The sequence below is a fragment of the Vibrio campbellii CAIM 519 = NBRC 15631 = ATCC 25920 genome (assembly GCF_002163755.1).
Lineage (GTDB): Bacteria > Pseudomonadota > Gammaproteobacteria > Enterobacterales > Vibrionaceae > Vibrio > Vibrio campbellii.
This window is the reverse complement of the sequence record NZ_CP015863.1, coordinates 2364528-2422198: the sequence shown is the minus strand read 5'-3', so window position 1 is coordinate 2422198 and position 57671 is coordinate 2364528. Positions and strand designations below refer to the sequence as shown.

At 45.2% G+C, this 57671-nt stretch carries 47 protein-coding genes (2 of these 47 cut by a window edge); 34 read left to right on the top strand and 13 right to left on the bottom strand.

The window, feature by feature from the left end:
- The 6 genes from ccmE to A8140_RS11555 form a co-directional block, all read left to right on the top strand.
- A protein-coding gene (gene ccmE / locus A8140_RS11580) for a cytochrome c maturation protein CcmE (protein WP_005531131.1) crosses the window boundary here: on the top strand, positions 1-16 show its 3' portion. Its footprint begins 470 nt before the window's first position; the window shows 16 of its 486 coding nt (coding positions 471-486); the start codon falls outside the window, past its left edge; the stop codon is at positions 14-16.
- A complete protein-coding gene (locus A8140_RS11575) occupies positions 13-1995 on the top strand; it encodes a heme lyase CcmF/NrfE family subunit (RefSeq protein WP_005531132.1) in 1983 nt (660 codons plus the stop codon). Before ccmE ends, A8140_RS11575 begins: the two co-directional genes overlap by 4 nt.
- A gap of 3 nt (positions 1996-1998) precedes the next feature.
- Positions 1999-2553, top strand: coding sequence for a DsbE family thiol:disulfide interchange protein (locus tag A8140_RS11570; RefSeq protein ID WP_005531133.1), 555 nt, complete (start codon positions 1999-2001; stop codon positions 2551-2553).
- A complete protein-coding gene (locus A8140_RS11565) occupies positions 2550-3035 on the top strand; it encodes a cytochrome c-type biogenesis protein (RefSeq protein ID WP_005531135.1) in 486 nt (161 codons plus the stop codon). The genes A8140_RS11570 and A8140_RS11565 overlap by 4 nt, the downstream gene beginning before the upstream one ends.
- The gene (ccmI, locus tag A8140_RS11560) at positions 3035-4252 is read left to right on the top strand and encodes a c-type cytochrome biogenesis protein CcmI (protein ID WP_005531137.1); all 1218 of its coding nucleotides are present in this window, start codon (positions 3035-3037) and stop codon (positions 4250-4252) included. Before A8140_RS11565 ends, ccmI begins: the two co-directional genes overlap by 1 nt.
- A gap of 195 nt (positions 4253-4447) precedes the next feature.
- Complete coding sequence (locus tag A8140_RS11555) at positions 4448-5227, top strand: MlaA family lipoprotein (RefSeq protein WP_005531139.1); 780 nt, start codon at positions 4448-4450, stop codon at positions 5225-5227.
- 93 nt (positions 5228-5320) lie between these two features.
- Here A8140_RS11555 and A8140_RS11550 read toward each other — a convergent pair whose 3' ends face one another.
- The 4 genes from A8140_RS11550 to A8140_RS11535 form a co-directional block, all read right to left on the bottom strand.
- Positions 5321-6619, bottom strand: a complete 1299-nt coding sequence (locus tag A8140_RS11550; protein WP_005531142.1) for an outer membrane protein transport protein — start codon at positions 6617-6619, stop codon at positions 5321-5323.
- 309 nt (positions 6620-6928) lie between these two features.
- Positions 6929-8191: an outer membrane protein transport protein gene (locus A8140_RS11545; protein WP_005531144.1), complete on the bottom strand. Its 1263-nt coding sequence runs from the start codon at positions 8189-8191 to the stop codon at positions 6929-6931.
- 299 nt (positions 8192-8490) lie between these two features.
- On the bottom strand, positions 8491-9225 hold the full coding sequence (locus A8140_RS11540) for a DUF3379 domain-containing protein (RefSeq protein WP_005531153.1): 735 nt from the start codon (positions 9223-9225) through the stop codon (positions 8491-8493).
- Entirely contained in the window at positions 9218-9766 is a 549-nt protein-coding gene (locus A8140_RS11535) for a sigma-70 family RNA polymerase sigma factor (RefSeq protein ID WP_005447995.1), read from the bottom strand. The genes A8140_RS11540 and A8140_RS11535 overlap by 8 nt, the downstream gene beginning before the upstream one ends.
- 656 nt (positions 9767-10422) lie before the next feature.
- Between A8140_RS11535 and fadI the strand changes: the two genes are divergently transcribed.
- Both fadI and fadJ read left to right on the top strand, forming a co-directional pair.
- Positions 10423-11730, top strand: a complete 1308-nt coding sequence (gene fadI / locus A8140_RS11525; protein ID WP_005433092.1) for an acetyl-CoA C-acyltransferase FadI — start codon at positions 10423-10425, stop codon at positions 11728-11730.
- Positions 11730-13844 (top strand): fatty acid oxidation complex subunit alpha FadJ, encoded by a 2115-nt coding sequence (gene fadJ / locus A8140_RS11520; RefSeq protein ID WP_005531154.1) that lies wholly within the window; start codon positions 11730-11732, stop codon positions 13842-13844. The genes fadI and fadJ overlap by 1 nt, the downstream gene beginning before the upstream one ends.
- 70 nt (positions 13845-13914) lie before the next feature.
- Here fadJ and A8140_RS11515 read toward each other — a convergent pair whose 3' ends face one another.
- Entirely contained in the window at positions 13915-16692 is a 2778-nt protein-coding gene (locus A8140_RS11515; RefSeq protein ID WP_038863277.1) for an insulinase family protein, read from the bottom strand.
- 377 nt (positions 16693-17069) lie between these two features.
- Between A8140_RS11515 and sixA the strand changes: the two genes are divergently transcribed.
- Positions 17070-17534, top strand: a complete 465-nt coding sequence (sixA, locus tag A8140_RS11510; RefSeq protein WP_005438776.1) for a phosphohistidine phosphatase SixA — start codon at positions 17070-17072, stop codon at positions 17532-17534.
- Between the two features lie 104 nt (positions 17535-17638).
- Here the strand turns inward: sixA and smrB are convergent, their stop codons facing one another.
- On the bottom strand, positions 17639-18169 hold the full coding sequence (gene smrB / locus A8140_RS11505; RefSeq protein WP_005433105.1) for an endonuclease SmrB: 531 nt from the start codon (positions 18167-18169) through the stop codon (positions 17639-17641).
- A 61-nt stretch (positions 18170-18230) separates the two neighbouring features.
- Between smrB and prmB the strand changes: the two genes are divergently transcribed.
- Positions 18231-19163 carry a 50S ribosomal protein L3 N(5)-glutamine methyltransferase gene (prmB, locus tag A8140_RS11500; protein WP_005433096.1) on the top strand — a complete coding sequence of 311 codons (933 nt, stop codon included), beginning with the start codon at positions 18231-18233 and terminating at the stop codon, positions 19161-19163.
- Between the two features lie 124 nt (positions 19164-19287).
- On the opposite strand, the gene A8140_RS11495 is transcribed toward prmB, so the two are convergent.
- A complete protein-coding gene (locus A8140_RS11495) occupies positions 19288-19515 on the bottom strand; it encodes a hexameric tyrosine-coordinated heme protein (RefSeq protein ID WP_005531157.1) in 228 nt (75 codons plus the stop codon).
- 291 nt (positions 19516-19806) lie between these two features.
- Here A8140_RS11495 and aroC point away from each other — a divergent pair, with 291 nt between their 5' ends.
- Positions 19807-20892 (top strand): chorismate synthase, encoded by a 1086-nt coding sequence (gene aroC, locus A8140_RS11490; protein WP_005433120.1) that lies wholly within the window; start codon positions 19807-19809, stop codon positions 20890-20892.
- 85 nt (positions 20893-20977) lie between these two features.
- Here the strand turns inward: aroC and A8140_RS11485 are convergent, their stop codons facing one another.
- On the bottom strand, positions 20978-21601 hold the full coding sequence (locus A8140_RS11485; protein WP_005531158.1) for a trimeric intracellular cation channel family protein: 624 nt from the start codon (positions 21599-21601) through the stop codon (positions 20978-20980).
- Positions 21602-21930: 329 nt separating this feature from the next.
- Here A8140_RS11485 and A8140_RS11480 point away from each other — a divergent pair, with 329 nt between their 5' ends.
- The 3 genes from A8140_RS11480 to A8140_RS11465 all read left to right on the top strand — a co-directional run bounded on the left by A8140_RS11480 (position 21931) and on the right by A8140_RS11465 (position 23442).
- Positions 21931-22461 (top strand): elongation factor P hydroxylase, encoded by a 531-nt coding sequence (locus A8140_RS11480; protein WP_005531159.1) that lies wholly within the window; start codon positions 21931-21933, stop codon positions 22459-22461.
- A 15-nt stretch (positions 22462-22476) separates the two neighbouring features.
- Complete coding sequence (locus A8140_RS11475) at positions 22477-22740, top strand: YfcL family protein (protein WP_005433127.1); 264 nt, start codon at positions 22477-22479, stop codon at positions 22738-22740.
- A 177-nt stretch (positions 22741-22917) separates the two neighbouring features.
- The gene (locus A8140_RS11465) at positions 22918-23442 is read left to right on the top strand and encodes an NADPH-dependent FMN reductase (protein ID WP_005531160.1); all 525 of its coding nucleotides are present in this window, start codon (positions 22918-22920) and stop codon (positions 23440-23442) included.
- A gap of 228 nt (positions 23443-23670) precedes the next feature.
- Here the strand turns inward: A8140_RS11465 and mnmC are convergent, their stop codons facing one another.
- Positions 23671-25689: a bifunctional tRNA (5-methylaminomethyl-2-thiouridine)(34)-methyltransferase MnmC2/FAD-dependent 5-carboxymethylaminomethyl-2-thiouridine(34) oxidoreductase MnmC1 gene (gene mnmC / locus A8140_RS11460; RefSeq protein WP_005536452.1), complete on the bottom strand. Its 2019-nt coding sequence runs from the start codon at positions 25687-25689 to the stop codon at positions 23671-23673.
- A gap of 128 nt (positions 25690-25817) precedes the next feature.
- Between mnmC and fabB the strand changes: the two genes are divergently transcribed.
- From fabB to purF, 10 genes are all read left to right on the top strand, one after another.
- The gene (gene fabB, locus A8140_RS11455) at positions 25818-27029 is read left to right on the top strand and encodes a beta-ketoacyl-ACP synthase I (RefSeq protein ID WP_005536451.1); all 1212 of its coding nucleotides are present in this window, start codon (positions 25818-25820) and stop codon (positions 27027-27029) included.
- A gap of 327 nt (positions 27030-27356) precedes the next feature.
- Positions 27357-28490, top strand: coding sequence for a 4-phosphoerythronate dehydrogenase (locus A8140_RS11445; RefSeq protein ID WP_005536450.1), 1134 nt, complete (start codon positions 27357-27359; stop codon positions 28488-28490).
- Positions 28487-29500, top strand: a complete 1014-nt coding sequence (locus A8140_RS11440; protein ID WP_005536449.1) for an aspartate-semialdehyde dehydrogenase — start codon at positions 28487-28489, stop codon at positions 29498-29500. The genes A8140_RS11445 and A8140_RS11440 overlap by 4 nt, the downstream gene beginning before the upstream one ends.
- A gap of 198 nt (positions 29501-29698) precedes the next feature.
- A complete protein-coding gene (locus A8140_RS11435; RefSeq protein WP_087490654.1) occupies positions 29699-34201 on the top strand; it encodes a FimV/HubP family polar landmark protein in 4503 nt (1500 codons plus the stop codon).
- A 90-nt stretch (positions 34202-34291) separates the two neighbouring features.
- The gene (truA, locus tag A8140_RS11430) at positions 34292-35086 is read left to right on the top strand and encodes a tRNA pseudouridine(38-40) synthase TruA (protein ID WP_005536822.1); all 795 of its coding nucleotides are present in this window, start codon (positions 34292-34294) and stop codon (positions 35084-35086) included.
- A gap of 195 nt (positions 35087-35281) precedes the next feature.
- Complete coding sequence (gene accD / locus A8140_RS11420) at positions 35282-36208, top strand: acetyl-CoA carboxylase, carboxyltransferase subunit beta (protein ID WP_005439795.1); 927 nt, start codon at positions 35282-35284, stop codon at positions 36206-36208.
- Between the two features lie 46 nt (positions 36209-36254).
- On the top strand, positions 36255-37517 hold the full coding sequence (folC, locus tag A8140_RS11415; RefSeq protein WP_005536827.1) for a bifunctional tetrahydrofolate synthase/dihydrofolate synthase: 1263 nt from the start codon (positions 36255-36257) through the stop codon (positions 37515-37517).
- A gap of 14 nt (positions 37518-37531) precedes the next feature.
- Positions 37532-38125: an SPOR domain-containing protein gene (locus A8140_RS11410; RefSeq protein WP_005536829.1), complete on the top strand. Its 594-nt coding sequence runs from the start codon at positions 37532-37534 to the stop codon at positions 38123-38125.
- A gap of 61 nt (positions 38126-38186) precedes the next feature.
- On the top strand, positions 38187-38678 hold the full coding sequence (locus tag A8140_RS11405) for a CvpA family protein (protein WP_005432921.1): 492 nt from the start codon (positions 38187-38189) through the stop codon (positions 38676-38678).
- Between the two features lie 36 nt (positions 38679-38714).
- Positions 38715-40229 (top strand): amidophosphoribosyltransferase, encoded by a 1515-nt coding sequence (gene purF, locus A8140_RS11400; RefSeq protein WP_005536896.1) that lies wholly within the window; start codon positions 38715-38717, stop codon positions 40227-40229.
- A 75-nt stretch (positions 40230-40304) separates the two neighbouring features.
- On the opposite strand, the gene A8140_RS11395 is transcribed toward purF, so the two are convergent.
- On the bottom strand, positions 40305-41180 hold the full coding sequence (locus tag A8140_RS11395) for a LysR family transcriptional regulator (RefSeq protein ID WP_005432984.1): 876 nt from the start codon (positions 41178-41180) through the stop codon (positions 40305-40307).
- A gap of 284 nt (positions 41181-41464) precedes the next feature.
- Between A8140_RS11395 and A8140_RS11390 the strand changes: the two genes are divergently transcribed.
- The 8 genes from A8140_RS11390 (at position 41465) to recR (ending at position 47938) form a co-directional block, all read left to right on the top strand.
- Positions 41465-42571: a response regulator gene (locus A8140_RS11390; protein WP_005536901.1), complete on the top strand. Its 1107-nt coding sequence runs from the start codon at positions 41465-41467 to the stop codon at positions 42569-42571.
- Positions 42572-42751: 180 nt separating this feature from the next.
- Positions 42752-43186, top strand: coding sequence for an IS200/IS605 family transposase (gene tnpA, locus A8140_RS11385; RefSeq protein ID WP_033007908.1), 435 nt, complete (start codon positions 42752-42754; stop codon positions 43184-43186).
- Positions 43187-43425: 239 nt separating this feature from the next.
- Positions 43426-43557, top strand: coding sequence for a hypothetical protein (locus A8140_RS25825; RefSeq protein ID WP_005432936.1), 132 nt, complete (start codon positions 43426-43428; stop codon positions 43555-43557).
- Between the two features lie 15 nt (positions 43558-43572).
- Entirely contained in the window at positions 43573-43977 is a 405-nt protein-coding gene (locus A8140_RS11375) for a YbaN family protein (RefSeq protein WP_033000735.1), read from the top strand.
- Positions 43978-44143: 166 nt separating this feature from the next.
- On the top strand, positions 44144-44689 hold the full coding sequence (gene apt, locus A8140_RS11370; RefSeq protein ID WP_005432901.1) for an adenine phosphoribosyltransferase: 546 nt from the start codon (positions 44144-44146) through the stop codon (positions 44687-44689).
- 8 nt (positions 44690-44697) lie between these two features.
- A complete protein-coding gene (gene dnaX, locus A8140_RS11365) occupies positions 44698-46896 on the top strand; it encodes a DNA polymerase III subunit gamma/tau (RefSeq protein WP_005536793.1) in 2199 nt (732 codons plus the stop codon).
- 82 nt (positions 46897-46978) lie between these two features.
- Positions 46979-47308 carry a YbaB/EbfC family nucleoid-associated protein gene (locus tag A8140_RS11360; protein ID WP_005432961.1) on the top strand — a complete coding sequence of 110 codons (330 nt, stop codon included), beginning with the start codon at positions 46979-46981 and terminating at the stop codon, positions 47306-47308.
- Positions 47309-47338: 30 nt separating this feature from the next.
- Complete coding sequence (recR, locus tag A8140_RS11355; RefSeq protein WP_005452082.1) at positions 47339-47938, top strand: recombination mediator RecR; 600 nt, start codon at positions 47339-47341, stop codon at positions 47936-47938.
- Positions 47939-47992: 54 nt separating this feature from the next.
- On the opposite strand, the gene A8140_RS25145 is transcribed toward recR, so the two are convergent.
- Positions 47993-48355: a hypothetical protein gene (locus tag A8140_RS25145; RefSeq protein WP_152429122.1), complete on the bottom strand. Its 363-nt coding sequence runs from the start codon at positions 48353-48355 to the stop codon at positions 47993-47995.
- Positions 48356-48538: 183 nt separating this feature from the next.
- Between A8140_RS25145 and A8140_RS11345 the strand changes: the two genes are divergently transcribed.
- Both A8140_RS11345 and A8140_RS11340 read left to right on the top strand, forming a co-directional pair.
- Positions 48539-48838, top strand: coding sequence for a hypothetical protein (locus A8140_RS11345; RefSeq protein ID WP_038863049.1), 300 nt, complete (start codon positions 48539-48541; stop codon positions 48836-48838).
- Between the two features lie 11 nt (positions 48839-48849).
- Positions 48850-56103 carry an RHS repeat domain-containing protein gene (locus A8140_RS11340; RefSeq protein ID WP_033000230.1) on the top strand — a complete coding sequence of 2418 codons (7254 nt, stop codon included), beginning with the start codon at positions 48850-48852 and terminating at the stop codon, positions 56101-56103.
- A gap of 58 nt (positions 56104-56161) precedes the next feature.
- On the opposite strand, the gene aqpZ is transcribed toward A8140_RS11340, so the two are convergent.
- Complete coding sequence (gene aqpZ / locus A8140_RS11335) at positions 56162-56860, bottom strand: aquaporin Z (protein ID WP_005532666.1); 699 nt, start codon at positions 56858-56860, stop codon at positions 56162-56164.
- A gap of 225 nt (positions 56861-57085) precedes the next feature.
- On the bottom strand, positions 57086-57671 hold the final stretch of the coding sequence (locus tag A8140_RS11330; protein ID WP_005532664.1) for an amino acid permease. 674 nt of this gene lie beyond the right edge of the window; only the last 586 of its 1260 coding nucleotides appear in the window; its start codon lies off the right edge, out of view — the gene reads right to left on this strand; the stop codon is at positions 57086-57088.

Genomic DNA, 57671 nt, shown 5'->3' with positions numbered 1-57671 from the left:
AGGAAGCGGCCAATGATTGCTGAAATCGGTCACTTTGCCCTCATACTCTCGCTAGCAATGGCATTATTGCTCAGCGTATTGCCGCTATGGGGTGCATCAAATAACAACACGACGCTGATGAACACAGCACGACCGCTTTCGTGGTCGATGTTCATCATGCTATCTTTCTCTTTCGTTATTCTATGTTGGGGTTTCTATACCAACGACTTTACTCTGCAATATGTAGCAAGTAACTCAAACAGCCAACTGCCTTGGTACTACCGTCTGACTGCGGTTTGGGGTGCGCATGAAGGTTCATTGTTGCTCTGGGTACTTATCCAATCTACGTGGACAGTGGCAGTTGCTACTTTCAGCCGTGGCATGCCACAAGAATCGGTTGCTCGTGTACTTGCAGTGATGGGCATGATCTCGGTGGGCTTCCTAATGTTTATCATTCTGACGTCTAACCCATTCCTGCGTACGTTGCCATTCTTCCCGGTCGATGGCCGTGACTTGAACCCACTTCTTCAAGACCCGGGTTTGATTGTTCACCCACCGATGCTTTACATGGGCTACGTAGGTTTTTCGGTAGCGTTCTCGTTTGCAATTGCGTCTTTGATGACAGGTCGTCTTGATACGGCTTGGGCTCGCTGGTCTCGCCCATGGACAACAGCAGCTTGGGTATTCCTAACGCTAGGTATCGCGCTAGGTTCCTGGTGGGCATATTACGAACTTGGCTGGGGTGGCTGGTGGTTCTGGGACCCAGTAGAAAACGCATCATTTATGCCTTGGCTAGCGGGTACAGCGTTGATGCACTCTCTAGCGGTAACCGAAAAGCGTGGTACATTCAAAGCTTGGACAGTACTACTTGCGATCTCAGCATTCTCATTAAGTTTGCTGGGCACCTTCTTGGTTCGTTCCGGTATCTTGGTATCGGTGCACGCGTTCGCTTCTGATCCATCTCGCGGTATGTTTATCCTCGGTTTCCTAGTCTTCGTTATCGGCGGCTCTCTCCTACTATTCGCAGTAAAAGGGGCCGCGGTTCGCGTACGTGGTAATTTCGATTTGGTGTCGCGTGAGAATGCGCTACTTTCCAACAACGTGCTTCTGATTGCTGCGCTAGTCGTAGTATTGGTTGGTACCTTGTTGCCATTGATTCACAAACAAATTGGTCTTGGTTCCGTATCTATCGGTGCACCATTCTTCGACATGTTGTTCGCATGGCTGATGATGCCGTTCGCCTTCCTGTTAGGTATTGGTCCTATGATTCGATGGAAGCGCGACAATCTATCTAAGCTTATTAAGCCAATGATTGTCTCTGGTGTGCTTGCTTTCGCATTAGCTGCAGTGTGCGTATTCCTGTTCGCAGACTTCTTCTCAGCGATGGCTTACATCGGTTGGGTAATGGCAATCTGGATCATTGCAATGCATGGTTTTGAGTTGTACGAGCGTGCTACTCACCGTCACAGCTTTGGCGAAGGTGTTCGTAAACTTCAACGCAGTCACTGGGCAATGATGCTAGGTCACATTGGTCTAGCCGTTACTGTGATTGGTATTGCGATGGTGCAAAACTACAGCATCGAACGTGACGTGCGTTTGGCGCCAGGTGAGCACTTCAAGATTTACGGTTACGATTTCTACTTCTCAGGTCTACGTGACAAAGACGGTCCAAACTACGATGGTTACATCGCGGACTTTGAAATCACCAATGACGGTAAGTACGTGAACACGCTACACGCTGAAAAACGTTTCTACCGCACGGCGAAGTCAATGATGACAGAAGCGGCTATCGACCGTGGCATCACTCGCGACCTATACATCGCAATGGGTGAGCGCCTAGACGATAACCGTTCTTGGGCAGTACGTATTTACTACAAACCATTCGTTCGTTGGATCTGGGCTGGTTCATTGATCATGTCTTTGGGTGGTGCACTGGCTATCTCTGATAGACGTTACCGCTTCCGCAAAACGGCTAAGAAAGACGAAAAGTCAAAGCTAGCGGAGAAGGAGGCATAATAAATGAATAAGAAGGTCTTATTTATCCCCTTGGTGGCTTTCATGGTATTGGCGGGTATCTTCGCAACTCAGTTGGTTCGTAACCAAGAGGGTGATGATCCAACAAAATTGGAATCGGTACTGGTAGGTAAGCCAGTGCCTGAGTTTCACTTAGAAGACTTGGCGGAGCCGGGTAAGCAATACGATCAATCGATCTTTAAAGGCGAACCTTTACTGCTTAACGTATGGGCAACTTGGTGTCCAACGTGTTACGCAGAGCATAAATACCTAAACGAGCTTGCTGGTAAAGGTGTGAAGATCATCGGTATGAACTACAAAGATGATCGCAACAAAGCGGTGGGTTGGCTAAACGACCTAGGCAACCCATACCTAATCAGCCTGTTTGATGGCAGCGGCATGCTAGGTCTAGACCTTGGCGTTTATGGTGCGCCAGAGACATTTATCATCGATGCAAATGGCTTGATTCGCTACCGCCATGTTGGTGATGTAAACCCTCGCAACTGGGCGGAAAAATTAGAGCCGCTTTACACCAAGTTGGTTGAGGAGGCGAAGCAATGAGAAAGTTTATCTTAGCGGCATTGGCTGCAATGACATTCTCTCTAGCTGCCCACGCAGCGATTGAAGTGTATGAGTTTGACAACCTAGAGCAAGAACAGCAGTTTAAAGAGCTAGGTCACACTCTGCGTTGTCCAAAATGTCAGAACAACACTATCTCAGATTCGAATGCGGTACTGGCTCAGGATCTACGCCATAAGGTGTATGAAATGACCAAAGAAGGTAAGTCGAAAGATGAGATCGTCGACTACATGATTGCTCGTTACGGTAATTTCGTTACTTACAATCCTCCGTTTACTTTTGCGACTGCAATTCTTTGGCTAGGTCCGCTTGCAGTGGTATTAGGCGGTTTTGGTTTGATCGTGCTACGTAGCCGCAAATCTAAAGCAAAAGTAGTTCAGGCAAGCAATGAGCAATGGGACGAAGAGAAAGAAGCGCGTCTCAAATCATTACTTGATGAAGAGAGCAACGGAGATAAGAAATAATGACACTATTTTGGGTTTCAACCGTTGTTCTTACGCTAGTAGCGTGTGCACTGATTGCATTGCCATTGCTAAAGCAAAAAGCCAACAACGATGAAGTGTTACGTGATGAGCTCAACAAGGCGTTCTATAAAGACCGTCTATCTGAGCTTGCTGAAGAAACAGATGAAGGTCTGGTGGAAAGCGAAGACGATCTGATTTCGGATCTAAAGCAGTCTCTACTTGACGATATCCCGGGTGGTAAAGCGCAAAAAGAAACCAAGGTTTCTCCTATTGCTGTATTAATCCCATCGGTCATTCTGACAGTAGTCTTGAGTTACGGCTTGTACTACAAGTTTGGTGCATCTCAAGATGTGATCAAGTGGCAAGAAGTTAACGCTAACCTTCCTGAGCTTTCTAAGAAGCTAATGTCTGCTGCGTCTGAGCCGTTAAGTGAAGACGAAATGGCCGATCTGTCTTTAGCGCTGCGTACTCGTCTGCACTACCAGCCTGAAGATTCAACGGGTTGGTTGCTACTAGGTCGTATTGCTTTGGCTAACCGTGACGTGACGACTTCTATTGATGCGATGGAAAAAGCGTACAAGCTGGAGCCAAAAGACCCTGATGTTCAACTTGGTTATGCGCAAGCACTGATGCTTTCTCAAGACGAGATGGATCAAGCGACGGCTCGTTCTCTACTTGGAAAACTGATGCAGCAGGATTACGTTGACCTACGTGTATTCTCGCTTCTAGCGTTTGATGCATTCGAGCGTCAAGACTTCCCTGCGGCAATTAAATACTGGGGCATCATGCAGCAAATGATCGGTCCTGAAGACAGCCGCTATGAAATGCTTGGCCGTAGTATCGAGAGCGCGCGCAAACAAATGGGCGAAGCGGTTTCTCCAGATAAGAGTGTAGCTGTGACCATTAATGTTGCTCCAGAAGCTCAGTTGGATCCAAACGCAGTATTGATCGTTTCAGTTCATCGTGCAGATGGTTCTCCAATGCCAGTTGCGGCGGCTCGTTACCCATTAGGTACATTCCCTCGCACAGTCGTACTGGATGATGGGAATGCGATGATGGATGGCCAGAAGCTTTCTTCATTGGATAAGCTGATAGTCCGTGTCCGCGTAGACTCTGATGGCAACGTGGCGACTCGTGACCAGGATTGGCACGGTGAGAGCGCTGTGGTAGATTTCGGTCAGCCAGTTGAAGTAATGATTGATAAACAGTATCAATAGACATCATTGTCTCTGATAGTTGACACTCAGTGAGCGCCACATCGGTTTGTGGTATGACTTGCAACTATCGAGTAGAATATACAAAGGCCAGCAATCGCTGGCCTTTATTTATATACCCAAGTGACTTTTGTCTCGGCGCTAAAGAGCGACAACACAGGTTACTTAGGTATATCAATAGTCGTTATGGAACGAAGAATGTATAACAAGGGTAAATCCATCTTCTTGTTGCTGTTTGCAGTTGGACTGGTTGGCTGTTCAAGTGCTCCAGAGGAGGCAGTAACTGAAGAAAACGAAACGAATCAAGCCACTTCTGATGTTTATGACCCATTAGAAGGCTTCAACCGCGCTATGTGGGACATCAACTACGACTACCTAGATCCGTATTTGGTTCGTCCAATCTCTCTTGCGTATGTTGATTACACACCAGTACCGATTCGTTCTGGTATTGCTAACTTCTTAGCAAACTTAGATGAACCAGCAAGTGTGGTAAACAACCTTGTTATGGGTAATGGCACTAAAGCCGTTGATCACTTTAACCGTTTTTGGATTAACTCCACGTTCGGTATTTTCGGCTTGTTTGATATTGCGACGGCTGCAGGTATCACGAAATACGATAACAAAGAGTTTAGCAGTGTAGTGGGTCACTATGGCGTTGGTAATGGGCCTTACTTTATGATCCCTGGTTATGGTCCATATACACTACGTGCAGTGACAGATACCGTCGATGGCATGTATGTTCCGCTATCTTACCTCAACTTCTGGGCTGGTCTTGGTAAGTGGGCACTAGAGGGTATGGAGAAACGTGCGCTATTAGTGCCACAAGAAGCACAGCTTGAAGCATCTCCAGATCCATATGTGCTAACGCGTGATGTTTACTTACAGCGTCAAGATTTCAAAGCGGAAATCAACAATGTTGATGAAGTGGATGAAGACGAAGAAGCATACTTGGATGAGTACTTAGAAGAAGACTTCTAATCGCTTCAGTAAATAGCAAAATAAAAAGGCTTGGTTTTCACCAAGCCTTTCTTTTTATCGTTAACTTTCTTTTATCGATAATTCGCGTTCAGATTAGAACGTGTAGTTCGCTTGAACACCGATTAGCCATACGTTACCAGTCACTTCACCTGTAAACGCGCCACCTAGCAGAGCTGCTTCTTTATCAGATGCATCGCGAGGTTCACTGATAGATGCATCTTTAGCAAAGATGTAAGTGAAGCCAGCGTCTAGCGTTAGGTTTTTAGACCATTCGTAGCCTGCACCAACACTTAGCCATAGACGATCTGTTTCTGGAATAGTGGTCGTGCGGTATTTGTCATCAACCGCTGACATGTCGTATGCAACGCCTGAGCGCAGTGTCCATTTTTGGTCAAGCTTGTAAGTAGTGCCTACAGCAAAGCGGTAGTTATCTTCCCAGTTTTCAGATTTGATTAGATCTGATTTGTCTGGGAAATCTGCCACTAGCTCTTTAAAGCTGCTCCAATCAGTCCAGTTAATGCTAGCGTGTACTGCTAGTTGATCATTTAGTTGGTGGAAGCTTGCCAGTTCCGCTGTTGCTGGCAATGTTAAGTCCATTGAGCCTGCTTTTTTAGCGTTAGGGTTGATTGGGTTGAATGCCCAGCCTGTTGCGTGCCCTTCTAGTGTTAGGTCTACCGCTGATTTGTAAGCAAAGCCAACGCGGTTGTTTTCATTGATTTGCCAAGCTGCGCCAACTTGCCAACCCCAAGCGGTATCGTCACCTTCCATGTATTTTAGCGTTGTCTGCGGCTTTAAGTTCATAGAAGGCACAGCAGGGAAGTGGTTTGGCACTGATGCACCAATGCTGCCGTCTGCGATGATGTAACGAATACCACCACCAATGCTTAGTGCTTCATTCAGTTTGTAAGCCGCGTTCAGGTTTGCTTCCATCGACGTTACGCTCGCTTCGTTACCAAAGTTAGCCGCCGCGAAATCTTTACCTAGATCCGTTTCCATACCGTAGTTAGTACCAAACGCTAGACCAATAGCAAACTTGTCGTTGTACTGATGAGATAGGTAGAAGTTAGGGATAACAGCGTCGTGTGCAAAGTCATGTGAGCTTGCTGGAAGAGTAGCACCACCACCAACATGCATTTGACCGTCAACATCTACATTTGGGTTTACGTAAATAGCGCCAACAGACACTTGTGTGCCTTCTAGGTAAGTTAGCATTGCTGGGTTACGCCATTGTGCACTTGCGTTATCAGCCATTGCTGCTTCACCAGCGTATGCACGACCTAGACCTGTCGCAGAGTATTCTGCAAGTTGGAAACCTGCTGCGTTTGCAACGCCTGAAGTGCTTAGTAGGCCAAATGCCACTGCTGCCGAAAGGAGAGTCTTGTTGGTTTTCATTGTAATGTTCGCTGAGTTATTTATAACGTGGGGCCAAATTTTACGACTAGAGTTATTACTTTAAAAATGAAAAGCCAATAAAACAGTGTTTTCAGTCCTATAATCTATTTATATAGAGATATGTAGATGATCTATCTAACTGTAACGGCTGTGTGAAAAAAATTCAGCGAACACCTGTGAGTCATAATTATGGCTTTTGATTACACGTGTGCGCCCAATCTTGGTGAATAGAAAGCAATAGATAAGAAAAAAGGCTGGAATTCCAGCCTTTTATATAGAGAGTGTTTATACTAGCTTATCGCGTAATGCTTAGAAGCTGCGGCTGTATTGTAAGCCGAATAGAATCGCGTCTGCATGCGTCGTAGCAGAAATGCTACTCACAGGGAAACCATTAACTGTGGTCTCTTCATTTACTGAAACGTCATCACCCATTAGGTAGGTGAAACCAAAGTCAACATTCGATTTGTTATCGATATGGTAGGTGAAGCCTGCAGATAGCCATTGACGATCAGAGTCAGGTACAGAAATTGATGTTACTTGATCTTGTGCACTTGTGTCGTACATGTAACCTGCGCGTAGAGTCCAATCGTTGTTTAGGTAGTATGTACCGCCGATTGAGTAGTGCCAACCATCTTGCCATTGGTAATCTTTATTGTAACTACCTACAAGAAGCGAGTCTTTAAGGTTTTTAAACTCAATTTGGTCAAACGCACCCCAACCAATGTATTGGATTGAGTAGTGTACTGCGAATTTGGTATCTTCGATTTTATGGTAACCAGAGAATTCAGCCATATCGGGTAGAGGCAGAACAATTTTTTGGCCTTTGTCGTCTTCAGCTTCAAATTCTGGGCTGTAACGGTAAGACAAACCAAAACGGTTGTTTTCATCTAGTTCAAATACAGTACCTACATTGAAACCAACAGCAAAACCATCAGCTTTATCAACATCTAGCAATGTTGAACCTGGTTGTAGGCCTGGAATTGGAGGAAAACTCTGACCAGCAACACGTTTCATTGTACCTTGACCATAAATTAGGTCTAGACCTGCACCAAAGCTCCATTGCTCGTTCAGGCGATATGAGCCAGCTACACCAAGGTTAAAGCTTTTAACATCAGTTAGACCACCATATTCAGCTGCAACATAGTTGTCAGAAAACTCTGTTTTAGTACCGAAGTTTGAGTAAGCATTCACACCCCAAGCAAATTTTTCATTAACAGGGACAATGAGGTGGATGTTTGGCGCTATTGATGTATCACCAACATCATCAGTGTTTGCTACATCATGAGGGCCAGTCATTGAGCCCGAGTACTTCACATCTTTCACTTCAATAAGCGAAGTAATGCTTTCAAAACCTAGCGACAGTTCCATTTTGTCAAATAGAGCCATTGCTGCTGGGTTACGAGCCATTACAGATGCGTTATCTGCAATTACCGCATCACCTGCGAATGCACGACCGATACCAGTCGCTGATTGTGCGTTTAGCTGGAAACCAGCTGCCATTGCTTGACCTGATGCCATTGCAACCGTCACTGCTAGGAGAGTCTTTTTAAACAGACGCGTATTCTGAGTCATTATTTATTCCTTATTAGTTTCGTCTCTTTGGACGATAAGTTGAGCTTTTGCTCAGTGGCGCAGATAGTAGTATTAAGAGTGGACCATACAAATCCGACCATTGGATAAATTTGAATAAAAATTGCAGAAATGATGTCTAAATGTCGGTAAATTGCACCTAAAGTGCATAATTTAGAGTTTAGACTCTAAAGTAAATGTCTGGTGTGAATGGTTTTTGCCTTATACATAAACAAAAAAGCCGCTAAATTTCGAAATTTAGCGGCTTTTTACTGTGCAGTTTCGTGCTTTCGATGAAGTTACTACATTGGCTCCATCATTGGCGCTAATTTCGCTGCAATAGCATCGATATCTTCGCCGCTGCTACCAACAAGAATCATGCTGGCTTTGCCCACCGGTTTCACAACACCACTCATACCATCTTTATCAAAGTCGACTTTCTGGTCGCTCTTCACATCAGTCACAAACATGGTGACTTTGCCTTCTTTACCTTGGAAGACGATATGAAGTGCATTATTCGACTCACCAAAACCACAATGGTTTAGGTAGTAGACGTGGTATGGGAAATCACCGTTTAGCTGATAATGGAAAGGCATCATTTTCGCATTGACTTGCTTGTTTGAAACATCTTCATCGATGTTGCGAACGAACGGCTCTTCCGCCACGACGTGTTTCATTGCGGTGTCTGCGAGGCTTGCTTGCGCTGGAGAAACAATAAAGTTACCCCAGTTAATTTGACCTACAAGTAGACCCGCAGTAAATGCAACTGATGCTGCCAACGCCATCGCTTTGCGAGCAAAATTCGGTCTTACGACTTTCTCGTCATCTAGCGCACTCGATGTCTGGTTAAACAGAATTTTATCAGCAAGATCTTCAGGCACATCCACATTCATGGCTTGCTTAATCTTAAGGTCGAGATCCAAAACATCATCAGCAAACTTACTGTTAGCGTCGCTCTCAGCTAAAGCTTGCAGAATCTCTTCATCCTTCTGTTTTGGATCCGACAAAATACGACGACGAAATTCTAAATCATCCATTTTTTTGTCCTCTCTGAGTATCTTGAGAATCCAACATCTCTTTTAATTGATTACGTGCACGGAATAGGCGTGTCATTACTGTGTTTTTGTTTAGATCAAGAATGCTGCCGATTTCTTCTCCACTGAAACCGCCTACAACTTGAAGAAACAAAGGCTCACGGTATTCAACATCAAGCTTCATGATTTGAGCTTGAAGCCATTCCTGTTGATGATGTGGGTCATCGCTGACTTTAGCATCATTGCCATAGTCATCGATATCAACCAAATCAAATTGTTTACGTTCAAAGCGGCGTGCGTTTTCTCGTCTTAATATAGTAATAAGCCAAGATTTCGCGGCCTTTTCATCTTGAAGACTATCCAGTGACTTCCATGCGCGCAGACAGGTCTCTTGAACCAAATCTTCTGCAATTGCCTTGTCTTTGCATAACCAGTAAGCGTAGCGATACAAATCTCTGTGATAGCCCCGTACAAGAGCTTCGTATTTTCTTTGTCTGTCCATATCAGAGTTGACCGGACTGTTGGAGTTTTTCTTTCCAAACATTTTAAATATTGCCACAGGAGCCTCCGTCTTGCTCTGTGAGGTCATGGGTACCGCTTATATTTGTGCTTGTTCTGAGTACACACCAGTAGTTTAGCAGCAGCACAATATACATCTTCTACGATCAAACAATTATTTGAAGTGATGATAATTTGTTCTATATCTTTTTATTCAGGTGTTTTCCTACACTTATTGTTAGGCGATTTGAAGTTATTCGAACTTTGATACGGTTGGAATTCGTAAAATCGCCATAAAATTGATCTATTTCAAAATCTCGTGCAGTGAAGGGGCTATAGTACATCTTGTCATCTAGTTAGTCATTGACGACTAACATGTTGAGCAAGATGACACTTCCTTTTGAAGGCTGACTTTACTTTCTCCTAATCAGGAAACTGATTAATTTTACAATTGGCGTAGGTTAATTGTTTTATAAATATTCCGACCACACAGTTTTGTGTGGTTTTTTTTGCTTCAATTTTACCTCCCGCACACTTCTCCTCATTTTTACTCACTATAGTTAATCATTCTTAATTGCCGAATAATCAATGAACTAGAGCAATAGATCTACTCGCTTCACGTTTATTTAAACGCACGTTTGATAAATTTAACAAACTGATTACAATGCATCAGGTCAGACCTCTTGTATTTAAGGAGAAACAATGGGCAAGCAGGAAGTGAAAACACGCCACGGTGAACGTGTTGCTATTGTCGCAGGGCTACGAACCCCCTTTGCTCGTCAAAGCACTGAGTTCAGCCAGGTTCCAGCGGTCGATTTAGGCAAAATGGTAGTGAGCGAAATGCTTGCTCGTACAGACATCGACCCGAAACTCATCGAACAAGTGGTATTTGGACAAGTCGTTCAAATGCCAGAAGCGCCAAACATTGCGCGTGAAATCGTACTTGGCACAGGAATGCACATCCATACTGATGCCTACAGCGTAACTCGTGCGTGTGCGACCAGTTTCCAAGCTGCAGTCAACGTGGCAGAGAGCATTATGGCGGGCAGCATTGATGTTGGTATCGCGGGTGGTGCGGATTCTTCATCTGTTCTGCCAATTGGTGTTTCGAAGAAACTTGCCGCTAACTTGCTTGCGCTAAGCAAAACCAAAACGCTGGGTCAAAAGCTCAACATTCTTAAGAAACTCAGCTTCAAAGATTTAATGCCAGTGCCGCCGGCAGTGGCTGAATACTCGACGGGTCTTTCTATGGGTCAGACTGCCGAGCAAATGGCTAAATCGCACGGCATTACTCGTGCAGAGCAAGATGCTTTGGCACACCGTTCTCATTCTCTAGCTTCGCAAGCTTGGAAAGACGGCAAAATCCAAGACGAAGTGATGACTGCCTTCCCTGAACCATACAAAAAGTGGATCTCTGAAGATAACAACATTCGTCATGACTCTACATTAGAGGGCTACGCGAAACTGCGTCCGGCTTTTGACCGTCAATACGGCAGCGTAACAGCCGCGAACAGTACGCCATTAACCGATGGCGGTGCTGCCGTGATGCTAATGCGTGAAGGCAAAGCGAAAGAACTTGGTATGGAAATCCTTGGCTACATCCGCGGTTATGCATTCTCAGCCATTGGTGTGGAAATGGACATGCTAATGGGACCAACATACGCGACGGCAAAAGTGTTGGAGAACACTGGTCTCGAGCTTTCAGACCTGACGCTTATCGATATGCACGAAGCGTTTGCTGCACAAGCTCTTGCGAACGTGAAGATGTTTGCTTCTGATAAATTTGCCCAAGAAAACCTAGGTCGTTCGAAAGCGATAGGTGAAATCGACATGGATAAGTTCAACGTCCTTGGTGGTTCCATTGCCTACGGTCACCCATTTGCCGCAACTGGTGCACGTATGATGACGCAAACGCTGCGTGAGCTTAAACGTCGTGGCGGTGGTCTCGCGTTGAATACAGCGTGTGCCGCAGGTGGTCTTGGTGCAGCAATGATTTTGGAGGTTGAGTAATGAGCGAGCAAAAAGCATTTAGTCTAAAGATTGATGAGCAGAACATTGCTTGGCTAGCCATCGATGTGCCAAACGAGAAAATGAACACGCTGCAAGCGGCGTTTGCAGATGAGATGAAAGAAATTTTCACTCAACTGAAAGACACCAGCGGCGTGAAAGGGATGATTATTCACTCCCTAAAACCAGATAACTTTGTTGCGGGCGCTGACGTTCGTATGCTTGAAGCGTGCACAACGGCGAGTGAAGCGGAAGCATTGGCTAAGCAAGGCCAAGACTTGTTCCAACAGCTATCTGATCTGCCTTATCCGGTTGTCGCTGCGATTCACGGTCCATGTCTAGGTGGCGGTTTAGAGCTTGCTCTAGCGTGTGACTACCGTGTATGTACTGATTCCGATAAAACGCGTCTTGGTTTGCCAGAAGTGCAACTTGGTTTGCTGCCAGGCTCCGGTGGTACTCAACGTCTTCCGCGTTTGATTGGTCTATTACCTTCGTTGGATTTAATCCTTACAGGTAAACAACTGCGTGCAAAGAAAGCGAAAAAGTTGGGCGTGGTTGACGCATGTGTGCCAGAGACTGTTCTACTCGATGTCGCGAAGATGCATGTCGAAAAAGGCAAGAAGAAAGGTAAACAAAAGCAATCTACAAAAGAGAAGTTGATGTCGGGTAGTGGTTTAGGTCGTAAGTTTGTGTTTGAGCAAGCCGCGAAGAAAACCAATGAAAAGACCCGTGGTAACTACCCTGCAACGGTCGCGATTCTAGAAGTGATCCAGCATGGTCTTGAAAAGGGCTTTGCCCAAGGTCAAGAACTTGAAGCGAAGCGCTTTGGCGAACTGGTAATGAGTTCAGAATCTAAAGCACTGCGTTCTATTTTCTTTGCTACGACAGAAATGAAGAAAGAAAACGGCGCAGAAGCTGAGCCAACTGCAGTCAACAAAGTTGGCGTGTTGGGTGGTGGTCTAATGGGGGCTGGCATTAGCCATGTTTCTGTTGCGAAAGCGAAAGTGCCAGTACGTATTAAAGATGTCAGCAATGATGGCGTGCTTAACGCGTTGAACTACAACTACAAGTTGTTCGAAAAGCAGCGTAAGCGCCGCATTATCTCAAAAGCGGGTCTGCAATCTAAAATGCTGCAACTTTCGGGTGGTATTGATTTTACAAGCTTCAATCATATTGATGTGGTTATCGAAGCTGTATTTGAAGATCTTGACCTTAAACAGGCGATGGTTGCAGATATTGAAGCGAACGCGAAACCAGAGACTATCTTTGCAACCAATACGTCTTCGCTACCAATCCACAAAATTGCGGAAAAAGCAGAGCGCCCAGAAAATATCGTTGGTTTGCACTATTTCAGCCCGGTGGAGAAAATGCCACTGGTGGAAGTGATTCCTCATGAAACTACGTCAGAAGCGACCATTTCTACCGTTGTTGCACTAGCGAAGAAGCAGGGCAAGACACCAATCGTCGTGAAAGATAAAGCAGGCTTCTATGTAAACCGTATTCTTGCACCTTACATGAACGAAGCTGCACACATCTTGCTAGCAAATGAGCCGATCGAACAACTTGATGGTGCTCTGCTTGACTTCGGTTTCCCTGTGGGTCCAATTACTTTATTGGATGAAGTTGGTGTTGATATTGGTGCTAAGATCATGCCGATCTTGGTTAACGAATTGGGCGAGCGATTCAAAGGTCCAGACGTATTCGACACACTACTGAACGATGGCCGCAAAGGTCGTAAGACTGGTAAAGGCTTCTATACCTACAAAGGTAAGAAGAAAGAAGTCGATAAGTCAGTTTACAAGCTATTGAACCTGACGCCAGAATCCAAGCTGAGCGATAACGACATTGCATTGCGTTGTGTGCTGCCAATGCTAAACGAAGCGGTTCGCTGTTTAGATGACGGTATTATCCGTTCTCCACGCGATGGTGATATCGGTGCGATCTTTGGTATAGGCTTCCCACCATTCTTAGGTGGTCCATTCCGTTACATGGATCAATTCGGTTTGAGAGAACTGGTTGAGAAAATGAACGAGTTTGCATCGAAATACGGTGATCGTTACGCGCCGTGCGATGGGTTGTTAACTCGAGCTGGCGAAGGTCGTAACTTCTACGATTAACGGCTAGCGCTAAAAATAGAAAGGCTTGCATGATGCAAGCCTTTTTTGTGTCAGTGCTAATCACAATGATTTACCCGAGACCGAAATCTTTCGGGCGCAACTGAAACTCTTCAATTGACCCAATTTCTAAACCAAGGTTGATACGCGGCGCGTCTTCATGAGCGATACCTTGCGAATGCATCACCAAACGATTGGCAGTGCGAGGTTTTAGTTCATTGACCACAAAACGGATCATGTCGGTACGGGTCAACTCTTTAAGCTCTTCCAACACTTTTTCGCGCTGATTAAAGTCGGTGTCTTTGTTGCCAATTGCTACCCATAGGCGCTGCGCTCGCCCACGCAATGTGGTGTCAGGTGTTGCAATTTGGTTCCATAATCCGCGCTTACTGCTGTGCCATTGGTATTCGTTAAGCTCCAACAACACCATATAAAACGCATTCAAAAACTCATCAATTGAGGTAACCAATTCAGCTGGCGCCGCATTTGGTGACTGCACATAAAGCACGATCCCCGGATGGCGGTTAAGTGGCATGTTCCCTGTACCAACCATATAGCCTAACTGTTGTTTAGTTCGGATCTCATGGAAGAAGGTTGCCGACATTAAGTGATTCGCCAAGGAATAAAGCGCAATGTTACGCGGCGAGATGTCTTCACATTGGTGATAAATCACCACCGCCGAGTCTTGTTGGTTACAGTTCACTTCGCGTTGGAAGCTGCCATTTTCACCCAGCATGACGAGTGGGCGAAGTGCCTCTTCGTAACGCTGCTCTTTCACACGCAATGCGTCTTTTAATGTGGTTGCCATGTCATGAGCTTGCTGGCGTTGCCAGTCGCCATAGACAAACATCTCAACATGCAACTCGGCAAGAATCGATTCAACAAACACAGACAGCTCATCCACCTCAATCTCTTCCAATGCTTCAACCAGCGTTGCAAAAGGTGGATTGTTAGGTTGGAGCAAACCTGTCAGTGCATTAAAAAGCTGTGAAATTGGGCGATCTTGAGATGAATTGCGCCAATTACGAAGAAGCTGCTGTTTAATGGTTTCAAATCGATCTGGGTTGAACTCACGAGCTGCAAAGCGATGCAGAATCATTTCTAAAAGTTGAGGTAACTTCTGGCTAAAGCCCGATAATGTAAGCGTGACACCGCCTTGGTGAGCATACATGTTGTAACCCATCCCCGCGATTTCTGCTTGGTAGGTTTCTTTGGCTAGAGAATCGAGGAACATCTCAACACATAGGCGTGTTTTCACGATATTTTTCGGCGATGCAACGGCGTGTGAACTGTCGATAGCGACGTAAACGACACCTTTCGGCACTCTGAACTCATCATCTTGCAGGTGCCAGAGTCGAAAACCTTCGAGCTCTTCAACCAATTCTGGCAACGACCCGCCGTTTTCAAATGGTCTTGGGTCGAGGTCATAACAAATGTATGGGTTCTTTTCTGGCAGAACGAATTGCCAACTCGGATCAATTTGATGATAGAAGCGGCGTTGGTTTTCACTAAACGGGATGACTGAGTAAGGCGTGAAGTACCACTCTGCGGTTCGGTTGTATTCTAAACCTTGCGCAATCAATGTGACGCGAACATTTTCAACCGAAAGGTACTGCAACAATGAACGTTGAAGCTCTTCATCGTAGCCTGCCATTTTGTAGTCACCATAAACCGTGTCTTCTGGTTGATAGTGCTGCATGTTGATCACCAGATGACTGACCAAATCCATTGGACGTGATGGCTCTTGGAAACGGAAAGCCGATTCTAATACCGCTTGTTTTTCCAAGTATCGCCATTCATCCATGCCATCTTGTTTGATCATGGTGAGGTATTGGAATACCGCTTGAACGATGTCATCGACATGATCCAAACCGTTTGGTGTCAAGGTGCAACTTACTGTGAAGTCGCGGTAGTTGCTGCCGCTCGCCCCGCCACCTGCAGAGAGGGAGGTAATCCAGCCTTTCTCTTTGAGTTGAAGCATTAAACTGCCTTCACCTTCGTAGCCCAACAGGTGAGCAAAGTAGGAGAGAGGCTTCACGCTGTAGTATGCGTCCATTCCCGGCATTGGGAACGTGAGGATCAGTTTACGGAACTCTTTGATTGGTTCGACTTGGACCAAAATACCAGTGCTATCTTCGGTGCCAATAGTGACATCAATCGATTTGCCGCGTAATTGGTGGTTTGGAATGTCGGCAAACATGGCTTCTACCCACGCTTGCTGCTCATCGAGAGATTGTGGACCAAACAAAGTCAGCGTCATCAAATCAGCGGAATACTGTGAGTGATGAAACTCAACAATTTCGTCGCGAATCGATTTGCCTTCGCGGTCACCAAGCGTATCCAAGTTGCCGACAGAGAATTTAGAAAACGGGTGCTCTGGGTTGATGACTTCTTTATTTACTTGATACAGACGGCGAGAATCGTCGTTCAGTTTGAGTTTGTATTCGGAGTCGACCGCTTGGCGTTCTTTGTCTAACGCTTCTTCGTTAAACAGTGGCGCGGTAAAGAAGTGACTGAAACGATCAAGTGCGCTTTCAAAGGCGGTTGGTGTCACATCGAAGAAGAAACAAGTGTGCTCGGTACCTGTCCAAGCGTTGTTGGTGCCACCATGTTGACTAATATAACTTTGAAACTCGCCCACTTTAGGGTATTTTTCCGTACCCAAAAAAAGCATGTGTTCTAGATAGTGTGCCAGACCTTGGCGATCCATCGGATCATCGAAGTGTCCAACGTTTACTGCTAGGGCTGCTGCCGACTGTTGAGCCGTGTCGGAATGAATCAGCAACACGCGCAGGGCATTACTCAATGTAATGTAGCGATATTGATTTGAATCGTTTGGACTTAGGTGCACGATGCGTCTCCAGATTTCGCATTACAGTAATTATGATCCCCGAGCGGGGAGGCGCAAAGTTTGCGCTTCGACAAATACTGCTTGCCGCATTTTTGTTATTCGTAAGAGTACTGCATAAGCCCATCAGCAAATTGCTATGGGGTTCGAGCTATTTGAAGGAATGCACTGAGTTCATAACTTCATCGTAGAATGTGATGAACTGAGTATATTCTTTTTAATAGATTGTTAAGAAAGTCGCTATCTTTAGCAAGCGAATTGGTATAATGAACCGATAATTATATCAGTATTTTTGTTTCGACATTATTAAAGTTAGCCCGCTATCCGTATAAAGATAGCAGTCAACCTTTTGGTAGCGTTAGCTATCCCTAGGAAATAACATGAAAATATTTATCTTGCGTCACGGTGAAGCAGAGCATTTTGCGAACACCGACGCAGAAAGACAACTGACCCCGAGAGGCAGAACTGAATCGGAAGCAGTTGCCCGAGCATGTAAAGAGCAAGGTTTTGCTCAATTCGACAAAGTACTGGTGAGTCCGTACATTCGAGCGCAGCAAACTTGGCAAGAAATCAGCGCACACTTTTCGGCGAAAAGCATCGAAACGTGTGAAGACATCACGCCTTATGGTCAATCCGACCAAGTGTTTGATTTCGCTAATGCGTTGATTGAAGTTGAGAAGCTTGAATCTCTTTTGTTTGTGTCGCACTTGCCGCTGGTGGGATACCTGACCTCGGAATTTGTGAAAGACATGACGCCGCCAATGTTCCCGACATCTGGCTTGGTGTGTATTGAGTTTGACCCGCAAACACAACGCGGTGAAGTGCTTTGGCATATCACGCCATAGAACAAGAGTTCTCGGGATGATGGCTCGAGAAAAACAAAAAAGGCAGGGTTAACCTGCCTTTGTCGTTCTTGCTCGTCAGCGAAATACTTTTCGGAGTCGGTGGGTTATTTCTCAGGAATAGAAAGCAGCACCAGTAGGGCACCATCGCCGCCAAACTCTAGAGGCGCTTGGTGGAATGCCATTACGTCTGGATGCTGAGCTAACCAAAGCGGCGCTTTCTGCTTCAAGATGTGCTTACCGATGCCGTGTTGTACACACGCACAGTGGATTTCGTTTTTCACGCAGTACGCGATCATCGCACCGAGTTCTCGCTTGGCTTCTTGTTGTGTCATGCCGTGCATGTCAAGGAAGACGTCAGGCACGTACACGCCACGACGAAGACGTTTCACTTCATAAGTCGAGACATCATCACGCGCGTAGCGAGTTGGTCCATCCGCATTTAAGAGCGGGACAAACTCATCGGAAAAGTAAAATTCAGAATCACTCGCTTCGCGGTTTGAGCGTGTGATTTCTTTTTGCTTAGTATTTTTTTTTGGTTGCTGGATTATGGTATCCTGTCGCAACTTTTTTACGCCCTGTACTGCATCCTTAAACAAGGCGAAATCGTCATCGTGTTCGGTGTCTTTTTTGCTCATTAGGTAAACAATTTCATTTTTACAATTTATGGCAGTATTGTAGCGCTTTTCGGAGGCAATTTTGGATAAGATTTTTGTAGAAGAGGCGGTATCGGAGCTCCATACCCTTCAAGATATGATTCGTTGGACGGTAAGCCGCTTTAACGCCGCTAACCTGTTTTACGGTCATGGCACTGATAATGCGTGGGATGAAGCGGTTCAGCTTATCCTGCCAACATTATACTTGCCGATTGATGTGCCTCCGCACGTATTGAACTCTCGCCTTACGACAAGCGAGCGTCTGCGTATTGTTGAGCGTGTAGTAAAACGCATCAACGAGCGTACACCAACTGCATACCTAACCAACAAAGCATGGTTCTGTGGTCTTGAGTTCTTCGTCGATGAGCGTGTACTTGTGCCACGTTCTCCAATCGGTGAATTGATTCAAGCGGAATTCCAACCTTGGTTGGTGGAAGAGCCTACGCGCATCATGGACCTATGTACGGGTTCTGGTTGTATCGCGATTGCTTGTGCACACGCTTTCCCTGAAGCAGAAGTTGACGCGATCGATATCTCAACTGACGCACTTCAAGTTGCAGAGCAAAACGTACAAGATCACGGCATGGAGCAACAAGTGTTCCCAATCCGCTCTGACTTGTTCCGCGATCTTCCAAAAGAGAAGTACAATCTGATCGTGTCTAACCCACCTTACGTGGACGAAGAAGACATGAACAGCCTACCAGACGAGTTCACGCACGAGCCTGAACTGGGTCTTGCTGCAGGTACTGACGGTCTAAAACTGGTTCGTCGTATTCTTGCTAACGCACCAGACTACCTAACAGACGATGGTATTCTTGTGTGTGAAGTCGGTAACTCAATGGTTCATATGATGGAACAGTACCCACAAATTCCATTCACTTGGATTGAGTTCGAGAACGGTGGTCACGGCGTATTCATGCTAACGCGCGACCAGCTGGTTGAGTGTGCAGAAGAGTTTAAACTATACAAAGACTAGACAGTTTAATCTTCAAACACCGAGCCCAATGCTCGGTGTTTGGAGATTAACAGATAAAACACTGAATACTGACCACATCAAACGACTTCTTAGGTCTTGGTTTGAGACAGTTAAAGAGGGGAAATTACTCTTTCCAGAAATTGTTTGCTTGTGAAATTGTTTGAAAATGCATAGCAATTGTTTTTGAAGACTCTATTAGTAGTGCCGCATTTTCTGAGTATTCAGGTCTTAGTTTGTGTAATACATCCATGCTAGGTTGTGTTTTCTTTACTCCCATTCTGCTGAGTTTGATTGCTAGTTCAAACCCCTCTGTTGGATTTTCTGTAATTAAGCTTGGTAACCACTGCTCCATTGTCGCGCCTCATCTAATGATAAAAATGTTACACTCGATTTTTTGAAAATATCCTAATTTTATAAAACTACCTAAGGAATTAAATCGATTAATTTTCTGCTTTTTCTCGATTAATTTATGTGTTTGGCCTTCCCTATAAAGTGACACGATGAAATGAGTGTCATTCCGCTATTTTTCTTTTCCTTTGAGATCGGGCTTTACATCAAAACGTAATACCGCCACTATGATTCCACGAATAATTGAAAAGCAGTTACGCTCACTAGAGCATGACGAAAAAAACTTGAGGAAGTAATGGCAGGAAACAGTATCGGACAACATTTCCGAGTAACGACATTCGGAGAAAGTCACGGTATCGCACTAGGATGTATCGTAGACGGATGCCCTCCAGGTTTGGAAATCACTGAGGCAGATCTGCAAACGGATCTCGACCGTCGCCGTCCTGGCACATCACGTTACACTACCCAACGTCGTGAACCGGACGAGGTAAAAATTCTTTCTGGCGTATTTGAAGGTCAAACTACAGGCACTTCAATTGGTCTGATGATTGAGAACACAGACCAGCGTTCTAAAGACTACTCAGACATCAAAGACAAGTTCCGTCCTGGACACGCTGATTACACTTACCACCAAAAATACGGTGTGCGCGATTATCGAGGTGGCGGCCGTTCGTCTGCTCGTGAAACGGCAATGCGTGTGGCGGCTGGTGCAATCGCTAAGAAATACCTGAAAGACGAGTTCGGTGTCGAAATCCGCGCTTACTTGTCACAAATGGGTGATGTTTCAATCGATAAAGTGGATTGGAATGAAATCGAAAACAACGCGTTCTTCTGCCCAGATGCAGACAAAGTGGAAGCGTTTGATCAACTTATCCGTGACCTGAAAAAAGAAGGCGACTCTATTGGCGCTAAAATTCAGGTTGTGGCAACGAATGTACCTGTTGGTCTTGGTGAGCCTGTATTTGATCGTTTGGATGCAGACATTGCGCATGCGCTAATGAGCATCAATGCGGTGAAAGGCGTGGAAATCGGCGACGGTTTTGATGTGGTAAACCAAAAAGGCAGCGAGCACCGTGATACGCTTTCTCCAGAAGGCTTCGGTAGCAACCACGCAGGCGGCATTCTTGGCGGTATCTCTACCGGTCAAGAGATTGTTGCAAACATTGCGCTTAAGCCAACGTCAAGCATTACGGTTCCGGGTGAAACCATCACTAAAGAAGGTGAGCCAACTCAATTGATCACTAAAGGTCGTCACGACCCATGTGTGGGTATCCGCGCTGTGCCTATTGCAGAAGCGATGCTGGCTATTGTCGTGATGGATCATTTGTTACGCCACCGTGGTCAAAATCATGGCGTACAAACCGAGACTCCAAAGATTTAAGTTTGAAACTTAAATCGATAGATACACAAAAGGCTGCTCAGTGAGCAGCCTTTTTTCATTTCTTTTCAATAGCTTTTGAGTCGAATCAGTGAATCGAGCCTTCTGTTTCCAAGTGGAATGAAGGTAAGCGCCATTTGAAGCGTACTGCAGCCATTCGCAGCATGTAACCAGTAATCAGAGTGACAATCGTCGCGGTTACATCTGGTACGTTGAACTCAAGTAGCGCTAGGTATAAACCTGATGCGATAAGTGCCACCGATGCGTAAAGCTCTTCATGCAACACAAGCGGTGTTTGACGACAAATCAAATCGCGTAGCAGACCACCAAATACACCAGTGACTAGTGCAGACACCATACAAATGCCAGGGTGTAAGCCCATACCAATTGCTACCTTGGTGCCGATGATGCTAAATACGATCAAGCCAAGTGCATCCAAACGAATAAATAGACCTTTCAGCCTAATTACCCATTTCGCCAAGCCAGTTGTCAGTACACCCGCAACGCATGTGATTGCTAGGAATTCAGGGTTCTTCACCCAGCCTAGAGGGTAGTGACCTAAAAGAATATCGCGCACCGTACCACCGCCAATTGCCGTTGCACTGGCTACCAACATAACACCAAACCAATCCATTTTTCTTCGACCAGCACTCAACGCACCAGTCATGGCTTCAGCCGTGATACCAATGATATACAACACACTTAGCAGCATAAGGGGACACTCAAATAAAAGGGCGCTGTCTCAGTCCTTGAGATTAAGGAAAACAGCAGCAAAACTTACCAACAAGATTTAAGCCTTGAGGAAGGGGCTTAAACCCTAAAAGAATCTCGCTTTAAGTGGCGTTGATATCGCCATCATTAAGCTTAAAAATAAGGCGTGAGTGTAGTGGGAAATGTGATCTGTGACGAATGAGAAATAGTATGGAGAAAGCGACTTTCAGATAAATTCAGCTAATAACCAAACTTGTTGTGTGGCTTTACCTGTTGAAGAAAAACAGCGACAATGCGCACCGCATATCAATTTGAAGTACAGAGTCGATGATGAACCACGAATATCAAGACCTTATCGCCATCTTCAACGACACGTTTCTTGAAACTTTTAATACCAAGTTGGAGCTTGGTGGTGATGAGCCAATTTATTTACCAGCAGACCAAGAGCATCCGCATCATCGGATTATTTTTGCTCGTGGTTTTTACGCGTCAGCGCTGCACGAGATTGCCCATTGGTGTGTAGCGGGACCAGAACGTCGTTTGCTGGAAGATTTTGGTTACTGGTATGAACCTGACGGCCGTACAGCCGAGGTTCAAGCTGAATTTGAAAAAGTGGAAATTCGCCCTCAAGCGTATGAGTGGATTCTAGCGAAAAGTGCTGACTTCCCTTTTAGCGTCAGTTGTGACAATCTACACGGCGATTTTGAACCAGATCGTCTTGGTTTCATGCACAAAGTGCACAATGAAGTAATGGGTATTCTAGAAAACGGTCTTCCGCCACGCGTAAAAATGCTATCGGATGCGTTGTGTGCCTTTTACCAAACCAAGCCGCTGGAAACGTCTGACTTTATCGTTAAATAACCTCAGAGAAGCTCCATGATTATTGAATTTGAAGAAAAACTACTAGAACTGATTGATGCTCGCATTGAAACGGCATCGGATGATGAATTGTTTGCTGGTGGTTATTTGCGTGGTCACATTTCTCTGTCTGCTGCAGCGTGTGAAGAAGAAGGCATTAACGATGTAACTGAGCTGAAGTCTCGCATTGAAAACAGCCTTGAAGAAGCGCGTTCAGAATTGACGCCTGCCGATCGCGTGATCGTGAGCGATCTATGGCAAGAGCTTCAAGCGCAAGCTTAAGTCTCATTCAGTTATAAATGCTTCGATTGGCAGATCTAAGTTTCTGGTTGAAGCAATAAAGAGTTGAATTAAACTCCTTCGAAATTTTCGAATCTCTCCTTAAAATTTTTGTGGTTGTGGCACTTGGGCTCACCTTTTACTCTTGTTAGTACAAGACTTGAACAAAGGATTACAACCATGAAAATTATCGCATTCGGCGCTTCTACTAGCTCTACCTCTATCAATAAAACCCTTGCAACTTACGCTGCTAACCTTGTCGAGGGTGCAGAAGTCCAAGTGTTAGACCTCAATAGTTATGATGTTCCTTTGTTCAGTGAAGACAAAGAGAAGGAAATCGGTCAGGCGGAAGACGCAAAAGCGTTTCTTGCTGACATCGCAACCGCGGACGCTTTGGTGATTTCTTTTGCTGAGCATAACGGCTCTTACCCAGCGGCGTATAAGAATCTATTCGATTGGGCGACACGCATCGATCGCAACGTATTCCAAAACAAACCAGCAGTATACCTAGCGACATCCCCTGGTCCTGGTGGGGCACAAACTGTACTCGCTGCGGCAACAGGCTCTGCGCCTTACTTTGGTGCTGAAGTGAAAGCATCGCAATCTATTCCGAGCTTTTACGATAACTTTGATTTGGAAACAGGTCAGTTCCGTAATGCGGAAATTGCAGAGCAGGTGAAAGCGGCTGTGGCAGCATTGAACTAAAAACTGGTAACCCCCTCTAACTCCCCCTTAGAAAGGGGGAGGACTATGCGGAGTCCATAACTTGCTTTTCCATTTTTCAAGACGAGACAAAGGGGGGGGGGGGGAGGACTCAGAACAACCCTCACGAGCTCAGCCTTGGAAAGAGGGAGGACGAATGTGGGGCTAAGAACTTGTTCCTCCCCTTTTTAAGGGGAGGCTAGGAGGGGTTCTTTGCGTATTCGAAAAGCGTTACAACTCAGTAATCGCTTTACCTTTACGCAGTCTTCTAACCCACATACGGCTAGGGTGCAGCTCAGTCAGCACATCGACAGGCAGTGGTAATGGGTCGCCGCAGATTTGTGATGCCAACACTTCGGCCATTAGAGGCGCAGAACTCAAACCACGAGAACCTAAGCCCAGGAAACAGAATAGGTTAGGGAACTGGTGAATCGCTTCAACGTCTTGTTCTTGTTGATTCTGCAGATCCGCATATTGCGTTTTGATGGTTTCAAAGTCGCCTACGTTACCTACAAACGGCAGGTGGTCACGGCTAACACAGCGAATGCCTTGGCGTGACAAGTTACCAGAGGTATCCACTTCTTTTGTCCAACCTTGATTCGGCAAACACTTCACCAATTTGTCGGCGTTGTCTTTCTGCGCTTCTTCATCAAACTCGTAGTCTAGGTGACTGCGGTCGTAGCTTGCACCGATGCACAAGTGCTGATTATTCGGGTTAACAGGCGTCATGTAACCGTCGTAACACAATACTGTTTTCAGCTTAGACAAGGTTTCAGTTGCAGGTGCATGGCTCACTTGGCCTTTTACCTGCCCCATTGGTAGATCGGCAGTTTGGCTGAGTGTTTGGAATTCACTGCCGTTAGCGACCACCACGGTTGAGTGCTCAAAGCTTTGACCGTTCGCTTTCAATGTCCAAATCTGGCGCTCTTCATCCCAATCTAGTGACTCGACTTGGTGCTCGAACTTCGCTTCAAAAAGTTCTGTTTTTTCCAGTTGAGCAATCAAGCCACGAGTGAGCTCAGCAGGGCATAACCAGCCACCAAGAGGGTAGTGGACTGATGCAATATCGATCGGCAAGCCAATTTTTTCAGCCGTCTCTTCAGCAGATAGCTTGTGAATCAACTCTGGCGTGAAATTACCTGCGAGCATTTTCTCTAACTTGTCAGCGGATTTGTTATCCCACATTAACTGAGTGATGCCACACCAATCGTGATCGAATTGGGTATCTTGCGCTGCTTGGTCAACAAACTGACGGGCAAACAAAAAGCCCGGAGCGAACACGCGTGAAACGCCTTTGTGTGGACCATTTAACAATGGGTATACAGCACCTTGTCGATTGCCCGACGCGCCTTCTGCGGGTTGAGCGTCTTTGCAGTAAAGCGTGACATTCTGACCGCGGCGAACCAGCGTTTTAGCCAGAGCTGCACTGGCGATGCCGCCACCAATAATCGCTATGGAATCATGATTGGTCGATGCTGTGCGGTTGAACCAAGGTAGGTGGTTTGAATGCGCTTCACGTTGCTCCATCGAACCTGCGATCATTTCACGCTTGGTGCCGAAGCCTTTGACTTTCTTCATTGTAAAGCCCGCTTCGTTTAAGCCGCGACGCACAAAGCCCGCTGCCGTGAAGGTTGCGACCGTACAATCCTGTTTCGCCAATTTTGCCATGCCGTTGAATAGGTTTTGGTTCCACATCTCAGGGTTTTTGCTTGGAGCAAACCCGTCTAAGAACCAAGCATCAATCAAGCCTTGCTCAGCATAAGGAACAAGCGGCATGCAGTCTTTGATATCGCCAAACCATAGATCGAGCGTGATAGCGCCGTCTTCTAAAACAATGCGATGACACTCAGGCACAGCGGCTGGGTAGTGCTGTTGCAGCTTTTCGGCAAACTCTGCCAATTCTGGCCAAGATTGATGTGCTTTTTCTAAATCAGCTTTGCTAAGTGGGTACTTCTCAAAACTAACGAAATGCAATTCTTTTAGCGTTGCCTCTGGATATTCGAGACGAAATTCGGTAAACCATTGCCACACGGCTAAGAAGTTCAACCCTGTGCCAAATCCGGTTTCACCAATAACAAAACGTCTTTGGTCAAATTCCTGCCATCTTTCTGGTAGATGATTTTGTTTGAGGAACACGTAACGCGTCTCTTCGAGACCGTTTACGTTGGAGAAATAAACATCATCAAATTGGTCAGAAACCGGTGTACCAGCTTCGTTCCAACCAAGTTCTGCATTTTTAATCGAAGTCATAATGGTGCAAATATGTGATTTGGCGCGGTTAGAATTCGGCGATTGTACGAATTTATGGGAAAGCTGACCACTTTTGTTGACTATCTTGGTTATTATCTAGCGGATTTTTGAATTATAGGAATGTCATAATGAAACGAGTCGTAATCACCGGTATGGGTATTATTTCAAGTATCGGTAACAACGTCGAAGAAGTTCTAGCGTCTCTTAAAGCGGGCAAATCTGGCATCACTGCGTCTGAGCAGTTTAAAGAAAACGGTCTGCGTTCGCAGGTATGGGGTGATCTGAAAATCAACCCTGCAGAATTTATTGACCGTAAGCAGATGCGCTTTATGGGTGATGCGGCTGCTTATGCATACCTATCAATGCAGCAGGCAATTGAAGACGCTGGTCTATCTGAAGAACAAGTTTCAAACGATCGTACAGGTATCGTTGCTGGTTCTGGTGGTGCTTCTGCATTAAACCAAACAGTAGCAACTGACACCATGCGTGCGAAAGGCGTAAAACGCGTAGGTCCTTACATGGTTCCACGTACTATGTCTTCAACAGTATCGGCGTGTCTTGCAACACCATTTAAGATTCGTGGTGTGAACTACTCAATGAGCTCAGCATGTGCAACGTCTGCACACTGTATCGGTCACGCGATGGAGCTTATCCAACTTGGCAAACAAGACATCGTATTTGCAGGTGGTGGTGAAGAGCTAGATTGGTCTCAAACAATGATGTTTGATGCGATGGGCGCACTATCTACTAAGTACAACGAAACGCCAGAAAAAGCATCTCGTACTTACGATGCAGATCGTGATGGTTTCGTTATCTCTGGCGGCGGCGGCATGCTGGTTATCGAAGAATTAGAGCACGCACTAGCACGTGGCGCGAAAATCTACGGTGAAATCGTAGGTTACGGCGCGACTTCTGATGGCTACGACATGGTAGCACCATCAGGTGAAGGCGCAGTTCGTTGTATGAAGATGGCAATGCAAGATGTTGACGCTATCGACTACATCAACACACACGGCACTTCTACTCCAGTAGGTGACGTGAAAGAACTAGGCGCTATCCAAGAGCTATTCGGCGACAACAGCCCTGCGATTTCTGCTACAAAAGCAATGACAGGTCACGCACTAGGTGCAGCTGGCGTTCACGAAGCGATTTACTCAACGCTAATGCTAGACAACAACTTCATTGCACCGAGTGTGAACATCTCTAACTTGGATGAAGCAGCACAAGGTCTAGACATCGTAACGGAAGCTCGTGACGCTGAGCTAACGACAGTTATGTCAAACAGCTTTGGTTTTGGTGGTACAAACGCGACATTAGTAATCAAAAAGTACCAAGCGTAAGCGACCCAAAGCTAACTGAATTTGTTGGTCGGAATATCACTGTGATTTCCCAAGCGGCGTAAACGGACCAACAAACCAGTTTCCAGAGCTTGATCAGTCAAACTGATCGAACAGACGCAGACTCTATCCCAAGGAGAGCGAGATAGGATCCTTTTGTTCTGGAACTTTGCCCGGCTAATTTAGCCGGGCTTTTTCTTTTCTGAAACCTGTTTTTGAAAGTCACTTGGGTATAGTTGTTGAGATTTTTCAAGAAAAGGGCAAAATCGCTTTAGCTTCGCATCTTGCGAATAAACGAACTCATACAAATGGATGTTAAACGCTGGCGCTATGAAAATTATTGTTGATGAAAATATGCCGTACGCTGAAGAGCTATTCAGCCAACTCGGTGAAGTGATTCTAAAACCCGGTCGTACACTCACCGCTGATGATTTAGTTGATGTTGACGCGCTAATGATTCGCTCGGTTACTAAAGTAAACGCAGAACTGGTTAGCAAAGCAAACAAGCTGAAGTTCGTGGGTACGGCGACGGCGGGTATGGATCATGTCGACCAAAAGTTGATGCAAGAGAAAGGCATTTTCTTCACCGCTGCGCCAGGTTGTAACAAAGTTGGCGTTGCCGAGTATGCGTTCAGCGTAATGATGGTGCTAGCGCAACAACAAGGCTTCTCAGTTTTCGATAAAACCGTTGGTATCATCGGTGCGGGCCAAGTAGGTAGTTACCTTGAAAAATGTTTGAAAGGCATGGGTATCAAGGTGCTGATCAATGACCCATTCAAACAAGAAGAGGGCGATTCTCGCAGTTTCACTCCGCTAGCAGAGCTCATCGAACGTTCTGACATCATCACGCTGCACACACCTATCACTAAAGATGGCCCACACCCAACGCATCATTTGATTGATGAGAAGGTGTTAAATGGTCTTCGTAGCGATCAAATTCTTATCAATGCGGCACGCGGTCCAGTTGTGGACAACCAAGCGCTGAAGCAACGTTTACTGAAAAACGACGGCTTTACAGCGGCACTCGACGTATTTGAATTTGAACCAGAGGTTGATATGGAGCTTCTGCCTCTGCTAGCATTCGCAACCCCTCACGTTGCAGGCTATGGTCTGGAAGGGAAAGCTCGCGGTACGACGATGATTTTCAACAGCTACTGTGAGTTCTTAAATAACGAATTACGTGCGCATGCCAGCGATTTACTGCCAACCGCGCCTGTCCCTACTATGGTATTGGACAGAGCATGGGATGAAGCAACGCTGCACAACATCACGCAGTTAATCTATGATGTGCGTAAAGATGACGCTCTTTTCCGCCGCGAAATCAGTAAGCCAGGTTCTTTTGACCTGATGCGTAAAAACTACTGGGATCGCCGCGAGTACAGCGCTGTCACGCTAATGGGTAACGAAACATGCAATCTTGCACCATTAGCAGAACTAGGTTTTCAGGTTGAGGTAAGTCAATGAGCCAGCAATACAATGTTGCCGTATTAGGTGCGACCGGTGCGGTCGGTGAAACAATTTTGGAAGTGCTTCAAGAGCGCAAATTCCCAGTAGGCGAAATCTTCCTGTTGGCAAGTGAACGCAGTGAAGGTAAGACTTACCGCTTCAATGGTAAAACAATTCGCGTACAAAACGTGGAAGAGTTTGATTGGTCACAAGCACACATCGCTCTGTTCTCTGCTGGTGGTGAACTGTCAGCAAAATGGGCACCAATCGCAGCAGACGAAGGCGTTATCGTTATCGACAATACGTCACACTTCCGTTACGAGTACGACATTCCTCTTGTTGTGCCAGAAGTAAACCCAGAAGCGATTGCAGAGTTCCGTAACCGTAACATCATTGCGAACCCGAACTGTTCAACCATCCAAATGCTGGTGGCACTAAAGCCTATTCACGATGCAGTGGGTATTGAGCGTATTAACGTGTCAACGTACCAATCGGTTTCTGGCGCGGGTAAGGCGGGTATTGATGAGCTAGCAGGTCAAACAGCGAAGCTGCTAAACGGCCTGCCAGCTGACAAGAAGCAATTCTCTCAGCAGATCGCGTTTAACTGTATTCCACAAATCGACCAGATGATGGAAAACGGCTACACCAAAGAAGAAATGAAAATGGTGTGGGAGACGCAAAAAATCTTCAACGATTCATCGATCACAGTAAACCCAACGTGTGTTCGTGTACCAGTATTCTATGGCCACGCAGAAGCACTTCACGTTGAAACGCGTTCACCAATCGATGCACAAGAAGTCGTTAACTTGCTTGAGCAAACTGACGGTATCGAAGTATTCCACGGTGAAGACTTCCCAACACAAGTTCGCGATGCGGGCGGTAAAGACCACGTAATGGTAGGTCGTATCCGTAACGATATCAGCCATCACAGCGGCGTAAACCTATGGGTTGTTGCAGATAACGTTCGTAAAGGCGCAGCAACTAACGCAGTTCAAATCGCAGAAGTTCTGATCCGCGACTACTACTAAGTCGACCTCGCTAGAACCTTTAAGCCTCGCACTATGCGGGGCTTTTTTGTTCGAACGGCGTAAAATTGTGTGAGATTAGTACGAATATGGTGAGAGCCACACATTTTTTGCCCTCAACGCTATAGTTTTGCGTGCTTTATCCGATATATTTAACCGATCACCATTTCAAATTGTTACTAGCACCTAACTGAGCCTTCTATGCGTCAAAATTATAAGCGTTTGTTAGCAGCCCTTGTGCTGATGAGCGCGACTCAGACATCGTCAGCGGTTCAAGCCGAAGGTATTCGTCTTGTTGGACCCTCTGGTGAAGTGCAAGCGTCTCCAAGCTATGCTGAGGAGATTGAACGAGCGTTACCCGCTCCACCTAAAAATGATCAACCGTCGCGTTTCTTCGGTCCGACTGGTCAAAACGAGACTCTCTGGTCGATTGCGTCTGAATTGCGACCATCTCGAAATGTTTCTGTACAACAAACGCTACTCGCCATTTACCGTATCAACCCTCAAGCGTTTGATAACCAAAATATCCATGAATTGATCCCTGGTAGTCGTCTTCGCGTGCCTTCTCTTGACCAGGTTCAAAGTGCGACGACAGAGCAAGCCGTCGCGATCATGAAAGCGCATGAAGCTCGCCTTACTCAGCCTAAACCAACGCCTGTTCAGCCTGCAAAACCGAAAGTTGAGCCGCCGAAGCCTGTGGTTGAAGCGCCAAAGCCAGAGCCTAAAACTGAGCCGAATAAGCCGGAATTACCAAAACCGCAACCGATTAAAGTGGTTGAACCAACTACGCCGGTGCCAGCGGTGACCACATCACCTAAGGGTGAGAAACAGATCAGCGCGCTAAAAGACAAGCTGCAAGGTTCGCACAGTGAGTTAGAGTCACTGGAAGAGAAGAACCATCGTCTGCGTTTGATGCTTTCTGAGGTACAAAGCGAAGTTGAAACGCTAAAAACGTCGTTGAATGACGAAGAGCGTATTCGCTCAGAAGTAGAAAAACTGTTGGCTGAGGAGCGTCAGCGTGTTGCTGAACAACAACGTATGCAGCCAAGTACGATGGATAAAATCCTATCGAATGGTTGGCTTGTCGGTCTTGCTGCATTAATCCCAGGTGCGCTAATCGCTTTACTCGTTGTCATGCTACTTGGCCGTCGTTCTAAGGCGAAAGAGGAAGAAGCGGCTACGCAAGAACAGCAAAACGTTGATCCTCTCGCTGCGCCTATTGGTCTAGCTGCTGCGGATGAGTTAGATGAAGAGCTAAGCCTTGATGACGATCTGTTTGGCGATGACGACGAAACAGAAAACCTATTTGGGCAAGAAGAGCAGCAACCTGAAGAAGAGGACGTTTTCGGTAACCTAGATGATGATGACCTCGACTTCAACCTAGAGGGTGATGATGGCGAAGATCCATTTGCTGGTATCGGCGATGATGGTGAACTAGACGTCGGTTTCGATGAGTTCGATTCTTCCAGCAACGGCATCAAGGTCAACGGTGAAGAAAAAGCCCTTGGTCTTGAAGAGATGGAGCGTGCGCTTGATGAAGTCACGCCAGAGCTGGAAGTGTTGGATGACGATGATGATGCAGGCTTCGATCTTTCTGACGAAGACGGTTCGGATGCATTGTCTGATGATGCTTTCGCAGAATTGCTTGCCGCAGATGAGCCAGCAGAAGCGCTACAAAATGATGCCGTCGACCAAGCTATGCTGGATGACCTATTCGCCGATCTTGATGGTGATGATCTCAACTTAGACGTTGAGGATGACAAGTCAGCGGTGTCTGAGAGTGCGTTCTCAGCAGGTGAAGCGACAGATGACGACATCGACAAGTTGCTTGCACAGTATGAACAGCCAACGCCAAAAGACACTGATGATGATTTGTTTGATGAGCTAGAAACGTTATCTGGTTTATCTGATAGCGATTCAAGTGAAGAAGAAGCATCTGCGTTACTTGATGAGTTGATCGGTGAAGACGATGGCGAACCGCTTAACGAACTTGATCCACTTGAAGAGTTGGAAGACATCGCAGGTTTAAGCGAAGAGCCTACCATCGATGAAGACAGCACAGATTTACTTGATGAGCTCATTGGCTTCGATGATGAAGACTCCTCCGATGATAACTTTGACCCGCTTGATGAGCTAGAAAAGCTGTCGGGGTTCGATGGTGACGATTCTCTTGAAGACATTGATGAAAACAGTGTTGATCTGCTGGACGAACTGCTTAGCGACGAAAGCGTAGAAGAGCAGGACGAAACAAGCAGTGAAATCGACCCATTTGATGAATTGATTCGTGAAGGTGACGAGACAGAGCAAACAGCGGCTACACAGAGCGATGACGATCTTCTCGCTTCGCTAGGTTTTGATGATTTAGAGCCAGCAGTAGAGGAAGTACTGCCTCAATCTCAACCAGTGATGGATGCTGAGCCTGTTGTTGATCTAGAAGATGAAAAGGCTGCGCTGGGTTTAGACTCTGGTTTGGATATCGATGCGTTATTGAGTGAAAATCAGCCAGAGGCTGAAACACAATCGTTAGAACAAGCATCAAACGACGAACTTGACTCAGAAGCAGCCGAATCTATTGCCGACTTTGATAGCAACGATTTCCTTGATGATCTAGAAGACGCATCCCCTGAGCATGATCCGTTAATAACGGAGCTGGATGAGCTATTCGAAAGTAACAATGAAGCTCTGTTACCAAGTGAACAAGAGCGTTCAGACTTTGCAGCAGAACTGGATGCTTTGATCGGTGAAGAAGCATCAGAAACGGACACTGAAGAGCAGCAATTTGAAGCGCCAATTCAAGACAACGAAGTTACCGAGAATACGCTTGAAGAGCATTCACCTGATCTGCCTGAAGCATTAGCGCCACAAGAAGAAACGATTGTAGAACCGGACGCAGAACCAGAACTGGCTCCAGTGTTCACGCCAACACCAAATACGGTTGAAAACGAATTTGGAATTCCTCAAGAAGAGGATTGGCTTGTTGATGAGATCGAATCTGAGAGCAAAGTTGAACAAGAGCCGGTGGCGGCAAGCTCAACTGATGCTGATGTTGACGAAGAGGAGTTCAACTTCAATGAGTTGGAGCTTCCAGAGTTTAACGAAGAAGACGCATTAGCTTCGATGGCCGATGAACCTGCGCTAGCTGAATCTGAAACCGTTGAGCCTGAAGCATCAGTTGCTGAAGTAGAAGAAGAGCTCAACTTCGATGAGTTCGAGCTTCCAGAGTTTAACGAAGAAGACGTATTAGCTTCGATGGCCGGTGAGCCTGCGCTAGCGGAATCTGAAATCGGTGAACCTCAAGCGCCAGTTGCGGAAGCAGAAGAAGAGTTCAACTTCGATGAGTTAGAGCTGCCAGAGTTCAACGAAGAAGACGCGCTGGCTTCTATGGCTGAAGAGCCTACGCTTGAGGAGCCTGAAACCGCTGAGCCTGAAGCGCCAGTTGCGCAAGCAGAAGAAGAGTTCAACTTCGATGAGTTAGAGCTGCCAGAATTCAACGAAGAAGACGCATTAGCTTCAATGGCCGATGAGCCAGCGCTTGCGGAATCTGAAACCGCTGAGCCTGCAGCATCAGTTGCGCAAGCAGAAGAAGAGTTCAACTTCGATGAGTTAGAGCTGCCAGAGTTCAACGAAGAAGATGCACTGGCTTCTATGGCTGAAGAGTCTGCGCTTGAGGAGTCTGAAACCGCTGAGCCTGAAGCACCAGTTGCGGAAGCAGAAGAAGAGTTCAACTTCGATGAGTTAGAGCTTCCAGAGTTCAGCGAAGAAGATGCATTAGCTTCGATGGCTGAAGAGCCAGCGCTTGCGGAATCTGAAATCGGTGAACCTCAAGCGCCAGTTGCGGAAGCAGAAGAAGAGTTCAACTTCGATGACTTCGAACTACCAGAGTTCAATGAAGAAGATGCTTTGGCATCAGTGACAGAAGAGGTAGCAAGTTCTGACTCTGACACTGTTGAACCTGAGGTTGTTAAAGAGCACTCAGAAGTCTCTCAAGCGGTACAACAAGCAGAGAATGACCATGACGCTCTGTTTGAAGTTTTCGCGCAACCAGAAGCTTTCAGTGCCGATTTAGAGCCTGAGCCGAGCAATGACCTGGAGTCGGAATTAAATGACTTTGAAGAGTCTGCGATGGCGAACTTGTTGTCTGAAAACGCGGAATCGGAAGTATTTGATGGCAAGTTAGACAGTGACACAATTGCAAGTGCAGGTATGGACTTTGAAACCATGCTGGATGTTGGTGACGATTGGGATGGCTTTAAGCTGTCGCCAGAAAACACCTCGTCAACGGCAGAGGTTCCAGAAGACCAGCGTGAAGTATGGAGTTCATCAGAAGCACTGGCACAGCCAGAGATCGCGCAAGAAAACTGGGGTGAGCAAGACGACCTAACCGATTTTGATCCGAAGAAAAATCAATTTATGACCATTGATGAGTTGATGGCTCAGGTAGACAAAGACGGTGGTGAGTTTGAAGAGCAAGAGCTCAAACTTGACGTGGGTTTGAATGAGTTCCCGGATGTGATTGGCGATATTGGTGATGTCGACGTAGATACCAATGCAGAAGCCGCAGGTAAGCTCGATCTAGCAAAAATCTACCTTGAAATGAACGATCCTCAAGGTGCGATTAAACTATTAGAGGAAGCTATCGTCTACGGGGAAGATGATATTCGCCGAGAGGCTAAGAGTCTCATCGATACGATTAACGGTCGATAAGAAAAAAGGGGTAGCAAACGCTGCCCTTTTTTGTATCTGGAAGGAGTTACGTATATACTTCCCGCCCCATTTTAGAGTTCGAAGGTTAAAATGAGAATCGCATTAGGTATCGAATACAACGGTACAAACTACTTTGGTTGGCAACGCCAAAGAGACGTGAAAAGTGTCCAAGAAGAGCTAGAAAAAGCATTGTCCGTGGTCGCGAACCATCCTGTCGAAGTACAGTGTGCGGGTCGTACCGATGCTGGCGTACATGGCACTGGTCAGGTTGTTCACTTTGACACCAACGTGAGTCGTAAAATGGTGGCTTGGACCATGGGCGCAAACGCGAACATGCCAAGTGATATCGCTGTCCGCTGGGCAGTGGAAGTGAACGATGATTTCCATGCTCGATTCTCAGCAACCGCACGTCGTTACCGCTACATTATTTTCAACCACGCACTGCGCCCAGGTATTTTGAACTCTGGTGTGAGCCACTACCATGGTGAACTCGATGAGAAGAAGATGCATGAAGCAGGGCAGTATCTACTGGGTGAGAATGACTTTAGTTCATTCCGTGCGGCACATTGCCAATCATTAAGCCCATGCAGAAACATGATGCACTTGAACGTGACTCGTCATGGTGATTACATCGTGATTGATATTAAAGCGAACGCTTTTGTACACCATATGGTGCGCAACATTACCGGTAGTCTCATTAAAGTGGGTCGAGGCGAAGAAAAGCCAGAGTGGATCAAGTCACTTTTAGAAGCGAAAGATCGCAAATTAGCAGGCGCAACGGCCAAAGCTGAGGGCCTATATTTGGTGGATGTGGACTACCCAGAAGAGTTCGGATTACCACGTGTGCCGATCGGTCCGTTATTTTTGCCCGATAATTTGAACTAAATTTGCGATTTTGTTTCAAAATATCGGTACTTTAGACTGGATACGTACAGAAACTGTACGTTATTAATGATATCAAAAATAGGTACAACCAGTTTTTTATCTACAGTCGCGGCAAGATATGTTTTAATCCATCCGCAATATTCCGAATTTATATCTTTCGCAATGAAGCGGAAGAGTTGAGAGAAAAGGTCTTCCATGAGTTGGCTTGAAAAGATTTTAGAGAAAAGCAACCTAGTAAGTTCACGTAAAGCTTCTATCCCTGAAGGCGTGTGGACCAAATGTACTTCTTGTGAGCAGGTTTTATACCATGCTGAGCTTGAGCGTAACCTAGAAGTTTGTCCTAAGTGTAATCACCACATGCGCATGAAAGCGCGTCGTCGTCTAGAAACATTCCTAGATGAAGGTGAACGCGTAGAGCTTGGCACTGAACTTGAGCCACAAGATAAACTGAAGTTTAAAGATTCTAAACGCTACAAAGAGCGTATCTCTGCTGCACAAAAGAGCAGCGGCGAGAAAGATGCACTGATCGTAATGCAAGGTGAATTGCTGGGCATGCCACTAGTGGCGTGTGCGTTTGAATTCTCTTTCATGGGCGGTTCAATGGGTTCTGTTGTTGGTGCACGCTTTGTTAAAGCGGTAGAAGCAGCAATTGAAAACAACTGTGCGCTTGTTTGTTTCTCAGCAAGTGGCGGAGCACGTATGCAAGAGGCTCTGATGTCTCTAATGCAAATGGCGAAAACCAGTGCAGCACTTGAGCGTCTTTCTGACAAAGGCCTACCATTCATCTCTGTACTGACTGACCCAACAATGGGTGGTGTATCAGCGAGTTTGGCAATGCTAGGTGACATCAACATTGGCGAACCTAAAGCACTTATCGGCTTTGCAGGTCGTCGTGTAATCGAACAGACAGTACGTGAAGATCTTCCTGAAGGCTTCCAACGTAGTGAGTTCCTTCTTGAGCACGGCGCGATTGACATGATCGTTGACCGTCGTGAAATGCGTCAGCGTGTGGGGGGGCTAGTGGCTAAGCTAACTAACCACAAGTCTCCTATGGTGGTTTCGGTTAACGAATCTCCAAATGAAGAACCATATTCTGTACCAGAAGCGGACGAAAAAGGGTAAAGTATTAGCTAACATAAAAACCAAAGAAATTAATGGTTAAAGTTAGATGACCCAAAACTCTATTCCTCAAGCCACATCCCCTCTAACGATGTGGCTTGATTATTTAACAAATCTCCACACTTCAGCTATCGACCTTGGCTTAGACCGCGTTCAAGCGGTAGCGCAAAAAGCCAGCCTTACCAAACCAGCTCCTACTGTGATTACTGTTGCCGGCACCAATGGCAAGGGTTCGACGTGCGCGTTAATGGAAGCGATTCTATTAGATGCAGGTTATTCAGTGGGCGTTTACAGCTCACCACACCTAATTCGTTACAATGAGCGTGTTCGTATTAACGGAGTCGATGCAGAAGACAGCAAGCACTGTGCAGCGTTCGACTACGTTGAGCAACAACGCGGCGATATCAGCCTAAGCTTGTTTGAATTCGGTACGCTAGCCGCACTTCGTATTTTCCAAGTTGAGAAAGTCGATGTGGTTCTGTTAGAAGTTGGCCTCGGCGGCCGCTTAGATGCGACTAACGTTGTTGATCACGATGTATCAGTGATTACCAGCTTGGCTATCGACCATGTTGATTGGCTGGGCGATGACATCAACGTGATTGGTTTTGAGAAAGCGGGCATCTACCGCTCGGGTAAGCCGGCGATTTGTGGCCAACCAACGCCGCCAGCAACTGTTGCAGCACACGCAGATGACATTCAAGCTGAATTCTTCCAAGTCGGCATCCAGTTTGATTACCAGTTGACTGAGAAAGGTTGGAAGTGGACCAGTGGCGCATTTGCACTAGAAGACCTGCCGGTCCCATCGCTACCGTTACCAAATGCGGCGACAGCATTAATGGCTCTTGGCGCTTCAGAATTGCAAATCACTGACATTAATATCGTTAATGGCTTGAATAATGCTCGCCTAGCTGGCCGAATGCAGGTTTTGCAAACGGGTCCAGAAATCGTTCTTGATGTCGCACACAATCCTCACTCAGCAGAATACTTAGTTGAGAAGGTCAAACGCCAATACGCGGATAAAAACATCCACGTTGTGGTGGCTATGCTGCATGATAAAGACATCAAGGCAACAATCGAAGCATTAACCCCAATTGCAACACAATGGTACCCAGCATCGCTGACTGGCCCACGTGCGGCAACAGCAGATGAATTGTGCCAATACTTACCTCAAGGTCAAGTTCAGTTCTTAACTCCAGTAGAGGCGTTTGAGAGTGCGAAAACTCACGCGGCTCAAGATGATGTCATTCTGGTGGTTGGATCCTTCCATACTGTGGGCGAAGTGTTGGAGCATTGGCAATCAAATAATGAGTAATCAAAGGTAATTTGATGGCAAGTAAATTCCAAAGTCGTTTAGTCGGCACCATCATTCTAGTAGCAGTGGGGGTCATCGTACTTCCTGATGTCCTAGATGGTAAGAAACTGCACTACAAAGAAGAGTTTGCCAGTATTCCTATCAAACCTGAGCTTGATAGCGATGTGGAGAACTTCGAAATACTCGAGCCTGTAGAAGATGATGTCTCTTTGCCTGAATCTCCGGTAACGGCAACGGTGAATGAACCTGAAGAGCCTCATGTCGCAGTTTCACAGCCAGAATCGGAGCCTGCGATTCAACCGGAAGAAGTCAAACAGCCTGAACAAGTTGAAGTTGCTGTTCGTCCGGTTGAAGAAAAAAATCAATATGAAGATTCCGCCTGGATCATTCAGTTGATGGCACTGAAAAATCATGAGAATGCAGTTGCACTGGTAGAGGATTTGCAGAAGCGTGGTTACCAAGCTCATGTAAAAAAAGAGACAGCCTTTACTCGAGTGATTGTTGGTCCTGATGTATCAAAAAGTAAACTTGAACGACAGGTCAAGGAATTACAAAAAATTACAGGCTCAAAAGGTCAATTGCTTAAATTTAAGCCATTAAATCCATAAGAAAACGTTTGCGTCAGCATTTTTTCTGTTAAAATGCGCGCCAACTTAAGATGAAGAAAACATGAATTGGTTAGATTTTGTCATTTTAGGTGTGATCGGATTTTCAGCTCTGATCAGTTTAGTTCGCGGTTTTGCTAAAGAAGCTTTGTCTTTGGTGATTTGGTTCGGAGCATTTTTTATCTCCAGTAACTACTACGCCAAATTGGCGGTGTATTTCACCAACATCGAAGACGAAATGTTTCGAAACGGAGCCGCAATTGCGGCGTTATTCGTCGCAACCCTAGTGGTTGGTGCAGTGGTGAATTACGTCATTGGTCAACTGGTACAAAAAACAGGACTGTCAGGTACCGATCGAATTCTCGGTGTGGTGTTTGGTGGTTTACGCGGAGTACTGATTGTTTCTGCGGTGCTGTTTTTTATGGATGCGTTTACTGCATTCCCAAGCTCGGATTGGTGGAAAGAGTCACAGTTGGTCCCTGAGTTCAGCCGTATCATCGCCCCATTCTTCGAGCATTTAAAAGCAACATCAAGTTTTCTGTCTGGCACTATCTAGTAGTGCCAGCTACTGTCGCAAATCGAGGATTAGGACATGTGTGGTATTGTTGGAATCGTGGGCACAACGCCTGTAAACCAGTCTATTTATGACGCGTTAACGGTGTTACAGCATCGTGGCCAAGATGCCGCTGGTATTTGTACCATAGAAAGCAATCGTTTTCGTCTGCGTAAGGCGAACGGTTTAGTGAAGGATGTGTTCGAAGCAAGACACATGCAACGCTTACAAGGTGAGGTAGGTATTGGCCATGTTCGTTACCCTACCGCTGGCAGCTCAAGTGCCTCAGAAGCTCAACCTTTCTACGTAAACTCTCCTTTCGGTATTACACTTGCCCACAACGGTAACCTGACTAACGCACACGAAGTTCGTCAGAAACTGTTTGAAAAAGATCGCCGCCACGTTAACACTACTTCAGATTCAGAAGTGCTGCTCAATGTATTGGCTCATGAAATTGACACAGTCAAAGGCAACGTCACTTCAGAAGATGTGTTCCGCGCTGTCACTAACGTACATCGCACCATCCGCGGTGCATACGCGGTAACGGCAATGATCATCGGTCACGGTATGATTGCATTTCGCGACCCACACGGTATTCGTCCGCTTTGTCTTGGCAAGCGCGAAGTAAATGGCACAACAGAATACATGGTTGCTTCTGAATCTGTTGCACTTGATGCAGTTGGTTTTGACTTCATGCGTGATGTGGCACCTGGTGAAGCGATTTATGCGACATTTGACGGTGAGCTTTACACCAAGCAATGTGCAGACAACCCAAAACTGAACCCATGTATTTTTGAGTTCGTTTACTTTGCTCGTCCGGATTCATTCATCGATAAGATTTCGGTTTACAGTGCGCGCGTTGAAATGGGTAAGAAGCTTGGTGAGCGCATCAGTGAAGACTACGCCGATCTGGACATCGATGTGGTTATCCCAATTCCAGAAACCTCTTGCGATATTGCCCTGCAAATTGCTCAAGCGATCGATAAGCCATACCGCCAAGGTTTCGTGAAAAACCGCTACGTAGGCCGTACCTTCATCATGCCTGGTCAACAGCAGCGCAAGAAATCGGTACGTCGTAAGCTGAACGCGATTCGCTCAGAGTTCAAAGGTAAGAATGTTCTGCTTGTTGATGATTCTATCGTTCGTGGCACCACATCTGAGCAGATCATCGAGATGGCTCGTGACTCAGGAGCGAACAAAGTGTTTATGGTTTCTGCTGCGCCAGAAGTTCGTTTCCCGAACGTCTACGGCATCGATATGCCGAGTGCAGCAGAGCTGATTGCACATGGTCGTGATAACGATACTATCTGTAAACAAATTGGTGCGGATGCGCTTATCTACCAGCGTCTCGATGACTTAGTTGAGGCAGTAGGTCTTGGCAACCAAGACATCACTCAGTTCGATACATCGGTATTTAACGGTGAGTACGTAACGGGTGATATTGACCAACAATACCTTGATTTCCTGGACGGTCTTCGCAATGACGATGCGAAAGTACAGCGTGAGATCCAGCAAGACCTAGCGAACCTAGAGCTGCACAATGAAGGCGCTTAAATAGCACTTCTCAAGATATAAAAAACCAGAGTCAAGGCTCTGGTTTTTTGTTTCTATTCGCTTATGTTTTTCAGCTTAGTGAATGTTGTAAGCAATCACAAAGTCGATGAACAAGCGCACTTTCTCTGGTAAGTGATCTTTGTGGTTGTACAGCATGTAGATGTCGCGCGGGTTTGCGCTCCAATCAGGCAGTATACGCACTAGGTCACCACTTTCGATGTACTCTTTGATCATCACGTCAGGCATCAAAGTAATACCTAAACCTTCTGAACAAGAGCTTCGTACTACGTTCAGTGCGTTAGCTTGGAAACGGCCGCGTTCTACGTTCACCACAGACTCGCCCTTGCTGTTGATCAGGGTCCACTTGATGAGTGGTGAGCCTTTTAGCAAAGAGTGGTTAGAAAGCTCTTCAGCATGATTTGGCGCTGGGTTTGCGTTCAAGTAATCAGGACTAGCGACCAGGATGTCTTTCACTTCACCGATTTTACGTGCAATCAAGCTTGAATCACGTTGTGGACCAACACGGAAGATCACATCCCACTCAGTAGGATCAAGTTGATCGGCATTGCTTTCCGTTGTCAGTTCGATGTTGATATCTGGGTACTGTTTCATGAACGCATTGAACATTGGCATCATCATGCGCTTTGTCAGGTTGTACGGGGCAGAGATTTTTATCTTGCCCGATGCCCCACGACAGTCATCCGTAATCTCTTCAGCGGTTGAGGTTAGGCGTTGCAACAGTGGTGAGCATTCATGGTAAAAGCGTTCCCCTGCTTCAGTCAGAGAAAGCTTACGCGCGTGACGGTTCAGCAATCGAAGATTGACAGAGTCTTCTAGCGCTTGAATGCGTCGGGTGATGGTTGCCACCGGAATCATGGTTTTTCGCGAAGTTGCGGTATAGCTCCCATTTTCGACAACCAATCGAAATAGGTTTAGATCATCTAATTTCATATTTCCAGACACATTAAACTACCGTTTATGGCTAATTTATAATTAACTTTGTGATCAAAGTTTGCTTTAAGTCAACATGTTGCACCATTTGAACACAGCATAGCGCTTTTAGTAAACACTGATAAACCATGGAATATTTGTATAAACGTCAATTTAAGGCTAGGGTTTATAACAAGGTGAAAGGGCCTGACGTCTTGCTGCATAACGTTTTGTAAGATGTAAATACAACAAAAATAATAACGTAGAAATTTGTTTTTTGACTGAGCTTTGTGAGGTGCAAAGGTATGTTTAAGACTCACAGTCAAACGGCAATGGTCTCGGCGCAAGAAATGGTCAATCAAAAACTCATCATGTTGGTGGACGATGACCCGATATTTCGCAAAGTGACTAGTGCTTATTTGGAAAGTCAGGGTTTTAAGGTAGTCGAAGCTGAGAATGGCCTTGAGGCGCTTCAACAACTAAGGGAATGCCACCCAGACCTTGTCTTGTGTGACTTATCTATGCCCGTTTTAGACGGGATCGAATTTGTCGAGGAAGTTAGTCTAGAGTATCCGTCGATGCCATTAATCGTCGTTTCTGGGACTGATGAGATGTCAGACGTTGCGAAAGCATTGCGTTTCGGCATCAAAGACTTTTTACCAAAACCAATCGGAAACTATGAACATTTGTCTAAAGCGATAGAAAACACGCTTGAGGATTCAGACTGTCATTTTGCGGAGCAACGCGACTTTTCAAGTCAGTGGTTTCGTGTTGATGACGGTGGGGAAATGCCAGATGAACAAGAACTTCATTGGCATTTGGAGTATCTACAAGAAAATCCAAACGCAGCGCGGGACTTGCTTCATGCTCTGCTCCCTGAGAAAGACACGTCGCAGGGTGATTGGAATTGCTCGTATCGTTTACTTCAATCCACCGATGTCATGCCTTTAGTGTTTGATTATCGATGGTTGATGAACGGTCAATTCGCTTTCTACCTGGTGGATTCAGCTTCGTTAGACAAAGACGGTGTGGCGACTACGCTATTAGTCCGTGCGTTGTTCGATGATTACTTACGTAACTTAAAAAGCTTTAGCGCCGATCTGAAAGACATGGTTGAAATCATCGAAAAGGGCATTCAGTGCTCTGAGTGTGCGGGCGCAGTAGATGCCGTTTTTGGTATTGCGGATCTAGCCTCGGCTTCGGTTTCGATTCTGCCTGCGGGGCTTGATAGTCAGTGGTCTAATGGCCATGAAAATCAACACATAGCAGCTGCAAATAGACTTGGTGATGGAAGTTTGAAAAATTTCATTACAAGAGATTTACCTCTGAAAACCAACGGGCAACTCTCTATCGGTTGTCTTGGTTCATCGAGCTTTAGTCTTAACATCAGCCGATTAAACCGCCTGATGTAACTATCAATAACTGCGGCTACCAATCACTGTGAAAAAGCAGCTTTTTGAAGCTGCTTTTTTATTTTCAGCCCTAAACCACCTACTTCAGTAGGTGGTTATCATCCGTTTCGGCTTTGCCTGTAAAACTACTCATGCTAAATGCGTCTTTGATTTTTCCAGAAGTCAAAGAGGACAAATAACATGAGTAGATACAATCAAGCTTCCCACGTATTTTGGCGATGTCAATATCATATAGTGTGGACTCCAAAGTATCGATTTAGGATCTTGAAGAACAATATAGGTAAAGAAGTTTATCGATGTATTTATGTTTACTGTAATCAACTTGGATGTGAAGTAGTAGAGTTAAATATACAAGTTGACCACGTGCATTTAGTAGTAAAGATTCCACCAAAGCTATCGATATCCAAGTTGATGGGGGTATTGAAAGGCAAAATAGCCTTAAAGCTATTTAGTAAGTTTCCTCATCTCAGGAAGAACAGGCTTTGGGGTAATCACTTTTGGCAAAGAGGCTATTTTGTCGATAGTGTAGGAATCAATGAAGAAATCATACGCCGATATGTAAGACACCAAGAGAAGCAAGAGCGAGTAGAGCAGCACCAGTTGGCGTTGGATTAAACAAAGGCCCCCTTTTAGGGGGCTCACACAAAGCCACCTTCTTTAGAAGGTGGTAATTTACTGCCTGCCGCAACCACTTAGCGAGCTCATTTTGCTCAATAACCTTGCTTTTTACTGGTGTTTAGCATTTGTTGTTTAGGGTATAGTCAGCGTCTAAAACAATAATTCCCCAATTATGCAACGATAATTTAACGATATGTATGTGGGAGAAGTAAAGTCAACAAGTGAGAAGAAGCAACATGGCAGACAAAGATTTTAAAGAACCTTATAATATTTTTTACTTTCTAGGTTTCATTGCAGTCCTTTTGATCCCAACTTTACCTGCAACGCTAACTTGGATTCGCGTAATGAACGGTTACGCAGGTTTTTAATCGAACGATTGTCTACTGGAGTCCACTATTCTTATTAAGCGTTACTTTTTCAATATTGCTGGTGGACTCTGCATGATGCTCGGCATTGCCGGTATCGTCCTTCCTCTATTACCCACAACACCGTTTATTCTTCTCGCTAGCGCTTGCTTTATGCGTGGTAGCCCTGCGTTTCATCGTTGGTTGCATGATCACAATACATTTGGCCCTATGCTGGAAAATTGGCACAAAAACCGCGCTGTCACGCGCAAGGTAAAACAACGTGGTGCGTTCTTCATCGTGCTGAGTTTCACCGTTTCTATCATTGTTGCGCCCATTACTTGGGTGAAAATTGCGCTTTTAGTGATGCTAATCGTTTTACTGAGTTGGTTTATACGTCTGCCTGTGACTGAGTTGGTTGCTGACAGGGAAGAAAATCACTAAGATTGTAGAGAATAGTGTGCCCGCTCTTCGAGTGGGCGTTTGTATTTTCAGCGTCTGTGACTTCGATTCAATTGAGCTCATAGCGCTGAAAACCTATTGTTTGTTGCCCTCATATATACTGCGATAAGAACAGAGGGTGATGAGCCAATCTAAGTAAATCGGTATTATGACTACAGAAACAATTTCACTGATCAGATCTAGCATCAAAAGCATTCAAGATTACCCAAAACCAGGCATTCTTTTCCGCGACGTAACTAGCCTTCTTGAAGACGCAAAAGCGTACCAAGCAACGATTAACCTACTGGTTGAGCGATACAAAGACATGGGCTTTACAAAAGTGGTTGGTACAGAAGCGCGTGGTTTCCTATTTGGTGCACCTCTAGCACTTGAACTCGGTGTTGGCTTTGTTCCTGTGCGTAAGCCAGGTAAATTGCCTCGCCCTACAATCGCTCAATCTTACGAGCTTGAGTACGGTGTTGATACGCTAGAAATTCATACCGATGCAATCGTAGAAGGCGATAAAGTATTGGTTGTTGACGATCTGCTAGCAACTGGCGGCACAATTGAAGCAACAACAAAACTGATCCGCCAATTAGGTGGTGAGGTAGAGCACGCTGCTTTCGTTATCAACCTACCAGAAATTGGTGGTGATAAGCGCCTAGAAGGTCTAGGTCTGAACGTATACAGCATTTGCGAGTTTGAAGGACACTAATACATTCAATGAGTTATTTAGCTTTAGCGCGAAAATGGCGTCCTAACAAGTTTGATCAAGTCGTCGGGCAGAACCATGTCCTGACGGCTCTAGAGAACGCGTTAGCGCAAAATCGCTTACACCATGCGTACCTATTTAGCGGTACGCGAGGCGTTGGTAAAACGTCGATTGGCCGACTGTTTGCTAAGGGCCTGAACTGTGAAACGGGGATTACTGCCAACCCTTGTGGTGAGTGTGATACCTGTCGTGAGATTGATGAAGGTCGCTTTGTTGACCTATTAGAGATCGATGCAGCTTCTCGTACTAAAGTTGAAGACACTCGTGAATTGTTAGACAACGTTCAATACAAACCTGCTCGTGGACGTTTTAAAGTGTACCTCATCGATGAGGTACACATGCTTTCGCGTCACTCTTTCAATGCGCTGTTAAAAACGTTGGAAGAGCCGCCAGAGTATGTGAAGTTCTTGTTGGCTACGACGGATCCACAAAAACTGCCAGTGACGATTTTGTCGCGCTGTTTGCAGTTCCACCTCAAGCCAATCAGTGTTGATGATATTCATCAGCAACTTGACCATATTCTGGAAAATGAACAAGTTTCTGCAGAAGCAAGAGCACTTGGCATGATCTCGCACGCTGCAGATGGCAGTATGCGTGATGCACTTAGCCTTACTGACCAAGCTATCGCCCTAGGCAACGGTACGATTCAAACCGATATCGTAAGCCATATGCTTGGGACGATCGATACAGACCAAGCGATTCACTTGCTGGAATCGATCAGCAGTAAGCAACCTCAACAGGCGATGGACAAAATCCAGCAACTTGCATCAAACGGTGTGGAGTGGGATGGATTGTTACAACAATTGGCATCGCAGCTTCATCGTGTCGCGATGTATCAAGCTCTGCCATCGACCTTGGATCAGGCTCAACCTGATGCTGAAAAAATCGAATTATTGAGTAAAGCTCTAACGCCGCAAGATGTTCAGCTTTACTACCAAATTGCTTTAAAAGGGCGTGAAGATCTGACGTTGTCACCTAATGGTCGCGTCGGCATGGAAATGATTGTATTGCGTATGATGGCATTCCGCCCATCAGCCGGTAACGGTGCAAACGTAATTTCGACGTCATCACAGCCACAAGTCGCGCCAGCTGCGAGTACGAGTCAGCCAAAAGCGGCTCCACAGCTGCCATCTCAACAGACTTCATCGCAACAGCAACCAGTGTCTCAAGCGCCTGCACAGCAAATGCAAAGTCGCCCAATGACATCGGCACCGCAACAACAAGCCGTATCTCAGCCAACGAGCCAGTCAGCGGCCCATAATCCAGTTACGATGAATGAGGCGCCACAGTACCAGCCTGAATATCAGGGCGGATACGACATGGCTCCACAATATGATGTGGCACCACCAATAAGTGAGAACCCTGCGCCAACGCAGCAAGCTCCTCAACAGGCTCAGCCACAAGAAATTGCGCCGGCACCAGCTCGCAGTAACTTGAGCGGCCTGCGCCACCAATTACGCTCACAGCGCCAGGGGCAGCAACAGCAACAACAAGCACCTGGACAAAGTGGTGGTCCAAAAAAGTCTAACGCGACATCTGCACAAAAAGAATCGGTTATTGACCGTCTAGCGCAATTGCATGGCAATTCCTCGCAGGTGTCGCCTAAGTCTGCTCCTCAAGCTGAAAAACAAGCTCCAGAGGATGAAGCGTACCGTTGGCGACCAACCAAACCGGTTGAAAAGAAAGCCAATACGCAATTGACACCTACGCAGCTCAAGCAAGCGCTAGAGCACGAAAAGACGCCAGAAATGGCGCAAAAACTGGTTGATGAATCACTAGAGAAAAGCGAGTGGGCGAACCTGATTAGCAAGATGGAGACACCTAAGTTGGTTGAACAACTTGCATTAAACTCGCATTTCAACAAAGAAGGCTCGACAGTTTCGCTACAATTAAGAGGCAGTCAGGCACACTTGAACACCGACAGAGCGCAAAGTGAGCTGCACAGTGCACTGAACCATGTGTTGGGTGAAGAGTGTCATCTGAGTATTGATGTTAGCGAAAGTGGTGAGACACCACTAGAGTTGAGAGATAGACTCTACCAAGAGAAATTACAGCAAGCGCTGAACAGTTTAGAAAACGATCCACACGTTCAGTTCATCGAACGTCGATTCGCTGCAGAGCTTGATAAAGATAGTGTACGCCCTATCTAAAAATTGAACGGAATGGGGTTGAAAACCCAAAATGACAACCCCATTAACAGATGCAACACCTAATTAAACCAGAGAGATAAACATGTTTGGTAAAGGCGGTATGGGCAACCTAATGAAGCAAGCCCAGCAAATGCAAGATCGCATGCAAAAGCTTCAAGAAGAAATCGCGAATATGGAAGTAACTGGCGAGTCTGGTGCTGGTCTAGTTAAAGTTACAATCACTGGTAGTCACAGTGTGCGTCGTGTAGAAATCGATGAAAGTCTGATGGAAGACGACAAAGAGATGCTAGAAGATCTTATCGCTGCAGCATTCAACGATGCAGCACGTCGCGTTGAAGAAACTCAAAAAGAGAAAATGGCTTCGGTAACTGGCGGTATGCAACTACCACCAGGCATGAAAATGCCATTCTAATCTGCTGAATTCTAACTAAGCGGATTTTCAATGCGTACCAGTCATATGCTGGAACAATTGATGGAGGCCTTACGTTGTCTACCTGGGGTTGGCCCCAAGTCGGCGCAGCGTATGGCCTTTCATTTGTTACAGCGTGATAGAAAAGGCGGTCTGCAACTGGCAGACGCGCTTAGCCAAGCAATGACAGAAATTGGCCATTGCACCGAGTGTCGTACTTTCACTGAAGAAGAAGTTTGTCATATTTGTACTAACCCAAAACGCCAAGAAAATGGTCAAATTTGTGTGGTAGAAAGTCCGGCAGACATCGCAGCAGTAGAAGCAACGGGTCAATACTCGGGTCGATACTTTGTACTGATGGGACATTTATCACCGTTGGACGGAATTGGTCCAAGTGATATTGGTCTTGATGTTCTTGACTACCGTCTGCGCCGAGGTGATATCTCTGAGGTGATTCTCGCTACCAACCCAACGGTAGAAGGGGAAGCGACGGCTCATTACATCGCAGAACTTTGTAAAGAACACCAAGTCGACGCCAGCCGCATCGCACATGGTGTACCTGTAGGTGGTGAGCTTGAACTCGTAGATGGGACAACCTTGTCACACTCACTCTTAGGTCGACACAAGATTTAATAAAAAAGCCGCTGAATTCAGCGGCTTTTTTGATCTTGCGGTTATGAGAAGCAATTAGTCACTCAAAATCTCGACACCGTGCAAGTTCAAGCCTAGGACATTGTGGCAAGCGCGATCAATCAAAAGCATAACTCTCTTGTTTTGTGCTTGAGCGGTTGCAACTGCCGAGAACATATCGTGGGATGTTTCAGCACTATTAGGTTGATAAGTGAATTTTTTTTCACTGTTAGATACAGCACAAGGAGTTTGTGGAGTTTCATTAACGTGAACCGACATTTTATGCCCTCCATCCCAATACCTAGCTACTTTATCGATGGTGAATGGACCATACCATTTTTGTCCATCCCCCGCATTTGTTTGAGCTATACCGTTACAAGAAAGTAATGCGCAAAATACGCCTAATAGTATTTTTTTCATATTTCTAGCCATGTTTGTATTTGAATTTATTATCATATTTGCATCATCTATAAAACAAAGCAAAATATTAATTTTTTTGTATTTTTTGAGGTGTAAGTCTAAGTTTTTATAAAATCAATTTCATTCATTTTTGGGGTTTATTATATTGCTCGTATTTATGTTTGTTGAGTTGTAGATGTGTTGATGACCAAAAATATATGGTTTTTTGTTTTTTTTATAATGCTAATTGTCATTAGTTTTACCTTATTTTCCTTACAGAAGGATAAGTCTTCAGATCGTTATGAGAGTAAAAAAACTCTTACTTTTGATAAGAAGATAAAGATAGGTTCAATTGAGAACATTGAAAATCAAATTTCAATAAAGATGTTAAGAGCAGAATTATTGAAAGATTCAACGGTTGGAAATTCTTTAGATATACCTTCAAACTCTATTGATGAACGAATTACTAATTTAGAAAAAAATATATCAGAATTATCTAATTAAAAGGCAGTGAAATGAAAAGTTGGCTTGGTTTAATAATTGTAGGTTTATCTACGCCAGCGATATCTCAAACGATAGGTACCTTACCCGGAGAGTTATCGATAGATAAAGGTGTTGCGTATTATCAAATACCGCTTACCTTCCCAAGTGGTAAAGGAGGTATTACTCCGAGTTTGGCGGTAAGTTATTCGAGCTCAGGGCCAGCAAGGTCGACTCTTGGGGCTGGGTTTGTACTTAATGGCTTATCCTCGATAAAAAGATGTGGTGACCATCAAGCGATCGAAGGGGGAACGAGTTCCGTAACTTATAGCTTAGCTGATAACTTTTGCTTGAATGGTACACGCTTAATCGGCACTGAGGGCGTAATTGGCAAGGATGGTTCTAAATACCGCTTACACATAGACAGTCAGTCAAAAATTACCTTGAATGGCGATTCAAGTACGCTGACAAGCTACTTCGTAAAGCATGACAAGAATGGGGCTGTTGAAGAATATCGTTATAACAGCCTTTCTAAGAGCTGGTTATTAAGTTCATATAAAAGCAATCCAAATTCCGAGAGTATCGCCTATAACTATGATGATTTAGGTCAAATCTCATCGATATCTTACGATTCTTTTAACATTGCCTTTAATTACAGTCTTGTCAATAAGGTTGTTCCCACAAAACATTTTAAGATGGATGGGAGAGTTCAGACTTCTGAGTCAAACTTAGTTAGAATTGATATTAATGTAAATAATAAACTCAAAAATTATTATCAACTGAGCTACAAAGAGATAACGGAAAATATCGGTACTTCATTTATTGATAATATTAAATATTGTAATGCGGCGGGTAGTTGTTTGCCTGCCACCAAATTTTATTGGAAGGCGACTAAAAGCCCGGTGAAAGGTCAGATATTCTTTGGTGAGAACATCGCCAATATTGATTTTTCTCATTGGGGGAAAAGCACGATCCCTAGTGATTGGGGTAATTCCAATCGTAGTTGGTGGGTTGATATTGATGGGAATAACATCGGAGATTTCTGTAAGACGGATACCCATGGCTTGACTTGTAATATGGATGTTTCTCAATCCAATGTGGCCCGTACCTACAATATCAGTAAGTGGGGAGATGAACATAGTCACTGGTGGTTAGATATTAACGCTGATAGCAAAGCTGAGTTTTGTCGTATTGATAATGGCAAATTACTTTGCGACGCTTTTCTTTCAAATAATACAACGGCACAGCATTCTTGGGATATATCGAACTCAGGGATGAAGAACTTTCGTTGGTGGAAGGATATGAATGGTAATGGCGTGCCAGAGTATTGCCGTCGTATCGGCGACGAGCTTTTGTGTAGTGAACCGAAAGAAGACGGTATGTGGACTGATTCAGTGCACGTCCGTGGTATCGAGTGGGGGCAAGCCAAAGACACTTATTGGGCCGATATAAATGGTGATGGTGGTAGCGAACTCTGTTTTGTGAAAGGTAAAACGATTAAATGTACTTCCTTCTCGGGTAAAGACTTACTTCAAAAGAATATCGGTTATCCAATCAGCTCTATCAGTGAACCTGACTCTCGTTGGTGGGTTGATGTGAACGGAGATGGCGCCAGTGATTTCTGTCGCATGACGGACAACGACGCAGGTCAAGCTGTAAATTTGACATGCTCCCTTGGTTCTATCGGAACATTAGACAAATTTGAAGATGATTTTGTGCTACTGAAGAACCAGCACTGGATGGGAGAGTTAGGTAGTTCTGACAAACGGTGGTGGCTTGACTTGGATCAGGACGGTGTTACCGACTTTTGTCGTGGTGTGGGTAACAAAGTAAAGTGCATCAACATTTACAAACATCAGTATGAATTTGATGTTGATAATTGGGGGAGTGGCTTTAACTCGTTCATGGATTTGAACCAAGACGGTAGATTTGAACTCTGTAAAAAGAAATCTAACCGCCTAGAGTGTCAAACTGCAGCTCAAAGCAACCATGCTCCATTATTGCTCGAAAAAGTAACCAACGGTTTAGGGCACACTTCTTCGGTATGGTTTGGACCATACGGCAATCATACGCCTAATGTCTCTTTTGAGTCTGATAACTCTGGTCTTTTTAATTTGCCAGGCTCCTTCCCCGTTGCTTATCGTCTTGAAACCGACAACGGATATGGAAAAAACAACTACTTATTTCAGTATGGCCCAGCAAAGCGTTCGAAGGATGGTTTAGCGCGAAACGGTTTTGAATGGATTCGTCAAAAAAGCTTCGTCAATGGCAAAAATACCTCAAACCAAGAGTTTCAGTTTAATACACAGTTTCCTTACTCTGGCACATTGAAAAAGCAAACGGACTATGTTGCTAATGGGCAGAAGTGGGTAAATGATTGTGGTGACTGTAGTACCAATGATTTTTGGAACTTTAGAGAGCTTAATAAAAAATCCGAAGCCGAATTTGAATTTGAGACGCTTCAAACAGAACTAAGCTCAACGCAAATCGTCAAGAGCCTCCAACAACTCCATTCTTCGGCAGAGAGATACCTAACTGGCTATAAGCTTGTTGAGCACAAGGGGAAAAAATACGCAGCAGATGCGGATAAATTTGTTCCTGTTGGAGGCTCTCCAATGATGCCAATTATGATTCCTTCCACACAGTTTTCTTTGGTTGAAGAACAAACAACGGCGCTAGAAAATCAAATACCAGTTTGGTCTATGACACCAGTCTCAGATGACTTGAATAGCGAATTATCAGAATTGTCCGGTCAAGCGACATTTGTGAAGGCGATCACCTTACAGGAATATGATGAGATCATCGAATGGGTTGAGGCACCAATAACGGGCAGTACGTTCGCGTACTACACCTCAAAACGAAAGAATTCACAATACTCTGAGAGTGGTGAGTTATTGAGTACAGTTATCGTCGAGCAGAGTGATGTCGATGCATTCCTCAATGTAGGTAATATAACAACGACGACGACAGGGCTAAACCCTATTACTGGAGAAAGTGATACTTTCGTAGAAATTACTGAAAACAAGTATGTCAACAAAATAGGTGCTTGGTTAATTGGACTCCTCGACTCGACCAAAACAACTTACATCCATAGTGACGGTAGTAGGATCTCTCAAGAGGCGACGTTTAAATATGACAATGAAACTGGCCTATTACTCGAGCATACGATATTACCGAATACACCTTATTCATTGACTACTGTCAAAGAACGAGATGGCTACGGCATCGTTACCAAAGAGAGTATTACGGCGACCAATGGAGGTCAGTTAGAAACTCGCTCGACTTTATTTAAGCATTCTTACCTTGGAAACACGGTTACCACAGAAGTAACCAATCAAGCTGGACATGTTTCTTCTCAGACGGTTGACTTATTGTCAGGCGTGGTCGTGAAAGTAGATGAAAATGGCCTGTCGACCTCGACAACACTGGATGGTTTTGGCCGAGAGGCTGAGATAGCCGTAACGAACACTTCTGTACAATCTGAGATAAGTCGCTTACCTGCAGCAGACAGCCGTTGCTTATTCGATGTTAGTAAGGCGAGTTACTGTGTCATCAACCAATCAAACAACTCTGGCAAAAAGATTAGTTTCTTTGATTTCTTAGAGCGAGAAGTGAGAAGAGCTTCCTTATCGGTAAATGGTAAGTGGGTTTTTGTTGACTCAGAGTACGATGCATTTGGTAATTTAGTCTCTGCTTCAAAGCCTTATTATCAAGGTGATATCCCTCAGTATATCGTCACTCAGTATGACAACTCGGGCAGAGTCATTTCGATAAAAGAACCTGGACCAGCAGGTAAAGAGGACAGCTGGATCTCTTATTCTTACAGTCCATTTACAGTTACTAAAACAGACGCTAAAGGCCGCACTTCTAAAACCTATACGAATGTATTGGGCTGGGAGTTAGAGAAGCAGGAGCCTAATGGTGGCAAAGTTACCTATGACTTCTACGCCAACGGTATGTTGAAGTCTGCTATTGCATCAGAAGGAGAAACAGTTCGTACCGAGTATAATATTCAAGGTAATAAGTCTTTAGTTGATGATCCTGATTTAGGGGTGTGGAGCTATCAATACGATGGTTTTGGTCAACTCGTTCAACAAACGGATTCAAAAGGCCAAAGTACCTACTTTACCTACGACAAACTAGGCCGAAAAATCTTTGAGATTGTTGAGTCGAAAGTTAAACAAGGTGAGGAAGAAGTAACACAGTCAACAACTAAATCATGGGTTTATGACCGAGCGGACGGACGAGTTTGGTTGGGAGGCCTTTTAAAAGCGAAAGTTGAAGGAGAACTTGTTAAAAATTTCTTCTACAACGATTTAGGCTTATTAGAGCGTGAAGAAACGATCACTTCGGAACATACTTTTGCCCGAGATCTAGAGTATGACGGCAACGGACAGTTAATTCGAGAGCATCGGCCTAACAACTTCACTCTAAACTACAAGCGAGATCCGTTAACCGGTATCAATACGGAAGTTTGGGGAGATATTTCGCAAGCTCAAGTTAATTACACGGCTGATGAGTATCGTAATGTAATTGAACCTCTCATTAATGAGGCTCTAAACAAAGCGAGTGACTACTTAGTAAAAATTAAAGACCTTCAAGAGCAGCAATTCTTCTACAAACGACGCAAAGATGAGTACCAGGCGCTCAAAGATCAGCTTATCTCTTTCGATGGTGAGGCTGAGACTGAGGCGTTTGCTCGTCAGATGATGGCAGAGTTGTACACTAGACCATTGCAGATGTTTATCAACGAGTTTGGTGAACGCTACTTCAAAGTATCACCGAGAACAGTCATTGTTTCCGGAAGTGGATTAATCCCTGTTGTACAGCAGCCTAAATTTCATCTTAAAGTGGAAGGTAACCTATTAAGAGAGGTGAGTCTTGAGGAATGGGCTGCTATTGAATCAGGGTTAGTCAATCAACATCAAATTGCTTACTACGGTAACTATTCTGATGATGGGAGCATAAGTTTAGCGACCTTTGATCTGGAAAGGGATCACCCCTTGTATGATCAAAGAATGCGTCAAATGTTTGATGAGCTTAATTCGCTTTCTGAAGAGGTTGATAGACTCGAATATGTTAAAGATGCAACAGAGGAGCGCGTAAATAGTTACCTGCTTGCGGCAGAGCAACTGGTTAAACTTGTTAAGCAAGTAAAACTAGTCTCACAAAAATACCAAAGTTTGGCTCAGCAATCTGAGGATGAGTCAGATGCGTTGAGCTCGCTGAAAGATGACAATCCTGATGCTGGACGAATTTCGTACTGGAAGCTCAATGATATGGACGCTGAAGGTCGAATAACGTCAGAGGTTTTGGGGAATGGCTTGGTTAATAGCTTCGATTATCACGAGAGCAATGGCCAGTTACTCAATATTTATACAAGACAGGGTTCCAAACTGATACGTGGCGTTCACTACACCTACGACAGAATGGATAACGTTCAAAGTCGCCGTGACCTTGTAAATGATATTCAAGAAAACTTCTATTACGACGATCAAGATCGATTAACGGATTATCATTTATTTGGTGTCGGCGGAGCGCATGCTGAGAACCCGTTATTTAATAAAAAATATTCGATGTCTTATGCATCGAATGGCAACATCAAATATAAGTCTGACGTCGGTCACTATATTTACGCAGACCCTCTACACAAGCATGCTGTCACCCAAGCTGGGGAGAACATTTATCGCTATGATGCGAATGGAAATATGCTGTCTGGCGGCGGGAGAAAAATTGAATGGACTGGCTTTAACAAGCCTTCTCGAATTCAACAAGATCAAGGCTGGGTTGATTTTAAATATGATGAGTCGAATCAACGGGTCAGCAAGCACAGTAGCGATGGGAGCACAACGTGGTATCTCGGTAAGTTTTATGAGCTAAAAGAACTTGCATCTGGAGATATGCTACAAACTCAATACATTTATGCTGCTAATGGTCTAGTCGCTGTAAATGTCAACTCGTTGAAGACTGATGGACAAGGCAATTACGCATCCGTAGATCGTCAAATTCGCTACAGCCACACAGACGCGCTTAAATCAGTAGATATGGTCACTGATATGTGGGGCAACATTGTCGACCGTAAGCTCTATGACCCTTGGGGCAAAGAAAGAGCCTTTGCATGGAAGAATGACAGTGTGTCGCTACCACAACCCGTATTGCTGAATCGTGCATTTACAGGGCATGAGATGCTGAATGAGGTTGACCTAATTCATATGAATGGCCGCTTGTATGATTCAACGTTAGCTCGTTTTATAAGTGCGGATGTTTACATTCAGGCACCTGATAACAGTCAGTCATTCAATCGATACAGTTATGTTCTGAATAACCCTCTTAAATACAACGATCCTTCTGGTCACTTCTTTAAGAGAATTAGAAAAGAACTCAAACGTCAATGGAATGATGTACGTGAATTTACCTCTCGCTACTCAAGAGAGATAGTCGGTATCTTAACTGGGATCGTAGTTACCGTAGCAAGTGGTGGTATGTATAGCGTGTTACTGGCTGACGCGGGTGCAAGTTTCTTTTCTGCAGGTTCCCTTACCAATGCTATTGCTGCCGGAGCTCTCGGTGGCGCTACAGGCGGGGCTGTTAGTGGGGGAATTATCAGTGAGAGCTGGGCTGGCGTTGGTAAAGGTGCAGCTATTGGTGCAATCACTGGTGCAATAGGTGGCTATAACGGCTTTAAGCCAACAAAAAGTTTTGCCGATGCTGCTACAAAAGTCAGTGTTGCTGCCGCTGGTGGCTGTGCTACAGGTGAGATCGCGGGTGGTTCATGTGAAAAAGGTGCGAAATTTGCCGCATTATCACAAGTTGTCGTGCTTAGCTTTGAGTACATGAAAAATGTTACGGATCGCTACAAGTTAAGGTCTTGTGAAGTTCGAGGTTCAAATTCAGTTTGCAAATATAATGTAGATGGAGACTTACTTACGGATGGTACTCGTGGATCAACAACTGTATGGGAAAAAGAGCCAATTCGTACGAAGTGGTTTACCGAGGCTGGTATGGCAAGTGAGGCTTCGGGAAAACATATGTATCAAGAAAATGGATTAATTGGCCGATTTATAAACAAGGTGTCTAAAGTTCATGACTACTTTAACTCTGATGTATCGAGGTTATTTGGTTTTCATGGATATGACCATGTAACTGGACTGTGGATCGAGGCCGGAACGATACACAACCATTTGTTCCAAGCCTATAGTTTCTCAGGAATGCTGCCTGCCGCTATATTTACAGGAGGCGCACTAGTCGCACCATATCCTATCTATCCTTATTCACAATTAGGAGATTAGGAAAAGACAAAAGCCGCTGAATTCAGCGGCTTTTTTGATCTTGAGATTCGAGAATCGATTAATCGTTTGATTCTGTACCTAAAAGGTTCTTGTAGATAAGTGCGCCTAGAATACCACCAACGATTGGTGCTACCCAGAATAGCCAAAGCTGAGAAACCGCCCAGTCGCCAACAAATACCGCAACACCAGTACTACGCGCTGGGTTAACCGATGTGTTTGTCACAGGGATGCTGATTAGGTGAATCAGTGTCAAACATAGACCGATAGCGATAGGTGCAAAGCCTTGTGGTGCACGTTTGTCTGTCGCACCCATGATCACGATAAGGAACATCATCGTCATCACAACTTCAGTCACTAAAGCCGCAACCATTGAATATTGGCCTGGAGAATGTGCGCCGTAACCGTTCGCAGCAAAGCCAGAACCAACCACGTCAAAGCCCGCTTGACCAGTTGCGATCACGTAAAGTATGCCACCCGCAATCACACCACCAATCACTTGTGCGATGATGTAAGGCACAACGTCTTTAGTATCAAAGCGACCGCCGGCCCACAAACCGATGGTGACTGCTGGGTTTAGGTGACAACCTGAGATATGGCCAATTGCAAATGCCATAGTAAGAACGGTTAGACCGAAAGCAAGAGAAACGCCCAGTAGACCAATGCCTACATCTGGGAAGCCAGCAGCTAATACTGCACTACCACAACCACCAAGTACCAACCAAAAAGTACCAAAAAACTCTGCCATATATCTATTCATGTCGTTTCCTATGTCGGATTTAGATTACCCGCTGAACGTAGTAGAAAATTGTCGAAAAAGTGTGCGTCGAAGCACGGAAATTAACCTAAATATAGGTTGGGAGTGATTTTGTCTCAGATATAAAACGGAATGGGTAGGTAAATGAGTGAAAAGGAAAACCTCGGCCATAATCATACAGATGAATAACCGAGGTGAGAGGAATCGTTCGACTAGTGATGCTAATCGTTAGCTAAATGCGATGAATGGTGAAATACAAAGCAGGATGCCTGTTGCGATGATCAGGTAAAGTGAAGCGCCTTTGTATTTATGCAGAGAAGGCACTTGATACACCAAGTAAGCAGGAATCAAACAGCCAATCAAACCAAAGATAGGGCTGCATACTGAAGTGAAGCTTAACACTGGTAAGTTGAGTACGATTGCTCCCCAAGCCATTAGGATGGCAAATAAGATGATGCCTTTGGTGACGAAATCCCGATTGATTTGTTCTTCTGGCATCACTTTTTTCAGCGCTAGCATGGCAAGGCCTTGGCAAGAGTCGCGGAAACCCAAGTACACACCGAAAAATGCAGTCATCACCGAGAAGATGTTTAGCATCAAGCTAAGAAGCTTCAAAGTAGTGCCGCCCATGCCTTGAGCAACCATCGCAAGCGCAGAGATGTTTTCGTTTGCTGCACGGACGGCTTGTTCATGAGACATCGCCAATGTGAAAGAAATCGCGTAGAAAAACACAGTCACAAATAAAATGCCAAAAGCGATATTCATAGCACGCATCGCTTTAAAACGGGCAACTTCAATAGACTTTTCTTTCGAA

Coding starts and splice junctions, on each gene's coding strand:
- A8140_RS11405 (WP_005432921.1), top strand. CDS start 38,187: ATGAATTGGTTAGATTTTGTCATTTTAGGTGTGATCGGATTTTCAGCT.
- A8140_RS11555 (WP_005531139.1), top strand. CDS start 4,448: ATGTATAACAAGGGTAAATCCATCTTCTTGTTGCTGTTTGCAGTTGGA.
- sixA (WP_005438776.1), top strand. CDS start 17,070: ATGAAAATATTTATCTTGCGTCACGGTGAAGCAGAGCATTTTGCGAAC.
- A8140_RS11435 (WP_087490654.1), top strand. CDS start 29,699: ATGCGTCAAAATTATAAGCGTTTGTTAGCAGCCCTTGTGCTGATGAGC.
- purF (WP_005536896.1), top strand. CDS start 38,715: ATGTGTGGTATTGTTGGAATCGTGGGCACAACGCCTGTAAACCAGTCT.
- A8140_RS11565 (WP_005531135.1), top strand. CDS start 2,550: ATGAGAAAGTTTATCTTAGCGGCATTGGCTGCAATGACATTCTCTCTA.
- A8140_RS11475 (WP_005433127.1), top strand. CDS start 22,477: ATGATTATTGAATTTGAAGAAAAACTACTAGAACTGATTGATGCTCGC.
- A8140_RS11465 (WP_005531160.1), top strand. CDS start 22,918: ATGAAAATTATCGCATTCGGCGCTTCTACTAGCTCTACCTCTATCAAT.
- A8140_RS11360 (WP_005432961.1), top strand. CDS start 46,979: ATGTTTGGTAAAGGCGGTATGGGCAACCTAATGAAGCAAGCCCAGCAA.
- A8140_RS11390 (WP_005536901.1), top strand. CDS start 41,465: ATGTTTAAGACTCACAGTCAAACGGCAATGGTCTCGGCGCAAGAAATG.
- A8140_RS11480 (WP_005531159.1), top strand. CDS start 21,931: ATGAACCACGAATATCAAGACCTTATCGCCATCTTCAACGACACGTTT.
- fabB (WP_005536451.1), top strand. CDS start 25,818: ATGAAACGAGTCGTAATCACCGGTATGGGTATTATTTCAAGTATCGGT.
- truA (WP_005536822.1), top strand. CDS start 34,292: ATGAGAATCGCATTAGGTATCGAATACAACGGTACAAACTACTTTGGT.
- A8140_RS11540 (WP_005531153.1), bottom strand. CDS start 9,225: ATGGATGATTTAGAATTTCGTCGTCGTATTTTGTCGGATCCAAAACAG.
- aroC (WP_005433120.1), top strand. CDS start 19,807: ATGGCAGGAAACAGTATCGGACAACATTTCCGAGTAACGACATTCGGA.
- A8140_RS11545 (WP_005531144.1), bottom strand. CDS start 8,191: ATGACTCAGAATACGCGTCTGTTTAAAAAGACTCTCCTAGCAGTGACG.
- folC (WP_005536827.1), top strand. CDS start 36,255: ATGACCCAAAACTCTATTCCTCAAGCCACATCCCCTCTAACGATGTGG.
- A8140_RS11550 (WP_005531142.1), bottom strand. CDS start 6,619: ATGAAAACCAACAAGACTCTCCTTTCGGCAGCAGTGGCATTTGGCCTA.
- fadI (WP_005433092.1), top strand. CDS start 10,423: ATGGGCAAGCAGGAAGTGAAAACACGCCACGGTGAACGTGTTGCTATT.
- A8140_RS11485 (WP_005531158.1), bottom strand. CDS start 21,601: ATGCTGCTAAGTGTGTTGTATATCATTGGTATCACGGCTGAAGCCATG.
- mnmC (WP_005536452.1), bottom strand. CDS start 25,689: ATGACTTCGATTAAAAATGCAGAACTTGGTTGGAACGAAGCTGGTACA.
- ccmI (WP_005531137.1), top strand. CDS start 3,035: ATGACACTATTTTGGGTTTCAACCGTTGTTCTTACGCTAGTAGCGTGT.
- smrB (WP_005433105.1), bottom strand. CDS start 18,169: ATGAGCAAAAAAGACACCGAACACGATGACGATTTCGCCTTGTTTAAG.
- A8140_RS11345 (WP_038863049.1), top strand. CDS start 48,539: ATGACCAAAAATATATGGTTTTTTGTTTTTTTTATAATGCTAATTGTC.
- recR (WP_005452082.1), top strand. CDS start 47,339: ATGCGTACCAGTCATATGCTGGAACAATTGATGGAGGCCTTACGTTGT.
- A8140_RS11440 (WP_005536449.1), top strand. CDS start 28,487: ATGAGCCAGCAATACAATGTTGCCGTATTAGGTGCGACCGGTGCGGTC.
- apt (WP_005432901.1), top strand. CDS start 44,144: ATGACTACAGAAACAATTTCACTGATCAGATCTAGCATCAAAAGCATT.
- A8140_RS11575 (WP_005531132.1), top strand. CDS start 13: ATGATTGCTGAAATCGGTCACTTTGCCCTCATACTCTCGCTAGCAATG.
- A8140_RS11570 (WP_005531133.1), top strand. CDS start 1,999: ATGAATAAGAAGGTCTTATTTATCCCCTTGGTGGCTTTCATGGTATTG.
- A8140_RS25145 (WP_152429122.1), bottom strand. CDS start 48,355: ATGAAAAAAATACTATTAGGCGTATTTTGCGCATTACTTTCTTGTAAC.
- aqpZ (WP_005532666.1), bottom strand. CDS start 56,860: ATGAATAGATATATGGCAGAGTTTTTTGGTACTTTTTGGTTGGTACTT.
- dnaX (WP_005536793.1), top strand. CDS start 44,698: ATGAGTTATTTAGCTTTAGCGCGAAAATGGCGTCCTAACAAGTTTGAT.
- A8140_RS11410 (WP_005536829.1), top strand. CDS start 37,532: ATGGCAAGTAAATTCCAAAGTCGTTTAGTCGGCACCATCATTCTAGTA.
- A8140_RS11340 (WP_033000230.1), top strand. CDS start 48,850: ATGAAAAGTTGGCTTGGTTTAATAATTGTAGGTTTATCTACGCCAGCG.
- A8140_RS11495 (WP_005531157.1), bottom strand. CDS start 19,515: ATGGAGCAGTGGTTACCAAGCTTAATTACAGAAAATCCAACAGAGGGG.
- fadJ (WP_005531154.1), top strand. CDS start 11,730: ATGAGCGAGCAAAAAGCATTTAGTCTAAAGATTGATGAGCAGAACATT.
- A8140_RS11445 (WP_005536450.1), top strand. CDS start 27,357: ATGAAAATTATTGTTGATGAAAATATGCCGTACGCTGAAGAGCTATTC.
- A8140_RS11535 (WP_005447995.1), bottom strand. CDS start 9,766: ATGTTTGGAAAGAAAAACTCCAACAGTCCGGTCAACTCTGATATGGAC.
- tnpA (WP_033007908.1), top strand. CDS start 42,752: ATGAGTAGATACAATCAAGCTTCCCACGTATTTTGGCGATGTCAATAT.
- A8140_RS11395 (WP_005432984.1), bottom strand. CDS start 41,180: ATGAAATTAGATGATCTAAACCTATTTCGATTGGTTGTCGAAAATGGG.
- A8140_RS25825 (WP_005432936.1), top strand. CDS start 43,426: ATGGCAGACAAAGATTTTAAAGAACCTTATAATATTTTTTACTTTCTA.
- accD (WP_005439795.1), top strand. CDS start 35,282: ATGAGTTGGCTTGAAAAGATTTTAGAGAAAAGCAACCTAGTAAGTTCA.